The 57,671-nt window shown below is 53.1% G+C and carries 48 protein-coding genes and 1 tRNA gene (2 of these 49 running past the window's edge); 21 read left to right on the forward strand and 28 right to left on the reverse strand.

The features are described 5' to 3' along the window. From HNV11_RS23310 to HNV11_RS23390, 17 genes are all read right to left on the reverse strand, one after another. Positions 1–186, reverse strand: the 5' portion of a protein-coding gene (locus HNV11_RS23310; RefSeq protein WP_171741946.1) for a phage holin family protein. The gene continues 150 nt to the left of window position 1, outside the view; the window shows 186 of its 336 coding nt (coding positions 1–186); the start codon lies at positions 184–186; its stop codon lies beyond the left edge, outside the window. A gap of 80 nt (positions 187–266) precedes the next feature. After that, entirely contained in the window at positions 267–875 is a 609-nt protein-coding gene (hisIE, locus tag HNV11_RS23315; protein WP_171741947.1) for a bifunctional phosphoribosyl-AMP cyclohydrolase/phosphoribosyl-ATP diphosphatase HisIE, read from the reverse strand. 17 nt (positions 876–892) lie between these two features. Next, positions 893–1,684: a tryptophan synthase subunit alpha gene (gene trpA, locus HNV11_RS23320; protein WP_171741948.1), complete on the reverse strand. Its 792-nt coding sequence runs from the start codon at positions 1,682–1,684 to the stop codon at positions 893–895. 37 nt (positions 1,685–1,721) lie between these two features. Beyond that, the gene (gene trpB / locus HNV11_RS23325; RefSeq protein WP_171741949.1) at positions 1,722–2,921 is read right to left on the reverse strand and encodes a tryptophan synthase subunit beta; all 1,200 of its coding nucleotides are present in this window, start codon (positions 2,919–2,921) and stop codon (positions 1,722–1,724) included. 164 nt (positions 2,922–3,085) lie between these two features. Next, a complete protein-coding gene (locus HNV11_RS23330; RefSeq protein WP_171741950.1) occupies positions 3,086–3,730 on the reverse strand; it encodes a phosphoribosylanthranilate isomerase in 645 nt (214 codons plus the stop codon). A 12-nt stretch (positions 3,731–3,742) separates the two neighbouring features. Continuing rightward, entirely contained in the window at positions 3,743–4,549 is an 807-nt protein-coding gene (trpC, locus tag HNV11_RS23335) for an indole-3-glycerol phosphate synthase TrpC (RefSeq protein ID WP_171741951.1), read from the reverse strand. Between the two features lie 86 nt (positions 4,550–4,635). Next, entirely contained in the window at positions 4,636–5,622 is a 987-nt protein-coding gene (gene trpD / locus HNV11_RS23340) for an anthranilate phosphoribosyltransferase (RefSeq protein WP_171741952.1), read from the reverse strand. 75 nt (positions 5,623–5,697) lie between these two features. After that, positions 5,698–6,264 (reverse strand): anthranilate synthase component II, encoded by a 567-nt coding sequence (locus tag HNV11_RS23345; RefSeq protein ID WP_171741953.1) that lies wholly within the window; start codon positions 6,262–6,264, stop codon positions 5,698–5,700. A gap of 3 nt (positions 6,265–6,267) precedes the next feature. Next, positions 6,268–7,722, reverse strand: a complete 1,455-nt coding sequence (locus HNV11_RS23350; protein ID WP_171741954.1) for an anthranilate synthase component I family protein — start codon at positions 7,720–7,722, stop codon at positions 6,268–6,270. A gap of 161 nt (positions 7,723–7,883) precedes the next feature. Beyond that, positions 7,884–7,957, reverse strand: a tRNA-Pro gene (locus tag HNV11_RS23355). A 42-nt stretch (positions 7,958–7,999) separates the two neighbouring features. Next, positions 8,000–8,785, reverse strand: coding sequence for an alpha/beta fold hydrolase (locus tag HNV11_RS23360; protein ID WP_171741955.1), 786 nt, complete (start codon positions 8,783–8,785; stop codon positions 8,000–8,002). Next, on the reverse strand, positions 8,785–10,125 hold the full coding sequence (locus tag HNV11_RS23365) for a family 1 glycosylhydrolase (RefSeq protein WP_171741956.1): 1,341 nt from the start codon (positions 10,123–10,125) through the stop codon (positions 8,785–8,787). The genes HNV11_RS23360 and HNV11_RS23365 overlap by 1 nt, the downstream gene beginning before the upstream one ends. 62 nt (positions 10,126–10,187) lie before the next feature. Further along, positions 10,188–11,741 (reverse strand): GMC family oxidoreductase, encoded by a 1,554-nt coding sequence (locus tag HNV11_RS23370; RefSeq protein WP_171741957.1) that lies wholly within the window; start codon positions 11,739–11,741, stop codon positions 10,188–10,190. A gap of 57 nt (positions 11,742–11,798) precedes the next feature. Beyond that, entirely contained in the window at positions 11,799–12,416 is a 618-nt protein-coding gene (locus HNV11_RS23375; protein ID WP_171741958.1) for a gluconate 2-dehydrogenase subunit 3 family protein, read from the reverse strand. Beyond that, a complete protein-coding gene (locus tag HNV11_RS23380) occupies positions 12,413–13,279 on the reverse strand; it encodes a glucose 1-dehydrogenase (protein WP_171741959.1) in 867 nt (288 codons plus the stop codon). The genes HNV11_RS23375 and HNV11_RS23380 overlap by 4 nt, the downstream gene beginning before the upstream one ends. A gap of 124 nt (positions 13,280–13,403) precedes the next feature. Beyond that, the gene (locus HNV11_RS23385) at positions 13,404–14,228 is read right to left on the reverse strand and encodes a class I SAM-dependent methyltransferase (protein ID WP_171741960.1); all 825 of its coding nucleotides are present in this window, start codon (positions 14,226–14,228) and stop codon (positions 13,404–13,406) included. Between the two features lie 293 nt (positions 14,229–14,521). Then, the gene (locus HNV11_RS23390; protein WP_240163990.1) at positions 14,522–16,381 is read right to left on the reverse strand and encodes a RecQ family ATP-dependent DNA helicase; all 1,860 of its coding nucleotides are present in this window, start codon (positions 16,379–16,381) and stop codon (positions 14,522–14,524) included. A 202-nt stretch (positions 16,382–16,583) separates the two neighbouring features. Here HNV11_RS23390 and msrB point away from each other — a divergent pair, with 202 nt between their 5' ends. The 3 genes from msrB to HNV11_RS23405 all read left to right on the forward strand — a co-directional run bounded on the left by msrB (position 16,584) and on the right by HNV11_RS23405 (position 21,218). Next, positions 16,584–16,991 (forward strand): peptide-methionine (R)-S-oxide reductase MsrB, encoded by a 408-nt coding sequence (gene msrB, locus HNV11_RS23395; protein WP_171741962.1) that lies wholly within the window; start codon positions 16,584–16,586, stop codon positions 16,989–16,991. A 184-nt stretch (positions 16,992–17,175) separates the two neighbouring features. Beyond that, complete coding sequence (locus HNV11_RS23400; RefSeq protein WP_171741963.1) at positions 17,176–19,860, forward strand: T9SS type A sorting domain-containing protein; 2,685 nt, start codon at positions 17,176–17,178, stop codon at positions 19,858–19,860. Between the two features lie 98 nt (positions 19,861–19,958). Then, a complete protein-coding gene (locus tag HNV11_RS23405) occupies positions 19,959–21,218 on the forward strand; it encodes a D-alanyl-D-alanine carboxypeptidase (protein WP_171741964.1) in 1,260 nt (419 codons plus the stop codon). On the opposite strand, the gene HNV11_RS23410 is transcribed toward HNV11_RS23405, so the two are convergent. Then, positions 21,215–22,573 (reverse strand): APC family permease, encoded by a 1,359-nt coding sequence (locus tag HNV11_RS23410; protein WP_171741965.1) that lies wholly within the window; start codon positions 22,571–22,573, stop codon positions 21,215–21,217. The two genes, HNV11_RS23405 and HNV11_RS23410, sit on opposite strands and share 4 nt — an antisense overlap. A gap of 114 nt (positions 22,574–22,687) precedes the next feature. Here HNV11_RS23410 and crcB point away from each other — a divergent pair, with 114 nt between their 5' ends. The 5 genes from crcB to HNV11_RS23435 all read left to right on the forward strand — a co-directional run bounded on the left by crcB (position 22,688) and on the right by HNV11_RS23435 (position 30,463). Continuing rightward, entirely contained in the window at positions 22,688–23,077 is a 390-nt protein-coding gene (gene crcB, locus HNV11_RS23415) for a fluoride efflux transporter CrcB (protein ID WP_171741966.1), read from the forward strand. A gap of 96 nt (positions 23,078–23,173) precedes the next feature. Next, the gene (locus HNV11_RS23420; protein WP_171741967.1) at positions 23,174–24,598 is read left to right on the forward strand and encodes a M14 family zinc carboxypeptidase; all 1,425 of its coding nucleotides are present in this window, start codon (positions 23,174–23,176) and stop codon (positions 24,596–24,598) included. Positions 24,599–24,813: 215 nt separating this feature from the next. Beyond that, positions 24,814–27,702: a TonB-dependent receptor gene (locus HNV11_RS23425; RefSeq protein ID WP_171741968.1), complete on the forward strand. Its 2,889-nt coding sequence runs from the start codon at positions 24,814–24,816 to the stop codon at positions 27,700–27,702. 35 nt (positions 27,703–27,737) lie between these two features. Continuing rightward, positions 27,738–29,429 (forward strand): IPT/TIG domain-containing protein, encoded by a 1,692-nt coding sequence (locus HNV11_RS23430; RefSeq protein ID WP_171741969.1) that lies wholly within the window; start codon positions 27,738–27,740, stop codon positions 29,427–29,429. A gap of 539 nt (positions 29,430–29,968) precedes the next feature. After that, entirely contained in the window at positions 29,969–30,463 is a 495-nt protein-coding gene (locus tag HNV11_RS23435) for an RrF2 family transcriptional regulator (RefSeq protein ID WP_171741970.1), read from the forward strand. A gap of 94 nt (positions 30,464–30,557) precedes the next feature. Here HNV11_RS23435 and HNV11_RS23440 read toward each other — a convergent pair whose 3' ends face one another. Further along, entirely contained in the window at positions 30,558–32,069 is a 1,512-nt protein-coding gene (locus HNV11_RS23440; protein ID WP_171741971.1) for a DUF4301 family protein, read from the reverse strand. A gap of 150 nt (positions 32,070–32,219) precedes the next feature. On the opposite strand from HNV11_RS23440, the gene HNV11_RS23445 reads away from it, so the two are divergent. After that, on the forward strand, positions 32,220–32,939 hold the full coding sequence (locus HNV11_RS23445) for an HAD family hydrolase (RefSeq protein ID WP_171741972.1): 720 nt from the start codon (positions 32,220–32,222) through the stop codon (positions 32,937–32,939). Here HNV11_RS23445 and HNV11_RS23450 read toward each other — a convergent pair. The 7 genes from HNV11_RS23450 to HNV11_RS23480 form a co-directional block, all read right to left on the reverse strand. Further along, positions 32,926–33,756 carry an amidohydrolase gene (locus HNV11_RS23450; RefSeq protein ID WP_171741973.1) on the reverse strand — a complete coding sequence of 277 codons (831 nt, stop codon included), beginning with the start codon at positions 33,754–33,756 and terminating at the stop codon, positions 32,926–32,928. The genes HNV11_RS23445 and HNV11_RS23450 overlap by 14 nt on opposite strands. A gap of 82 nt (positions 33,757–33,838) precedes the next feature. Beyond that, a complete protein-coding gene (gene def / locus HNV11_RS23455) occupies positions 33,839–34,411 on the reverse strand; it encodes a peptide deformylase (RefSeq protein WP_171741974.1) in 573 nt (190 codons plus the stop codon). A gap of 69 nt (positions 34,412–34,480) precedes the next feature. Further along, a complete protein-coding gene (gene ruvX / locus HNV11_RS23460; RefSeq protein ID WP_171741975.1) occupies positions 34,481–34,894 on the reverse strand; it encodes a Holliday junction resolvase RuvX in 414 nt (137 codons plus the stop codon). 53 nt (positions 34,895–34,947) lie between these two features. Then, positions 34,948–35,553 carry a nucleotidyltransferase family protein gene (locus tag HNV11_RS23465; protein ID WP_171741976.1) on the reverse strand — a complete coding sequence of 202 codons (606 nt, stop codon included), beginning with the start codon at positions 35,551–35,553 and terminating at the stop codon, positions 34,948–34,950. Further along, positions 35,550–36,725: an XdhC family protein gene (locus HNV11_RS23470; RefSeq protein ID WP_171741977.1), complete on the reverse strand. Its 1,176-nt coding sequence runs from the start codon at positions 36,723–36,725 to the stop codon at positions 35,550–35,552. The genes HNV11_RS23465 and HNV11_RS23470 overlap by 4 nt, the downstream gene beginning before the upstream one ends. Position 36,726: 1 nt before the next feature. After that, on the reverse strand, positions 36,727–38,904 hold the full coding sequence (locus HNV11_RS23475; RefSeq protein WP_171741978.1) for a xanthine dehydrogenase family protein molybdopterin-binding subunit: 2,178 nt from the start codon (positions 38,902–38,904) through the stop codon (positions 36,727–36,729). Next, a complete protein-coding gene (locus HNV11_RS23480) occupies positions 38,901–39,407 on the reverse strand; it encodes a (2Fe-2S)-binding protein (RefSeq protein WP_171741979.1) in 507 nt (168 codons plus the stop codon). The genes HNV11_RS23475 and HNV11_RS23480 overlap by 4 nt, the downstream gene beginning before the upstream one ends. Positions 39,408–39,642: 235 nt before the next feature. Here HNV11_RS23480 and HNV11_RS23485 point away from each other — a divergent pair, with 235 nt between their 5' ends. The 6 genes from HNV11_RS23485 to HNV11_RS23510 all read left to right on the forward strand — a co-directional run bounded on the left by HNV11_RS23485 (position 39,643) and on the right by HNV11_RS23510 (position 45,496). Beyond that, positions 39,643–40,137: an NUDIX domain-containing protein gene (locus HNV11_RS23485; protein ID WP_171741980.1), complete on the forward strand. Its 495-nt coding sequence runs from the start codon at positions 39,643–39,645 to the stop codon at positions 40,135–40,137. 48 nt (positions 40,138–40,185) lie between these two features. Next, entirely contained in the window at positions 40,186–40,596 is a 411-nt protein-coding gene (locus HNV11_RS23490; RefSeq protein ID WP_171741981.1) for a ketosteroid isomerase-related protein, read from the forward strand. Next, positions 40,593–41,210 (forward strand): GNAT family N-acetyltransferase, encoded by a 618-nt coding sequence (locus HNV11_RS23495; RefSeq protein ID WP_171741982.1) that lies wholly within the window; start codon positions 40,593–40,595, stop codon positions 41,208–41,210. The genes HNV11_RS23490 and HNV11_RS23495 overlap by 4 nt, the downstream gene beginning before the upstream one ends. A gap of 89 nt (positions 41,211–41,299) precedes the next feature. Continuing rightward, positions 41,300–42,442: a Gfo/Idh/MocA family protein gene (locus HNV11_RS23500; RefSeq protein ID WP_171741983.1), complete on the forward strand. Its 1,143-nt coding sequence runs from the start codon at positions 41,300–41,302 to the stop codon at positions 42,440–42,442. Between the two features lie 143 nt (positions 42,443–42,585). Further along, a complete protein-coding gene (nagB, locus tag HNV11_RS23505; RefSeq protein ID WP_171741984.1) occupies positions 42,586–44,559 on the forward strand; it encodes a glucosamine-6-phosphate deaminase in 1,974 nt (657 codons plus the stop codon). Between the two features lie 160 nt (positions 44,560–44,719). After that, positions 44,720–45,496 (forward strand): hypothetical protein, encoded by a 777-nt coding sequence (locus HNV11_RS23510; protein ID WP_171741985.1) that lies wholly within the window; start codon positions 44,720–44,722, stop codon positions 45,494–45,496. Between the two features lie 11 nt (positions 45,497–45,507). On the opposite strand, the gene HNV11_RS23515 is transcribed toward HNV11_RS23510, so the two are convergent. Continuing rightward, complete coding sequence (locus tag HNV11_RS23515; RefSeq protein ID WP_171741986.1) at positions 45,508–46,983, reverse strand: M48 family metalloprotease; 1,476 nt, start codon at positions 46,981–46,983, stop codon at positions 45,508–45,510. 133 nt (positions 46,984–47,116) lie between these two features. On the opposite strand from HNV11_RS23515, the gene HNV11_RS23520 reads away from it, so the two are divergent. The 3 genes from HNV11_RS23520 to HNV11_RS23530 all read left to right on the forward strand — a co-directional run bounded on the left by HNV11_RS23520 (position 47,117) and on the right by HNV11_RS23530 (position 51,618). Next, positions 47,117–48,280, forward strand: a complete 1,164-nt coding sequence (locus HNV11_RS23520) for an acyltransferase family protein (protein WP_171741987.1) — start codon at positions 47,117–47,119, stop codon at positions 48,278–48,280. Next, entirely contained in the window at positions 48,277–48,672 is a 396-nt protein-coding gene (locus HNV11_RS23525; RefSeq protein ID WP_171741988.1) for a hypothetical protein, read from the forward strand. Before HNV11_RS23520 ends, HNV11_RS23525 begins: the two co-directional genes overlap by 4 nt. A gap of 72 nt (positions 48,673–48,744) precedes the next feature. Continuing rightward, positions 48,745–51,618: a M16 family metallopeptidase gene (locus HNV11_RS23530; protein ID WP_171741989.1), complete on the forward strand. Its 2,874-nt coding sequence runs from the start codon at positions 48,745–48,747 to the stop codon at positions 51,616–51,618. Positions 51,619–51,688: 70 nt separating this feature from the next. Here HNV11_RS23530 and nadC read toward each other — a convergent pair whose 3' ends face one another. Next, on the reverse strand, positions 51,689–52,522 hold the full coding sequence (gene nadC, locus HNV11_RS23535) for a carboxylating nicotinate-nucleotide diphosphorylase (RefSeq protein WP_171741990.1): 834 nt from the start codon (positions 52,520–52,522) through the stop codon (positions 51,689–51,691). A gap of 173 nt (positions 52,523–52,695) precedes the next feature. On the opposite strand from nadC, the gene HNV11_RS23540 reads away from it, so the two are divergent. From HNV11_RS23540 to HNV11_RS23550, 3 genes are all read left to right on the forward strand, one after another. After that, complete coding sequence (locus HNV11_RS23540) at positions 52,696–53,094, forward strand: hypothetical protein (RefSeq protein WP_171741991.1); 399 nt, start codon at positions 52,696–52,698, stop codon at positions 53,092–53,094. A 109-nt stretch (positions 53,095–53,203) separates the two neighbouring features. Next, positions 53,204–56,281: a protein translocase subunit SecDF gene (secDF, locus tag HNV11_RS23545; RefSeq protein WP_171741992.1), complete on the forward strand. Its 3,078-nt coding sequence runs from the start codon at positions 53,204–53,206 to the stop codon at positions 56,279–56,281. A 158-nt stretch (positions 56,282–56,439) separates the two neighbouring features. After that, positions 56,440–57,671 carry the 5' portion of an APC family permease gene (locus HNV11_RS23550; RefSeq protein ID WP_171741993.1) on the forward strand. Its footprint extends 271 nt past the window's final position, so the window shows 1,232 of its 1,503 coding nt (coding positions 1–1,232); the start codon lies at positions 56,440–56,442; its stop codon lies beyond the right edge, outside the window.

The following is a 57,671-nucleotide window of genomic DNA, read 5'->3' on the forward strand; positions in this document are numbered from 1 at the left end:
CGTCAGAATCGTGATCGGAATGGTTAGTATCGTCAGAATCGGCTTAATGAACGCATTTAAAAAACCCAGCACAATGGCTACGATTAAATAAGTGCCGACACCACCGGTTACGGAGATGCCGGGGATAAACACGCTAGCGACGTAAACGGCCACTGCGCTGATAAGAATTCGGATAATCAGGCCCATGAATTGATAGAGGTTTGGTGAGAAATGCGGCTCAGACCTTGCTGCAAGGCCAGCAACACTGAACAAACCTCAAACCCGAGCTATTGTTTTTGATGACGGCTCTGCAATACCGTCACAATATCGTCCAGGCTCATGTTTTTCTGTTCCAGCAGGACCAGGAAATGAAACAGCAAATCGGCCGCTTCCCCCTTGAACAGATCGTCGTTACTGTCTTTGGCCTCGATGACCAGCTCAACAGCTTCCTCCCCTACTTTCTGAGCAATCTTATTAACGCCCCGGTTAAACAGGGTCGTTGTGTAGGACTTTTCCGAGGGGTTGACCTTGCGGTCGTGAATAATGCTTTGCAGATAATTCAGGAACTGACCTTTTCCCTGATTGACTTCCTCAAAACACGTATCTGCGCCCGTATGACAAACGGGCCCGGCTGGGTTCGTTTTAATCAGCAGCGTATCGCCGTCGCAATCCACCAGAATTTCCCGAACGTGCAGAAAGTTATTAGAGGTTTCGCCTTTGGTCCATAACCGCTGCTTGCTCCGGCTGAAAAACGTTACGATCTGCTCATCGACAGTTTTGTCATAAGCTTCGCGGTTCATATAGCCCAGCATCAGAACTTTACCGGTTTCGGCGTCCTGAATTACAGCGGGAATGAGTCCGTCGGGGGATTTATCGAAATTAATCTCGGAATTCATGCTGCAAAGGTACGCCGTCAGGACCGAATCGTCTGCACAAACGACTGGATGCTCTCGGCCGAAGTGCCGTGGTCCTGTAAATGCCGGATAAACGCACTACCTACAATCGCGCCGTTGGCGTACTGACAGGCCGTATCGAAGGTTTCGTGGTTATTGATGCCAAAGCCAATCAGGCGCGGGTTACGTAGATTCATCGCCTGAATGCGCTCAAAATACGCTCGCATTGGATCGCTGATACCTTTTGTTGAGCCGGTAATACTCGCCGATGACACCATATAGATAAACCCATCCGACTCCTGATCAATCAGCCGGATGCGGCTCTCTGCCGTTTGGGGCGTAATGAGATTTACGTTCAGGATACCATACTGACGAAAAATCGGCGCGTACTCATCGAGAAATAAATCCAGCGGCAGGTCGGGCAGGATAACCCCATCCACACCAACCGACTGGCACATCCGGCAAAAATTCTCGACACCGTACTGCAGAACCGGGTTGATGTATCCCATCAGCAGTATCGGAACGGTGATTTCCTGACGACAGTTGGCTAACTGGGCAAAGAGCGTTTTCAGCGACATCCCGTTGTCCAGTGCCCGTCCGTTGCTTAGCTGGATCGTTTCGCCGTCGGCAACGGGATCTGAGTAAGGCATTCCAATTTCGACCAGATCAACGCCAGTCGCCTGCAAACCGCGCAGAACAGGCATTGTATCGTCGAGATTTGGAAAGCCAGCCGTGAAATAAACGCTGAGCAACCGGTCGCTTTTCTGCGAAAACAGGTCAGTGATGCGGTTTTGGGTGAGTTCCTGGGTCATGGTATGCAGCGAGAACCTACTGTTCGCGAAATGACGGCTACAAATGCTTTGAATACGTACTTAGGTCTTTATCGCCCCGGCCCGATAAGCAGACAACCACAACATCGTTGGCCTGCAGATTCATTTTGTGTAAAGCGGCCAGGGCATGGGCTGACTCAAGGGCAGGAATAATGCCTTCGAGCTTGCTAAGCCTGAAACCGGCCTCCAGCGCTTCGTCGTCGGTGATGGCGTAGAAGTCGCCCCGGCCGGAGTCGAACAGATGCGCGTGGAGCGGGCCAATGCCAGGGTAATCGAGACCAGCCGAGATGGAGTACGGTTCGGTTACCTGACCATCGTCGGTCTGCATCAGAATCGTGCGACTGCCGTGCAGAACGCCCGGCTTACCCAGCGCGGTTGTGGCGGCCGAGTGTCCCGTCGTTACGCCCTGTCCGGCGGCTTCGGCGGCAACCAGACGGACCAATGGCTCGTGCAGAAAATGGTAAAACGCACCAGCGGCATTACTGCCACCGCCGACACAGGCGACGACGTAATCCGGATTTTCGCGGCCAATTTTCGTTAACAGTTGTTTCCTGACCTCTTCCGAGATGACTGATTGAAAGCGGGCGACCATGTCGGGATACGGGTGCGGCCCGACTACCGATCCAATAATGTAGTGCGTATCGACCGGGTTATTTATCCAGTGACGCATGGCCTCGTTCGTCGCGTCTTTAAGCGTCTGACTGCCCGACGTTGCCGGAACGACCGTCGCGCCAAGCATCCGCATCCGGTCGACGTTGGGTTTCTGGCGTTCCATGTCGATACTGCCCATGTAAACGATGCACTCCAGGCCCATCAGAGCGCAGACCGTCGCGGTTGCTACCCCATGCTGACCGGCCCCGGTTTCGGCCACGATGCGCTTTTTACCAAGCCGTTGCGCCACCAGAATCTGACCGATGGTGTTGTTTACCTTATGCGCACCGGTGTGGCAAAGGTCTTCCCGTTTCAGATAAATCGTTGCACCGAGTTCAGCCGACAGGCGTTTAGCCAGAAACAGAGGGGTTGGGCGCCCAACGTAATCTTCGAGTAGCTGCCAGAACTCGGCCTGAAAGGCAGGATCGGCTATGATCTGCAGATAGTTCTGACGGAGCTCCTCTACGTTTGGGTAAAGCATCTCCGGAATGAAGGCTCCGCCAAAGCGGCCATAAAAACCTTTATCGTTTACCTCAAAGGAGGTCTGGGGTTCGAGCGTGGTTGCCATAAAATTCAAAGGCTTAACTTAACGCAGCTCCGGGCAGATAGCGGTTTCGGACAAAGCTTATCGCTGCTCCAGTCGCGCTGTTGCTGACGCTTATGTGTTGTTTACTGTGGTTTTGTTCGTACCTGCTCAACGCAGCGGATCAACGGGTAATTGTCGGCCGGCGTTTAGACGGTTTCTTCCGCTTCTACCGGTCGCAGCCGGTCAATTAACTCTTTCACCTTCGCAACGTCTTTTACACCCGGCGCCGTTTCGACCTGGCTGTTGACGTCAACACCGTATAACTTCATCCCTTTCAGCTTCGTCAGTTGATCGAGATTATTCAGACCGATGCCACCACTGATGAAAAACGGTTTTTCATTGTCGTAACGGCTCAGAATACTCCAGTCAAACGTTACGCCATTGCCGCCTGGCTGATCGCCTTTGGCGTCGAACAGAAAGAAGTCGCACTGCGCCTTGAAGTTGTTGAGCATCGAAAAGTTGAATGACTCATCGACCCGGAACGCCTTGATGATATTGATACCGCGGTTACGCAGGCTGCGGCAGTATTCCGGGGTTTCATTCCCGTGAAGCTGTACGTACTGAAAATCGTATTTCTTTACGCTGCGCAGAATAAACTCCGGGCTGGCGTTTACGAACACCCCTACTTTGCGAATCGAACGAGGCAATGACTTTACCACTTCTGCATCCAGGTCTTCGCCCACAAACCGGGGCGACTGATCATAGAAAATAAACCCGATAAAGTCGGGACCCAGGGCGGCAACCTCTTTGAGATTGTCGGCATCACGCATACCGCACACTTTAATTTTCATGGCTATACAAAGTTAGATGGGTAAAGGCGTTGTGTTGTACTGAGCAACCAGCTCAGCCAGGGCAGCCGCCGGATCAGACGTTTTCATAAATGCTTCGCCAATCAGAAAGCCATCGAAACCCGCCCGAAACAGGGTACGCATCGTAGCTGCATCGTGCAGACCGCTTTCCGTGATTTTAGCGAATGTGTCCGGAATCCGCTCAATTAGCCGCAGCGAAGTTTCGATTGACGTCTCAAAGGTTTTCAGGTTACGGTTATTAACCCCTACCAGGTCGACGGTATGCGTTAGCGTCTGGTCGAGTTCATGCTCGTCGTGTACTTCGAGCAGCACCTGCAATCCCAGATTTTGGGCCTCCTGACTCAGGTCGGCTACTTCAGCGGGTGTCAGGCAGGCTGCAATCAGCAGCACCAGGTCGGCTCCCCAGGCTTTCGCTTCGAGGAGTTGATAAGCATCAATGACAAAATCCTTGCGGAGAATAGGCGTTGATGGATTGGCCTGCCGGGCAGCCTGCAAATCGGCCGGTGTTCCGCCGAAGAAAGGCTCATCGGTGAGTACCGACAGCACAGCCGCGCCGGCCCGAACGTAACCCTGCGTAGTTTCAGCCACACCTGCGCGGTCATTAATAACGCCTTTGGAAGGCGACCGACGCTTGAATTCGGCAATAATACCGGTTGAATTCAGGTCCTGAATGGCGTCCCGCGCCGACAGGGGCACCCGCCTGAAGTCGGGCATTTGCTCCAGTACCGACACCGGGGTTTCGGTTTTACGCTGGGCTACTTCTATTCGCTTCTGAGCAACTATTTGATCAAGAATCGTCATTCGCTTTGTGTCATTGGCTGTCGTTTATCGTCACGGTTTGTCATTAAACAAATGACCTACTGACTATAACAATCCTAAATGACGTTTTAGGCAATCAACTTCTTAAAACATGCCAGAGCCCGCTTGCTTTCCAGCGACTCACGAGCCAGGGCTACTGCTTCCTCCCGCGTTTCGGCCTTCCCGGCAGCCAGCAAGGCCATCGCTGAGTTAGCCAGAACCGCCTGTTTTTGAGCTGGGGTTGCCGCGTCGTTCAGCACATTCATAAAAATCTGTGCGGACTCGTCCAGCGTTTGTCCACCCGCCAGCGATTCGGCTGTTAAGGTAGTCATTCCCAGTTGCTCGGGTTCCAGTATCTGTTCGGTCTGGTTGCTAATCACCTTGAACGCGCCCGTCAGAGAGATCTCATCATAGCCGTCCATCGCGTGCAGGATCATAAACCGCTTATCGGTTTGCTGATAAAGGTACGCATATAAACGGGCTAATTCAAGACTGAACACCCCAACGAGCTGCTTTTGGGGCTTTGCCGGGTTGATCATCGGTCCGAGTACGTTAAAAAACGTTTTGACGCCGAGGTCTTTCCGGATGGGCGCTACGTTCTTCATGGCCGGGTGGAACAGGGGCGCGTGCAGAAAACAGATGCTTGCCGTTTCCATCTTACGCTGCAACTCACCCACGTCGTTCGTGAACTTATAGCCCAGGTGTTCCATGATCGTCGAAGACCCAACCAGCGACGAAACGCCGTGGTTGCCGTGCTTGGCGACCCGCTGCCCGGCACCTGCTACCACAAACGACGACAGCGTTGAGATATTAAACGTGTCTTTGCCGTCGCCACCGGTGCCGCAAAGGTCCATCGGGTCGTAAGCCCCGAGATCAACCGGCAGGCAGAGTTCCAGCATGGCGTCGCGGAAGCCCTCGAGTTCTTCCAGACGCAGGCTGCGCATCATGTAGACCGTCAGAAAAGACGCGATCTGCGCGGAGTTATATTCACCGCGACCAATACCAATCAGCGTTTGCCGCGCTTCTTCCTTGGTCAGGTGCTTGTATTCAAACAGGTGGTTCAGTATTGCTTTCATGTTCAAAGAGCGAATGAGCGGAAGAGTGAACGGTCGGTACTTGGGCTGGCGCATGGTATGTCGCCCTTTCACTCTTTATTGTTTAAGCCAGTTTGCAAGCATTTTCACTCCGTTTTCCGTCAGCACCGATTCGGGGTGAAACTGCAGGCCCTTTACGTCGAAGCGGGTATGCGCGAGGGCCATTACGCGGCCGTGTTCATCCACAGCTGTAACACGAAGTTCGGCGGGAATCGAGTCGGGAACAACCGTCCAGGAATGGTACCGGCCGACGGTCAGTTCATCAGGAATATCGGCAAACAACGACTCGCTGCGGTCGGTAATGGTCGTGCGGTGCGCTACCCCATGCAGAACGTCGCCGAGGTTCTCGAGCGACGCGCCGTACACTTCGCCGATGCCCTGGTGACCCAGACAGATACCTAGGATGCTTTTAGACGAGCCGTGTTCGCGCACCATATCCTGCATGATGCCTGCTTCGGACGGGAGCCCCGGACCCGGCGAGAGCATGATTTTGTCGTACTGCCCCGCTTCTTCGACGGTCAGCTTATTGTTCCGAATTACGTCCGGGCGATGGCCCAGCTCGCGGAGGATATACACGAGGTTATACGTAAATGAATCGTAGTTATCTAAGACCAGCAGTTTCATAGCTTAAATCGTTTTTGCCTGTTCAATGGCCATGCGCAGCGCGGCCAGTTTGTTGTGTACTTCCTGTAATTCACTCTCAACGACCGACTTGGCAACAACCCCGGCTCCAGCCTGATAGTACAAGGTATTATCTTTACTCATAAACGTGCGAATCATGATGGCATGATTAAATTCGCCCTCAAAACCCATGTAGCCGATACTCCCTGAATAAAAACTGCGGCTGAGATTTTCGTAGCGGTCGATGAGCTGCATGGCCATGTGCTTGGGCGCTCCCGATAGCGTACCGGCGGGGAAGGTTTCGGCCACAATCTGTAAGGGATCGGCGGTTTCGGTCAGGTCGCCAACCACCTTAGAGACGAGGTGGATAACGTGCGAGTAGTATTGAATTTCTTTGAAGGTCTCAACCTTCACGACGTCGCAGTTGCGGCTCAGGTCGTTTCGGGCGAGGTCGACCAGCATAACGTGCTCTGCGGATTCCTTAGGGTCGTTATACAGTTTCTGGGCCAGTTCAGCGTCCCGGATGTCGTCGCCGGTGCGCCGGAAAGTTCCGGCAATGGGGTAGATGGTTGCCTTCCGATCTTTGACCACAATCTGCGATTCGGGCGAGGAGCCGAACAGTTTATAGTTACCGTAATCAAAGTAAAACAGATAAGGCGAAGGGTTCAGCGACCGTAATGCCCGGTACACGTTGAACTCATCCCCAATGAAGGGCGTCTGGAACCGGCGCGACAGCACAATCTGAAAGACGTCTCCCCGCTGGCAATGGTCTTTCCCTTTCTGAATAATAGCCAGGAACTCCTCGTCGGTGAAGTTCGACTGCTCGGGCCCGGCGGGCGAAAAGGAGTAAGTTGGGTAGTTGCGGCCCGTAATCAGATCGCTGATGTAATCGAGGGTGCTTTCGGCCTCAACGTCGCCATTGCGGAGATAGCTATGCTCGAACAGATGCAGCTCGTCTTTGAAATGATTGATGGCCAGGACGTAACGGTATACCGTAAAGACGGCGGCCGGAATCTGGTTCTCTGCCGGAACGGGGGCGTTCAGGTTAATATCCTCGAAGCTCTGCACGGCCGGATACCCAAAATAGCCGAACAGGCCGTTCGTAATAAAGGGGAACGCGGGTTTTTCGTGCTTAAAACTGTCTTTAAACTCCTGCAACGCAACCAGCATCTGCTGGGGCGGCACTTCAGTGGCTTGCTCGTGTTCGCCGGGAAGCTGAACCGTCAAAAGGCCCTTAGAGCCCCCGGGTCGGTCGTATGAAAACCGGGCAACCGGATCAAAGGCGATATACGAAAAACTGTTTTCGTTGCCGTGATAGTCGGAGCTTTCGAGCAGGATGCTGTTCAGAAAACGGTCGCGAATACGGAGGTAAATGCTGACGGGCGTAATGATATCGGCCAGCATCCGCTTGTGCCGACTGACGACGCGGTAGGGGGTAGAGGTTGTTGTGAGGGTTTCCATAGTTTCGTTTGGTTATACGGGAAAAAAATAAGGCTCACCGGGATGACGGTGAGCCTTTGATGGTGTTAGTATAAACACATAGCGGCAACCCTCATCCCCGTTGGGAAGAGTGCCACCACCAGCTGTTGTTGATTACCTGAGTCATTGTGTTTCTACTTGTGTCGGGGTGGCGGGATTCGAACCCACGACCTCTACGTCCCGAACGTAGCGCGCTACCAGGCTGCGCTACACCCCGAATTGGGTTACAAAGATAGGTGCTTAGAATTTTCAGGCAACGTTAGACTCCGATTTTTTTTGCAATGAACGCAGCCAGTTCAGCAGGCACTTCCCAAGGCAGCAGATGACCCGCGCCCTGCATTTGTTCCAGTGTAACGTCTGTTAAATAAGGCAGCACCATATGGGTTTGTACGTCAGGCGGCAGGGCGCCGTCTTTACTGCCAACCGTAATATGAACCGGAATTGCGATGGCAGCCATCCGGGAAGTGATGTCTTCTTTGCTGCCGGCTGTCAGCCAGGCGGTCCAGGCAGACTCAGACGTACGGAGGTCATCGGCGATAATCTGTTCGCTTATGGCCTGAGATACAGAAATGGCCGTAATATTCTTGAGCATTTTCTTCGCGGCTTTACGTTGGCCGTGGTTGGTCAGCAACATCTGCCTCTCATCGTCGGGAATAGGCTCGGGTACGGGCGGGGAGGGCGATACCAGCAAGAGTGACTGAAGACCGGCTGGGGAACCATGGTTTGGGGTTCCGGCCGCTACGGCCAATGCAACCTTGCCGCTCATGGAATGACCCACCAGAATAAAGTCCTGAATGGCTAATTCCTGAACTACGCAGATTACGTCATCAGCCATATCGTCAACCGAATAACCCGATGCGGGGGCTTCTGAATCGCCATGACCGCGCAGGTCTACTGCTATGCAGCGATACTGAGCTGAAAAGTGGCTCATGATCACTTGCCACTCCAGCGCCGAGCCACCAAAATAATGCAGAAAGATGAGCGTAAGGGGGCCATTGCCCTGTTCCAGAATGTTCAGGTGGATACCGTTTATCAGCCGTTTCATCAGACATTTACCTTTAGGCGAGCGGGCCGGTCGGTCATTTCGAGCATCTCGCCGTAGGGAACAATGGTGATTTGCCCGAACTCTTTCAGCAGCGTTTTATACGCTTCGGCCACGGGGCGGGGCTTACGGTTGAGATCATACAGGCCACATTCGTTAACCCGGTTGTTGAGTTCACCCAACTGCGTATCCCAGTCGATCTGATCAATCAGGCTGTACCACGTAAAGCCCAGGACAGGCACGCCGTCCCGGCGCATCCTCAGCACGCCGATCCATTGTTTGTTGAGCCACATAGAGGCTTTATCCGCTTCAAATACATTTGTTTCCGTATGCATGACCGGCATCCGGTAGCGCTCGTAATACGCTTTGGTAATTTCATACCAGCCCAGCACGTCCATCGAGATCTGAATCGAGCCGTCGGGCAGCTTAATCCGTTCGTTGCGACCGTAATAATCATTGCCCATAATCTGATAACCGGGGGGCTTGCCCGCCATGAACCAGTTATACTCTTCGCGGGTCAGGCCGTTGTCCATCATGTACATAGACACTGTTGTCGAAGGCGGGTTGGCGTAGAGTAGATCCAGCGATAAAAAGCGCAGTTCGTTCGAAAGGCTTATTTCCGGGGAGGGCGTAGCGCTGAACTCGTGCGTGTATTCCGCGCTTTCGCTCTGAACAATAACGCAGTCGTTCCGGCGCTTGGCAATCTGCTGATTGCCCATAATGCTGGCCGCTACGCAGTGCTTGAGAGCCGTTACGAAGCCCCGGTCGGTTTTGAGCTGCTCATTCCAGACACCGTCCCGGGCGCTAATTCGAGCCGTAACGTAAATCTCGTTAACGGGTGTATAGTAACGCACCCAGGGATAGCGTTCTGCCACGGCCCCGGCGTATTCAGCAAAATGAATTGGTAGTTCGGGGTTCTGGAAATTTCCAATCCAATCGGGAACGCCAAAGTGCATCAGGTCCAGAATTGGAATAATGTCCAGGCGTTTTATTTCGGCCATAACTTCGTCGGCGAAACTCCAGTCGAACTGGCCGGGACCTTTGTGGATACTATAGTAAGGCAGGCCGTAGCGCAGCACCCGCAGGCCCATTTCCTTAACTAAACCAAGGTCTTCGCGCCAGCGCTCGTAATGGCCGCACTCGCGCAGCTGGTCGCGCCGGACGGTACCGTTCTGAATGGTTGGATAGGAACATTCAATGCCCGTCGCAAACATAAAGTTGCCTGGATTCGCATCGGGCAGGCCGCTCCCGTCATGACCACCCGCCCCGCCGAACTGATCACCTTCGTAATTGCCTTCGCCGAAGCGTTTCTTGATAATGTCTAAGAATCCGTTTTTGGACATGGCAGGTAATGGTTTTCAGTGTATGGCAAGCGTTTGCGAGGTGCTTCCAGATGGTTATTCAATTAGTCCAGTCGTCGGTGACGTTCAAGAAACCGGTCGGCGATACGTAACGACAGCGCCATGATCGTGAGAGCTGGGTTGACACTTAAGGCACTCGGAAAAATCGAGTTGTCGCTAATATATAGATTCGGAATATCAAACGACTGTCCGTCGGCATTCACTACCGCCGTATCGGGGTCATTCCCCATGCGGCAAGTACCGATAATGTGCGCATTTCGCGGGTAAGCCCACACGTTGCGGGCACCGGCGGCCTCCCAGATGGCTCGCATCAATTTGTCGGCGTGAACCGTCATCTGCTTTTCGTTCTCGCCATTCGAAAAATAGATACGGGGTTTGGGTAACCCACGGATGTCTTTCTCATCCGATAGCTCCAGATAGTTGTGGTCGTGGGGCAGGCAGTCGCCCAGAATGTTAATCCCGGCGACGTGGTTATAGGCCAGAGCCGCGCGTTTCAAATCGGCACCCCATAAACCACGGCCACGCGCCATCTGACTCAGGTACGTAACGGGCATGACGCCGATGGACTGTAGCAGATAACCACCTGCGAAATTGGCATCCGCAGGCCGGTGCGTATCCTCTGAAATCAACGCCCCGGGAATTCCTTTATAGGGACGAATATCCTCATCAAATTCGCCCCAGATTTGCAGCGCCGTATGCGCCATAAAATTACGCCCCACCTGACCGCTGCTGTTAGCTAGCTCATTCACCAGAAGCAGGCGGGCCGTTTCGATTGTACCGGCGCAAAGGAATACATACTGGCACATTTGCCGCTCTTCCTGACCGTTACGGATATAGATGACCTCGCTGATCTGACCGGATGAATTTGTAATTAACTGCGTTACGTAGCTTTGAGCCCTGATTTCGGCTCCATGATGGATCGCGAGTGGAATATAGGTTACGTCCATACTCGCCTTGGCACCAATGTTACAGCCCGCCTGACAGAAACCCCGATTTGTGCAGGCCGGTCGGTGCCCGACACCTTCCTGATAATAGCCAGCCGATAAGGCTGCGTTAGCCGCCGGTGACGTCTGAACGCCGAGCTCCCGGCAACCGCGCTCCATTAACTGCCCTGCGCCATTGATTGGTAAAGGAGGTAAGGCATACGCGCGTTTCCGAGTCGGCCCCCAGGGATAGTTGGCTGGGCCGGACACACCCAGAAACTGCTCAATTTCGTCGTAATAGGGCTCAATTTGCTCAAAACTCAACGGCCAGTCGGCGCCCACGCCGAAATCCGTCCGGATGCACAGGTCGTCGGGTTGAGCGCGGGGCGTGTAGGCTGTGTAATGCAGGGTTGAGCCCCCAACGCCGGTGCCCGAATTATTGTTTCCGAAGGGTAGGGGATCATTACCGGCGCTGAGACGTTCATCATTCCAGAATAGTTTCTCTTGCGCCCGCTCGTCGGTCGGGAAGTCTTTGCCTGGATTCCAGTGATCACCCGATTCCAGCGCAACTACCCGTAAACCCGCAGCCGCCAGGCGGGCCAGCAACGGAGCACCACCCGCACCTGTGCCAATCACAACGGCATCGACAGGTTCACTGGTTGAGTAGTGCTTCATAGGTTGTATAGTGAGTAGCCTAATCTTTGGAAGTTATCGATGGTGCTTTCGGATAAATCAGTCCGGATTCGCTATTTCCCGAGGTTCGCGGTGTTCCAGTTGATTCAGGCCAATGCGCTGCCAGGCAGGTACGTCAGCCATGCCAACATAACCAATTTCTTCCTGGGCCAGTGGATGGCTGTAATAACTCTCCGTGGCTTCGGCCAGTAGCTCCTCAAAAAAACGGTTGGCAGGCATCGTCTGCCAGATTGGCCCCGGCGCTTCGGCAGACTGAACTCCTTTAAGCACCAGATCCCGCTGGGTTTCAGAAAGAGCTTCAAAATATTGCCCGAACATAGCCTGTGCACTTTCCTGAATGCCCTGCAAGCCCCGCTTATACGCTTCGCCATCGGCAGGCATACTGTCGTACCGCCAACCGTTGGTCTTGTTCCCGGCCAATCGCTGGTCAATGCTACTTACTGTATCGATACGTTCTGAACGCCCGTCTTGCGGAATCAACCGGTCGCAGATGGCGGTCAGCAGGGCAAACTCATCGGCCGAGAAAAACGTCGGCTGGTGGGGTGGGGTCTTTAAACGTTCAGTGAGCGCCTGACGGGTCGCTTCGGTAACCTGATCCGTTTTCAGCAGCGCGCGGACGGTGCCAGCAGGGTAGACACTTGGAGTTAAGGTCTTCATCCCAATTTGCCGCCCGTTACTTCGAGGATACTACCGGTTATGAAACTGCCATCGCTGGAAGCCATCAGAACATAAGCCGGGGCAATTTCTTCGGGCTGACCCGGTCGCGCCAGCGCGACTTCGTGACCGAAATTCTTAACTTCGTCCCGCGGCATTGTGGCCGGAATATTGGGTGTCCAGACCGGCCCTGGCGCCACGCAGTTAACCCGAATATTGCGCTCGCCTAACTGAATGGCAAGCGATTTGGTAAAGGCATGGATAGCGCCTTTGGTCGCCGTGTAGTCCAGCAGGATCGGGTTGCCCACAATTCCAACGATGCTGCCCGTATTGATAATAGCGTCGCCTTCGTGCAGATGGGGTAGGGCGGCCTGCGCCATAAAAAAGTACGCCAGAATATTCGTGTCGAAAGTACGCCGGAGCTGTTCTTCGCTAATGTCTTCCAGCTTTTGCTGAGCCATCTGGTAGGCCGCATTATTGACCAGAATATTCAACTTGCCAAATTTCTCGACAGTCTGCCGGACGGCATCGTTACAATTAGCTTTCTGTCGAACATCGGCCTGAATAACCAGACAGGTCCGGCCTTTTGATTCAACTAAACGTTTGGTGTATTTAGCATCGTCGGTGTTTTCATTATAGACGATCGCTACGTCGGCTCCTTCCATGGCAAAGGCGACGGCCACTGCACGACCGATACCCGAATCGGCACCCGTGATGATTGCGACTTTATCGGCGAGCTTGCCGGCTGGTTTATAATTTGACAAATCGCTGTCGGGGGCAGGGTCCATATCCGATTGTCGGGCTGGATAGGGTAATTGCTGCCCAGGAATGTCTTCCGACGTGGGCCGAAATTCAGAAGGGTTCATACGTCTGTTGAGTATAGTGAACTGCACGATTCCGGCCGTATTGCCGATAAGATCATTGCAATTTAGGTAAACAGGCGTTTAAGGGTTTTGTTGCCAGCAGGGGCTTGGCTGGGCTGCGAGCCGGTTATTTTTCCAGAATCAGGATATCCTGAAACGACGTAAAGTCTGTTCGACCGCACCAGGAACCGTAGTAGATTGGCTCCCGCAAGGTGAGCTGGTGACGAGCGAATAAATCTCGAACAAACGTTTCGTCGTAGGCTGAACCCGCTTCCGGGTTGGTGGGGTCAAACACCCAGCGTCCGTTAAGTGCATGCCGGAAATTGTACTGGCTCTGGCCAGCCGCCATCAGCGCACGCGACTCATCGTTCAGCAAAAACATCGTAATAAACGCCCGACCGCCGGGCCTGAGCACCCGCGCAATCTGAGTTGTATACCGCTCAATCTCCGGTCGGTCCATGTGCGTAAACACGGACGTCAGGAAAACAAAGTCAAATTCGTTGTCCGCGTAAGGAAAGCGGTATTGATGCGCCGGAAAACGTCCGTTTGGATTATAATGAGCGTTATGAACGTCGGCCAGCTGGAACCGAAAAGTTGGAAAGCGGGGGGTGATATTCCTCTGACACCACGTAATCCCCTGTGCTACAATGTCGAACCCTTCGTAGCGGCCATCGGGCGCAATCAGGTAATTGGTTAGCGGAACGGCCATTCGACCAATGCCGCAGCCCACATCCAGAACGGCATCGGTCGGTTTAAGCCCACCGAGTTCAGTAAAGAGCTGTTTGAAGCGCTGGCCTACGGTCCGGAAGTCACCCGCGCCAATAAAAATGCGCGATCGTGGCGGAGTTAACGGGTCACGGTGTCCACGTAGAGAATCGTACTGATCCCAGAGCCGGTAAAGAATGGATTTTACCAGCCGACGGATTGGTAAGGGCAGTAAGCGTTTAAACATAGCCGCAACTTAGGGTACATAGTCGTAAAGATTACGCTAAACAGGACATATGATTTCTGAAAAAACGATCTGCCTGCGCCTACTAAAAACGATACCTCAGCGTTTACAGGATAACGCAACGGTTTGTCACCGACGGATGTCAATACAGTAAAGCGAGGACATCCGTCATCAGGATTCCGGCAATCCCACCGTAGTGATCGGGGGCCAGATACTTACATGTCTGGTCTCCGATTTTTTATTGGGGATACAGCACAGAAAAATAAGTCGAAGCAACCAGGAGCAATCCGGGCGCGTCAACCCAGATTCAGCGTAAGATTCCCGGTTTTCGTGTACCGAATCTCTTCCTCGGCGAGCATCTGCTGCAGCGTCTGCGCCAGCGTTTCGGCATCAGTCTGGGCGAAATGATAGGAAAGCTGTTTGGGCGATACGCCTGGTCCGTTGGCCAGAGCCACATAGGCCCGAACCTCCTCGCGTACGGCCGAGGGATTGATCTCCGGTTCTTTTTTCTTCTTCAGGCAGTTGTCGCAGATGCCGCAGGGCTGGCCGGGTTTCTCGCCAAAATAGGCCTGCAACAACCGCGTCCGGCACTGTTTGGGGTGTTCCGTGTACAGAATGGCCGCCTGCACTTTCCGTAAGGCTAACTCCTTACGTCGGTTCAGCTCGGGTACATTGATCGGCAGCGAAGGGGCATCGAGCCGGGGAGTCAGAAAGGTTAGCTGGGGTTTATCTTTCTGCTTTTCATACACCACCACATTACGTTGATGAAGCTGTTCGAGCAGATTCTCGATCTCGCTCTGGTTGATCATGAACGCCCGCGCCAGTGCCGATTCGGCAATGGTAACGAAATCGGTGAATAACTCCCCGCCATACATCCTGAGAATGAGTTTGAGGAATGAATCGAAGCGCGGGTTCATCACCTGGAACTCATACAACTGCCGATTATCCAGCACCAGCGACAGGCGGGAAGGGTGGTAATAATTTTCGTTCAGTTGAATAAACCCCTCCAGTTGCAGTTGCTTAAGCGCGTAGTGGGTTTCCTGCGGAGGTAAATTGAACGTATTGGCGAATGTGCTCAGGTCAAAGTCATAGCTGCTGAACTGGCCCCCGCCCAGCGGAACGGCTGTGTAATTGGCCACGGCCTGATACACCCGGCGCAGCATCTCAACCGGCTGGTAAAGCTGTTCAGTTCGGAAGCGCAGACTCTCCAGATCGCCGTTCGTGTAGAGCATGACGGCGTAAGCCTTCTGGCCGTCGCGGCCCGCCCGGCCCGCTTCCTGATAGTAAGCCTCAAGCGAATCCGGTACGTCGAGATGCACAACCACCCGCACATCCGGCTTGTCGATACCCATCCCAAAGGCGTTGGTGGCAACCATCACGCGCGTTCGATCCTGAATCCAGGCGTCCTGCTTATCGGTTCGCTGCTGGGTTGTCAGGCCCGCATGGTAAAAATCGGCGGATATGCCCTGTCGCACGAGCCACTGCGCTACCTGCTGCGTTTGTTTGCGGCTCCGAACGTACACAATCGCGCAGCCCGGCACCCGCTGCAGAATCCGGAGCAGCCGCTCTTTCTTGCTTTCTTCCAGAATAGCCGAGTAGGAGAGGTTCGGCCGGGCGAAGGTCTGCCGGAAGACCTGGGGCTCCCGTAAGGCCAGCTTTTCCTGAATATCAGTTTGTACTTCAGGCGTAGCCGAAGCGGTCAGGGCAATAATCGGCGTTTCGGAGATCAGTTCCCGGAACTCAGCTATTTGCAGATACGGCGGCCGGAAGTCATACCCCCAGGCCGATATGCAGTGGGCTTCGTCAACGGCCAGCAGGCAAACCGTCATTTGCTTCACGCGCTCAATAACAATCTCTGTCCGCAGCCGCTCGGGCGATACATACAGAAACTTGGTGTTGCCGTAGATGCAGTTATCCAGGGTCGTGTCGATCTCGCGGTAATGCATGCCCGAATAGATGGCCGCGGCCGGGATACCCCGTTTACGCAGTTGCTCAACCTGGTCCTTCATGAGCGCAATGAGGGGCGTCACGACAATGCACACACCTTTCATGGCGAGCGTCGGCACCTGGAAGCAGATGGATTTACCGCCACCCGTGGGCATCAGCACCAGCGTGTCCTGACGGGCCAGCACGGCATTGACCACGTCCTCCTGCATGGGCCGGAAGGAAGTGTATCCCCAAAACTGCTGTAAAATCTGGCGGACGGTCAACGGTTACTTCGATTTATGTTCGTTGGGTCCGGTTTTGGTCGCGTCAGCTAACACCGGACCCAACTGCAAATTTACAGCGTGGGAAAGACAAATCCGGCAGGGAATCGTTCTCGTTAGTACGTAACAGGGACACTTAACAGGAATAACGATGATTCAGAAAGTAATCAAATCGGATGAGGAGTGGCGCAGCATCCTCACGCCTGAGCAATATCGGGTTGCCCGGGGTAAAGGCACTGAACGCGCTTTTGCGGGTGCATACTGCGAAACGCATGACCCGGGCGTTTATGCCTGCGTATGCTGCGGCACCGAGCTGTTCGAGTCAAAAACCAAGTTTGAGTCGGGTACGGGCTGGCCAAGTTTTACGGAACCGATTGAAGAAGATCGGATTCGTCTGGAAAAGGACTATAGCCACGGCATGTTTCGGATTGAGGTGTTGTGTAATGTATGCGACGCCCATCTTGGACACGTTTTCAACGATGGACCGGCACCAACCGGCCTTCGGTTTTGTCTCAATTCCGTCTCGCTGGTTTTAAAGCGAAGCGCTCATACTGAATAATAAAAATATGCGTTAGAAAGCAAGCTAACCTTTTTTTCTGGGGTTTCTGTGGCTACTTTGGCTTTCGTTTCACATCCGGATTCGCAACCGGCGTGAAACGAAAGCCCGTGTAATCCCGTATTGGCAAATACCCAATGTTCAATCGTTCGACAACCGATTATTGACCCATAACTCTACAGCGTACATGTATTTCCGGAAATCCTCGGCGCGACCGTTCGTTGCCGGGCTGGTGTTAGTTGGATCTCTGCTGGCCGGTTCGGTATTCGCCCAAAATAAAACCGCTTCGGCTAAGCCAAATACGGCCTACGCCCAGTTTGTGCGGTCTATGCGGACAGCGTTACCCGTTCCTAAAACGATTTGTTATAAAGTTGAACGTGACGCGTTTACGCGGATTCTGCCACCCGATGAGTTTCTGAAGAGCCGTCAGAATCCGAATGCCCGTCGAGCGGCCACGGCTAAATTTAACGTTACCTATACTAATTTTTCACCCGAAGCCCAGCGCGCATTTCAGTACGCCGTCGACATCTGGTCAAACATTCTGGTTTCGCCGGTAACCATCAATATTTCTGCGAACTGGACAAACCAGAACCGGGGTGTCCTGGGATCGGCTGGTCCGGCCGAGATTCGGATTGGCTCCGATGGGACCCAGAAAGCCCTGGGCGTGTATCCTATCGCGCTGGCCGAAAAAATTGCCCGGCGTGACCTGAATGATCCTACTGATCCCGACATCAATGCCGATTTTAACCGCAACAACAACTGGTATTACGGCCTCGACGGGAAAACGCCCGCTGGCCAGACCGATCTGGTCACGGTAGTGCTGCACGAAATTGGTCACGGATTGGGTTTCATTGGGTATTTTGGTACGACCGGCACTTCGGGCCAATACACGCTGAATGGGTATCCGGCAGTGTTCGATCACTTCATTGAGAATGGACAGGGTCAGCGGCTGGTGTCGGCAACGAGTTCAGCAGGACTGGCATTCCCCGATAACTCTAATGCCTTGTACCGACAGCTAACGGGCGGGAACCTGTATCTGAACGGTCCGATACTGCAGCAAAAAACCGGCCAACGCGCTAAACTGTATGCACCTTCTTCGTTCGACCGGGGGTCGAGCGTTTACCACCTCGACGAAGAAACGTATAGAAGCACAACTACCCGGGTGGACAGTAACTCGCTGATGACGCCCCAACTGGCCAACGCCGAAGCGATTCATACACCCGGCCCGCTGGTGATCAACTTTTTCTCCGATATTGAATGGAAGACTACCTCGGTGCTGCACGAGCCCCTGGTCAGTAGCGAAGACGTTAAGGATGTGGTGTTCCGGGCACGCGTCATAAGCGATACCACGCTTCGGGCCAATTCGGTTCGGTTCTTTTACCGGAAGAGCGCGCCAACGGGCACCGATAGTACGTTCCTCTCCATTACCCCAACGCTGGTAGCGGGCACTACGGCTGATTATACCTACACCATGCCTGCTAACCTCGCGCAGGGCGATGTCTGGTACTATTTTCAGGCCCAGGATGTATCGGGACGGACCTACACAAATCCCGGTAAATCGCCTACGGGCGTGCAGCTTTTACACCGCGTCCAGTTCGGGCCCGATACGTCGCCCCCGTCCATTTTGTTCAGTCCAAGCAAAAATTTCATTTTCAATCCGGCAGCAACCGACAGCATACCCGTCTATGCGGGCATATCAGACGACCGTGAAACGGGCATCGATACGGCTTATGTCGAATACCAGATAAACGGTCAGGGTCAGCAGGCGATTCCGCTTCGCTATACCCGCCAGACGGTTAACGGTAACCGGTACGACAGCGTCTATACCAACCGGATTACGTTTCCGGCCAATACGCTGAAAGCCGGCGATAAGATTTCGTACCGGATTGTCGCCCGCGATTCGTCGCGCGCCCGAAATCAGCGGGTTAGTCCCCAGACGGGTTTCTACGAAGTAACGGTTGTGCAGCTTCAGGCCACCCGTGATCAGTATACCAATACATTCGCTAATGCAACAGCCGCTAGCGATTTTGCTACGTATGGATTCAGCATCACGACGCCAACGGGCTTTGCTAACCCGGCTATTCATTCAGAACACCCGTACCGAAACGGCAGCGATTTTAAATACCAAAGCAATTATGAAACGGTTCTGCTGGCACCAATTCGTATAAAAACAAACCCCGACAGCGCCACCATTCGGTATGATGAAATTGTGCTGGTTGAGCCGGGCGAAGCGGGCAGTCGATACGGCGACGATGATTTTTACGATTACGTCATTGTGGAAGGATCGCGCAATAACGGCCAAACCTGGCAACCCATTGTGGATGGCTATGACTCAAACGACCAGACCGACTGGCTGAACGCTTATAACCGGAATCTGGTCCCGGGAACGTCGGCCAATGACCGTAACTCCGCAACGGTGGGGACGCCTGCGTTGTATAAGCGCCGGGAGTTATCAATAACCAACAATGGATTCTTCCGGGCTGGTGAGCAGATTCTGATTCGATTCCGGCTGTTTGCCGATCAGTTAGCGCATGGCTGGGGCTGGGCCATCGATAACCTGCAAATTCAGGTGCCGCCCCCACCGCCCGTGCTGGCCGTCGAGCCGATCAGTGCCGGTCGCTTCTCGGTTTACCCGAACCCCGTCAGCACCGGACGAGTACGGATCGAAGCCGAACTGCCCCGACCTGTTGCCGAAGCCGCTCTGACGGTTTCCAGCGGTACCGGACAGACCCTGCGGCAACTGACGCTGAAGGTTGGCGGCTCGAAACTCAGCGAGCAAATTGACCTGAGCCAGTTACCAACAGGCCTTTATTTTCTTCGTCTGAATGCGGGCGATCTGGTATTGACGCAAAAAGTGATTATTACCCATTAAGAGGGTGCAGATAAGTTAATTAGTGAGGAGTTGTCATTAGGTTTGCGCTACGTCTGCTCCGGCGACGGCGCAAGCTGATGACAACTCCTTTTGTGTTAATGAAAGCCATTTTCGCTACTATCGCCGTTACGTTATTCGTGATGGGTTGTTCGCCCGCCCGGCGTATCGCCCGCGATCTGCGCACCCAGCCTATTTATACCGATCACTTTACGGGCGTGGCGCTGTATGACCCGGTCCGGCAACGGAAGCTGATTCAACACAACGCCGACAAGACGTTTACGCCCGCATCCAACACCAAGCTATTTAGCTTTTATACGGGGGTGCTGAGCCTGCGCGATTCGTTGCCGGTATTGCATTACATTGTTCGGAATGACTCCTTAATTTTCTGGGGAACCGGCAACCCGTTATTACTGCATCCCGACCTACCTGATTCAACGGCGCTGAGTTTTCTGCGCTCGCGGCCCGAACGGCTGTTTTTCTCAGCGGCTAACTATACTGGGCCGCGTTTCGGGCCGGGCTGGTCGTGGGACGACTACAATGATTACTATTCAGCCGAATTAGTCCCGTTACCTATTTACGGCAATGTGGTCCGATTTATAAACAAATCCGTTAGTCCCGCCCGGTTTCGTGATAGTGTTCAGACGACAGACGGTACAGGCAGCGTACGGCGCGACGAGTTCAGGAATCAGTTTCGGCAGTTGGCAGATCGTAGAACTACCGGGCAGGACATACCGTTTCGCTGGTCGGCAGCACTGGCTGCTCAACTGCTGGCCGATACGCTTCATCGGCCGGTAGGCGTTGTGAATCGGCCCATGCCCGCAGACGCCCGATTAATCCGGGGCTCATCAACGGATTCCCTGTATAAGCGAATGTTACAGATCAGTGATAACCAGTTCGCTGAGCAGATTCTGTTCATGGTATCGGCCGAGCGGGGCACTGAGAAGCTCCAGCCGGTTACCGAACTACGCCGGGTGGCCGATAGTATCCTGCACTATCCGACCGGAGCCGCTAAATGGGTGGATGGCTCCGGCCTGTCGCGCTACAATCTGTTTACGCCGAATGTGCTAATTGACCTGCTCGGAAAAATTGCGGCCAAAGTTCCGCAACAGCGGCTGTTTGCCCTACTGCCCGCTGTCGGGCAATCTGGTACGTTACAGGGAATGACGGTGGCGGGTGAACCCTATATCTTCGCAAAATCCGGCTCAATGAGTGGCGTCTATAACCTGAGCGGTTACATGGTGACGAAACAGGGTAAAACGCTTCAATTCAGCATCATGCATAACAATTTTACCCAACCTATCAGCGAAATGCGTCGCCGGACTACGGAGCTGTTGAAGCAGATTCACAAACGTTTTTAAACCTCTCTGTTAATTTCTGAAGCAGAATCAGGCGATTTCTGGATAGTTCCTCTCCGGTTTATAAGTAGGTAAATCGGGTAGCTGACGACCACAAACCCAATCGCGTACAGACTGCTCGAAAAGTCTCCAATAACAACACCGACGAGGAACGCCAGCGACACCAGTAGTAACGTCCAGGTAGAAAAAGGGTAACCCCAGGCCCGAACCGGTCGGTCGAGTTCGGGTTCTGTCTGGCGCAGACGGATTAGCGAAGCAAAGCCGGAAGCATAACAAAGCACGAAAAAGAAGGTAGCAATATCGGAGAGCTTGCTGTACGTATTGGTCAGAATCAGCAGGATTGAAGTACAGGCCGTGAGTAATACCGCTGCAGCCGGCGTTCCGCCCGCGTTAACAGACGTAACAAAGCGAAAAAACAGTCCGTCGCGCCCCATGGCGAAAATTACCCGCGGGTTGAACATCAACTGCGCGTTGATGATGCCCATGATGGAGATCATCAGCAGGAACGTAACAACCTGCGCGCTGCCCGGTCCAAACAGCAACTGAACTGCATCGGCAGCCGGTAGCTTCGACTGTGCCAGCGTCGAAAGAGGAAGGACGTACAGCAAAGCCAGATTAACCAGAATATAAATACCGATAATGAGAAGTACACCGCCCATCATCGATCGGGGCAGATTGCGGCTGGGGTCTGTATCTTCTTCAGTGAAATAAGCCGCCGTGTGCCAGCCATCGTAGGTATAAAAGACAGACTGCAAAGCGGCCAGAATACCCAGCCAGACACCCCCCTCGGCCAATGGCTGGACTGTTTCTGCCTTGACCGGGGGCGCTGTTTCAGGCGTTAGAACAAAGCAGACAACGACGAAGGCCAGCAGTCCAACGGCTTTCAGTACGCTCATAACTTCCTGTGCGCGGCTGGCCAGCCGAACGCCAATCCAGTGGAAGGCCACAAATGCCAGCAAAATCCCAATGGCGACAAGTTTTTGATAATCGGCGAGGGAAGGTATCAGCAGCGCCATGTATTCGCTCATAACGGCGGCTCCGAAGGCCATCGCGGCTACACTGCCTAGCCAGCTACTAATGCCAATCACAAAGCCGATGTAATTGCCGAACGCGCGTCGGGCGTAGACGTACCAGGCACCCGCTTTGGGCAGCATCGTGCCCAGTTCCATAACCGATAGCGACCCGGCCAGGGCGTATAAACCAACGGCTAACCAGACAAGGATGATAAGTGTTGGATCGCCAATATCCCGTGCGATGGGTCCAGGTTTACGTAGGATGCCGGTTCCAATGGTACCACCAATGGTTACGGCAATGCCAAAGCCGACGCCGAGTAATTTCTTGAGTTGGTTCTTAGCCATACGGGCACGGACGGTCGGGCCGTCCGGAGGTTGCAGTCATACAATGATAGCGAAAAACGGGGCGTTCCGTTCTTCGTTTCCGGGGGCATTGGGGTTTTTCGTAAGTTTGTTCACATGAGAGCCTTGCTGATGCATCCATACGTGCTGGTTTTTGCGGGCGGTGGCGCGGGTAGTTTGCTCCGTTACCTGGCCGGACGGCTGGTACCGGCAACGCTCGCGGGTTCGCCCTTCCCGACCGCTATTCTGCTCGTCAACGTGCTGGCGAGCGCCGTATTGGGAGCGGTTCTAGGCTGGTTTATAAGCCGGTCGGCAGGGGAGGAGACCCGGCTGCTAATCGGTGTGGGTTTCTGTGGGGGCCTCAGCACCTTTTCGAGTTTTAGTTACGATACTATCGTTTTATTACAGAACGGACGTACCGGAGCCGCCCTGCTCAACATCGGCCTGAACGTTATGTTGTGTTTACTGGCCTCGGCAGGCGGACTATTTTTAGGATATAAACTATGAACTTTGGACCACGGCGGTTAGGGTCAATCAAATGCACAAGGTGTATGCTGGTGCGCTATTGGTTGACCTCCCTTTAGCTGTGTTCTTTTTTGTTTGATGACAGCAGTATCCACTCAGGGGCAGGACGTTGCACGTCGGTTGCACGACGCGCACGAAACGTATAAAGAACAGACATTTATTCATCGTCGATTCAAGCACGTAGACATTGTTTCGTTGCTGAATGCGCTCAACGGCCAGGCACCGTTCGTCGTCAGTCAGGTGGGTGAATCGCTGGAAAAGCGGGCTATTTATCAGGTGAAAGCAGGCACCGGATCCAGTAGGGTGCTGCTGTGGAGTCAGATGCATGGCGACGAAGCCACGGCAACGATGGCTCTATTCGACATCTTTAATTTTTTGAAGGCTAAGAATGACGGGTTTGATGATTTTCGGCAAGCTATTCTGAGCAAAACAACCCTGTATTTCGTGCCGATGCTTAATCCCGACGGAGCCGAACGGTTCCAGCGTCGGACGGCTACCGACATCGACATGAATCGGGATGCTCTGCGGCTGCAAACCCCCGAAGGTGCGTTGTTAAAAAATCTCCAGCAGACCCTGCAACCGCTCGTGGGATTCAATCTGCACGACCAGAACCCCCGCTATAGCGTGGGCACCACGGATAAGCAGGCCGTGGTGTCCTTCCTGGCTACGGCCTACGATGCCGATCGTAACATCAACGAGGTGCGGCAACGGTCAATGCAACTGATTGTAGGCATGAATCGCGTATTGCAGCAGTTTGTGCCGGGGCAGGTAGCCCGCTTCGACGATGAGTTCGAACCACGAGCGTTTGGCGATAACATTCAGAAATGGGGAACGACCCTGGTCCTGATTGAGTCGGGGGGCTATAAAGGCGATGTTGAAAAAATGACGATCCGGCGGCTGAACTTCGTCGCAATCCTGACGGCGCTGAAAGCCATTGCCGACGAATCGTATCAGCAGGAAGCAACGGCCGACTACCAGGCGATTCCGGAGAACGGTCGTCCCATGTTCGATTTGCTCATTCGAAATGCAACCGTTGTGCGTGAAGGCCGGCCGGTAGTACTGGATATTGGTATTAATCGGCATGAAGTTAATGATGAGCCCGCCCGAAACTTTCATTACAGGAGCGTTATTGAAGACCTTGGCGATTTATCGACATTCTATGGCCTTGACGAGCTTGATGCCACCGGCTTAACCCTGATGCCTGCTCAGGTATACCCCGACATACTCGGCTCACCAGCTGATCTGCGGAATCTCGATATGGCGGCTCTCCGACATGAGGGTATTGTGGTGTTTAACGTCCGTCAGGTTGAAAAAGATTTCTTTCCCGAAGCGTTAGTGCATCTGCTTTATGAAGGTACGTTACCGGCTCAGCCCCTCGGCCTGGAGCAGATTCCTACCTTCCTGCTTCGCCGGGGCAACCATATTGAGCATATACTCGTGAATGGATTTTTAAGTGAGGAGGTGTCAGGTGCCAATCGAAACATAAACGGCGTAACCGAATAATTTTTAGGCTATTTGGTGTATAAGGTTAATAAAATTCGGCATTAGTCCCCGTCGGGGAAACATAGTCTCTATAGTTGTCGATTCAGGCTAATCTTCTAATAATCAGTATTTTAGAATATTGATTAAATATAATTCAAGGGTAATATTGGCTTAACGTTGGCGTAATATTGGGCTGGTAGCTTTGCGGTGCGAAAGCGACATCCAATATACCAATCATGAACCGCAACGTTTTAAGTATTCTTCTCACTCTAATTTCATGCGCCGTACTGGCGCAGACCGGCACTGTCCGGGGAACCGTCAAAGACGGTAAAACCAAAGAAGCCCTTATTGGCTGTACTGTCCGGATTGACGGTACGCAACTCGGTGGCACAACCGACATTGAAGGAGGCTTCGCAATCACCAACGTACCAGCCGGTACTCAGAAGGTAATCATCTCGTATATTTCATACCAGACGAAAGAAATTCCCAACGTTCGGGTTGAGTCGGGCAATACGACCGCCATCGAAACCGAACTGGACGAAGAAGGTAAATCACTACAGGAAGTTGTCGTTCGGGCCAGCCGCGCAACCAACACCGAAGTTGCCGTAATCACTGAGATCAAGCAGATGAAGCCGCTGGCAGTGGGTATTTCGGCGCAGCAGATTCAGAAATCACAGGATCGCGATGCGGCAGCCGCTATCCGCCGGGTTCCCGGCATCAGCATTGTTGATAACCGCTTCGTGCTGATACGTGGTTTAGGCACACGTTATAATAACGTACTGATCAACGACGTGATTACGCCTTCGACCGAAGTTGAATCGCGCTCGTTCTCGTTTGACATTGTACCCAGTAACATTCTCGACCGGATGATTGTCTACAAATCTGGTTCGGCCGAGAACCCCGGCGATTTTGCCGGTGGTATCATCAAGATATACACGAAGCGTCGGCCCGACCAGAATTTTACGGATGTCGGCTTTACGATCGGTTACCGGCCAAACACGACCTTCCGCAGCGTTCTGTCACACGACCGGGGCGGAATGAGTTTCCTGGGCTTGTGGAATAAAGAGCAGCAGATTCCGACGAGCTTTCCGGCGCGGGCCAACGACTTCAACGCATTAAATGCTGCACAACGGGCCGCCTATGCCCGGTTGCTGCCAAACGCCTGGGGGCTGCGTCAGGTAACCGTAAACCCTGACGTTCGTTTAGCGCTTAACCTGGGTCGTCGGTTCGAGATCGGTAACACCCGGATTAGTAACCTGACGAGCATTAACTACAGCCTAACCAATCAGGCCACCGACATCGATCTGAGCATTTATCAGAACGGCGCTACGGCTAATGATGTGTTTGAACGGTACGACGATGCGAACTACCAGCGGCAGACCCGGCTGGGCGTTCTGCACAACTGGACGCTGCGGTTTACGCCCCGCTTCACGCTGGAATGGAAAACGCTGTTTAACCTGATGAGTACAACCGAAACGCTGAACCGTATGGGCCAGCGCGTGGTGGACGGACTGGACGTACAGGCCTTCTCGGAGCGCTTCGAGAACCGCAGCATCGTCAGCACGCAGGTGTCGGGTGAGCATTCGTTCAGCGAACTGTCGAAGTTCAACTGGATCGGGGCTTATAGTTACTCGGGACGCTGGGAGCCGGACTGGAGACGGGCCCGTTTCCAGCGGACAACCGGAGCCGTTGGCACAGACGGTCAGCTAGCTCCTTTCTCCGCTATCATTCCCAATCAGCCTAACCCCATCGACAACGGCCGTTTCTTCTCGAACTTGGGTGAGCATGCAGTCTCTGCAATTGGTAACTACGAGCACACATTTGGCAACCCCACCGACCGGGAGCCCAACCGTTTCAAGGCCGGATTTTATACCGAACAGCGTAACCGAACCTACTCGGCCCGGTTCTATGGATACGAGCGGGTAGGTAATGTGTCTACCTCAATTCTGGGTCAGCCGCTGAATACCATTTTTGGTGCCAATAACATTACAGGTCAGCCCGGTGGATTCTCGCTGCTCGACGGTACGAAAGACCTGGATTCTTACCGGGGGATCAATACGTACGGCGCTGCCTATGTTCAGGGAGACGTAAATCTGGGTTCACGGATTAATGTGACACTGGGTTTCCGGGGCGAGTTTAATAACCAGACCCTGCACTCAGACATTAACCGCGTTACGACAACCTTAGTCGACCGAACAATTTTTAGTCCGCTGCCCTCGCTGAACGCGATTTATAAGCTGAGCGACCGGCAGAACTTTCGTCTGGCTTATTCGGCAACCGTAAACCGTCCTGAATTGCGGGAATTGGCGCCGTTTACCTACTATGATTTTAACCTGCTGGCCGATGTCCGGGGTAATCCAACGCTGACAACGGCAAGTATTCAGAATCTGGATGCCAAATACGAGTTTTACCCCACACCGAACGAGGTAGTCTCAATTACGGGTTTCTATAAGCAGTTTACCAACCCCATCGAAACGTTCTTGCTGCCTGCTGCCAATGGCTTAGCATACACGTTCATTAACGCCCGGTCGGCGCGTAACTACGGGGTTGAAATCGAGGTGCGGAAAGGATTTGCCGGTTCGGCCAGCGCTTTCCTGCAAAACATTCAGTTCGTTGGAAACGCATCGTTCATCAACAGCCGGATTAACCTGGGCCAGTCGGTTACAGGGCCGGACCTGAGCGGTCGAATTGGTCAGTATGACCTTACCAACATTCAGGCTGCCGAGCGGCCCCTGCAAAACCAGTCGCCCTACCTGATCAACGCGGGCGTCTATTACGCACAACCGAACGGCTGGCAGGCTAACCTGCTCTACAACGTAGCGGGCCCGCGCATTTTCGCCGTTGGTAACCAGAACCAGCCTACGGTTTATGAAATGGCTCGTAATGTAGTAGATTTCAATATTTCCCGCCAGTTTGGCAAGCAGCTGGAGCTTCGGTTCGGGATTCAGGACATTCTCAACGCTCCGTTCCGCTTTGCGCAGGACTATAATGACGACGGCAAAATCAGTAAAGACGTAACCTCGCAGAATACCTCGGCAGATCAGAACTACCGGGTCTACCGCCGGGGGCAGTACTTCACCCTGACCGGTGTGTACACCTTCGGACGTCGGACGATAATCCCTTAACAGTTCCCACAATCAACGTCAAACCAAATCTGTTTATGAAGTTCATGAATCGCTGGCAGTATCTCCTGCTTCTGGTAACGGGCCTGTTTGCAGCCGTTTCGGCCTGTAAGAACACCGAGGAACCGGCCCCAGTGACGAGCATTACCAGCATCAACCCTACGTCAGCTCCGGTTGGCTCGACACTAGTCATAACGGGTACTAATTTCAATACAAATCCAGCCAGTAATACAGTAGCCTTCGGCAATGTGCAGGCGCAGGTTGTATCCGCAACTTCAACGCAGTTAGTGGTAACGGTGCCCCAGAACGCCGGAACCGCAGTTTCCATAACGGCAAATGGTCAGACCGCCCAGTTCAGCGGTCAGTTCAATACGGCTAATAAGCCGATTATCGAAGTCGTCACGAGTATTTCGGCCAACACAACCTGGACGGCCAACAACGTATACCTGATCCGTGGCTTCGTCTACGTTCGGGCGGGCGCGGTGCTGACCATTGAGCCGGGAACGATCATTAAAGGTGGCGGTGGAGCACTCGATCCGTCGGGTCAGAACCGGGGCGGTACGCTGATTATTCAGCCGGGCGCCCGGATTGAAGCGAAAGGAACCGCTCAGCGGCCTATTGTTTTCACGTCGAACGCAGCCGCCGGTCAGCGGAAATACGGTGACTGGGGGGGGGTGGTTCTGATCGGCCGGGCACCAACCAACCGGCCCTCGGCTACACCGTTTGAGGGCGGTATTGAAGGAACCTATGGTGCCTACACTGAACTCACTGATAATTCAGGTACGCTCCAGTACGTTCGGATTGAGTTTCCCGGTATTGCGCTGACAACAAGCGCCAACAGCGAAGTAAACGGTCTGACGCTGTATGGTGTGGGCTCAGGCACGACTATCGACCACGTTCAGGTGTCGTACAGTGGTGACGATTCGTATGAGTGGTTTGGCGGTACGGTAAATCAGAAATATCTGGTTGCCTTCCGGGGCTTCGACGACGACTTCGATACCGACCATGGTTACAGTGGTAAAGTACAGTTTGCCCTATCGCTGCGTGATCCGAACGCAGCTGACCAGTCGGGCTCTAACTCGTTCGAGTCGGATAATTTCAATCCCGGCGAAAACACCGCAGCACAGGGCCCTGCCGCTCCGAACAATGGTTTGCCCCTAACGCAGCCCATTTTCGCTAACGTCAGCAGCTTCGCGTTCCAAAGCACGCCTAACACGAACCCAACCTCAGGTGGCAGCGGTCCTTACCAATCGGCCATGCATCTACGCCGGAACACGGCTATCAGCATTTACAACTCGGTCTTCAGCGGCTGGCCGGAGGGGCTGCGGCTCGATGGTACGGCTACGGGTACGCTGGCTAACGTAAACTCGGGTGCGCTGGACCTGCAGGGAATCACCATTGCCAACGCCGTGACACCGGTGCGGGGTGCTGGTTCCATCACCAATGATCAGGCGACGGCGTTCTTCTCCAATGCAGCCAAGAAGAATACAGTAGTAGCGTCAACGGACGTAGCAGCGCTGTTAAACGCTCAGACGTTTAACCTGACGGCACCTAGTTTCCTGCCACCTACGGGTTCGGCTCTGCTAGTAGCGGGCAATGCCGTAACGGGCGGTAAGCTGGCCGACTCATTCTTTACGAGCGCTCCGTACCGGGGAGCATTCAATGGAACGGATAACTGGCTAGCTGGCTGGACCAACTTCGATCCGCAGAATACTAACTACGACCGTTAATTGGTCGCTTCAAGAGAGTACAATCAATTTTCATATTGGTGTCGCACGAAAGGGCCGGGGCTTTGCACCGGCTTTTTTCTTGTATTGTCAATTAAGCGCACACGGCGGATAGGATGGTTTAAGCTTTTCTAGGCTGTCAATCATGAACGCTATACTAAAGAGAGTACACGAATAGGATTATTCGTTATAACGTGTAAACTATATACAGAAGAAAGTGGCTGACTATAAAGATAATATGAACAAATAAGACTAAGAATATAGGCATGAATATTGCTTCATTAATGAAGCGACTGTTACCTTAAGACCTTTATTGCGTCAAATAATCACGTAAGCCCATTGAACTTTGGGAGAATGTCTGAACGTTAACCCAAGCGCGGTTATTTCTTGATAAACCTGGCGCATTTAGGACAATATCGGTAAAAGACACCTAAAAAGTTGTCTGACACTTAGATGCTTACTAATTTGGCCGCTTGTAATTATTAAAGAGCTACGCAGGTAGCATACCCACTAACACTAAAACCCTCTTAGACACCGTAACGATGATCTCTAAGAAAGCTAAGTATGCCATCAAAGCCCTAAAGGTTTTGACTGAAGAGTACGGGAAAGGTCCCGTCCTGATTTCTTACATTTCGGCGAAGGAAAACATTCCGAAAAAATTCTTAGAGGCCATTTTGCTGGAGTTGCGGAATCACGGTATTCTGCAGAGCCAGAAAGGGAAAGGGGGCGGTTATCTGTTACGCGTTGATCCGGGCCGGGTTAATCTGGCGCAGGTACTGCGGGTTATCGATGGCCCTATTGCGCCAACGCCCTGCGTATCGTTTAACTTCTACGTCAAATGCGACGACTGCACCGACGAGGTGGCCTGCGCGCTGAAACCAATTATGGAACGGGTTCGGGATGCAAACCTCGGTGTTTACGAGAACACGACGTTGTTAACGTTCCAGAATCCCACTTCACTCGAAACAAGAGAAATTCCCATCGGCGCGAAAGCCGCCGAACTAACGGAGTCCCCGGCTAATTTGATGTCGGCTTAAACGACTATTAATAATAAACTTAACGGTCTGCCGGTCTGTAAAGTGGTTCTAATCTAGCCCACTTTACAGACCGGCAGACCGCTGGTTTTATGGCCTAACTGGGCTGGTGTTCTTTACGCAGCAGGTCGTTTACAGTCTTCACGGGGTTAAACGTAATCAGCGGAACTTCGACAAAGATCGTATTCCAGTCAGCCATTGCGCCATTCCACAAGCCGGGTAGTTCCTGCGCTTTGAGGTCTTTCCCGTCTTTTGACTTGGCGGTGATAAACCCCGTCTGTGGGTCGCGGAAGTCGGGCAGATTATATTTATTCCCCTCCCGATCTTTCAGGCCGCACACCAGATCAACCGGGTTAAAGTGCGTAGCTTCGTCAAAAATAGCTTTTTGCTGCGGGTCCGTCAGGTCAATCTGGGCCGATTCAACCACCTGCAGGGATACGGAACCATCGTCATTTTTAGCCCAGAAAGGACCGCCACCCGGCTCGCCAACGTTTTTGACCATACCGCAGACCCGCACGGGCCGGTCTAGCTTGCGCCGGAAATACGCCAGTTTTTCTTCGTTCGATAAGCTGTCGAAATCTTCGGGAGGCAGCGTGAACAGCGTTCGGCGGAACAGTTCGTCGGCTTCGGCCAAGTAGCCTTCGCTTACGCCATCAGCTTCTAACAGGCCCTGCAAACGCGTTATCTGCTGCTGAGCGTCCAGCAGGACGGCCGCCAGAACTTTCTTGTACGTAACGGTCGGCTCCTTGATCTCATCAGGCACGACATTGTCGATGTTCTTGATAAACACAATGTCGGCGTCAATGTCGTTGAGATTTTCGATTAGGGCACCATGACCAGCCGGACGAAACAGCAACGAACCATCGGCATTCCGGAAAGGCGAATTGTCCGTATTGACCGAGATCGTATCGGTCGATTTCTTCTGCTCCGAAAAACTGATAGCAAACGTTACGCCCAGCCAGGCTTCATAGTCTGCCTTTTCATGCTGAATAAGCTGTTCGAACCGTTCGCGGTGTTCGGGTGAGACCGTAAAATGAATCCGAACCAGACCATCCGAGTTAGCATAGGCCGCGCCTTCAACTAGATGCTCTTCCACTGGCGTTCGGGGGCCATCGAGATAGCGGTGAAACTTCAGCAGACCTTTCGGTAGACTGCCGTAATCCAGCCCTTCGTCCGTTAGAAGAAAGCGGAGAACTGTCTGACGGTCGTTTTCGGCAAGGGCTTTGTCCAGATCGGCTCCTTTGGCTGTCATTGCTGCTTTCAGATCATCGTAAAAGGCGAAGTCAGTCAGCCGGGCGAACACTTCATCAACCGATTTGTCGAACTTACCGTCCAGGGCCGCAAACAGGGATTTAAACATCCGGGTAGCCGCGCCGGAAGCCGGCACAAACTTCACCAGGTCGCGCTCATGGGCAGCTTCGTCGAAGCGCCGGAGATAGGCCGGCAACTGCTCATCGGAAACCCGTACGATCCCGTCGCCGATCGTAGCGGCCTTAATGACATTTAAGTATGGAAAACCCTGCACGAAGTGCTGGATTTGCTGGTCAATCTGGTTGCTTGTGATTCCCTGCGCCTGAATCTGGGCCTGATCTTGTTCGGTGAACTGCATGGTAATAGAGAAAAGTGAAAGTCTTAGGAACGGTTGGCAAATTGGGTATTTCAGAAACGTGACGCAAATGAATTTATCACGGGTTACAACCCGGAGCAAGGGCTGTATGAAACGATGCGTGTAACTTTGCCGAAAGAACCACCGGTAGTGATGTCCACCTTAGAAACGTCATCTCTGAAATTGATTGCCTTCGACGCGGATGATACGCTTTGGGTCAACGAGCCAAACTATGTCAATGTTCAGCAGCGGCTTGGCGACCTGTTGTCGCATCACATAGATCAGCCGACGTTATCCCGGCATTTTTATGCCACGCAGATTCGCAACCTGCAGCTGTTTGGTTATGGCGCTAAAGGGTTTACGCTCTCCATGATTGAGACGGCCATTGAACTCACGCAGGGCCGGGTGACGGGGCTGGAGATTCAGCAAATTATTGACATCGGCAAAGAACTGCTGGCATTTCCCATTGAAGTGCTCGATGGCGTTCGGGATGCGCTGGAAACGCTGGCTAAACGATTTGATCTGATGGTGCTGACAAAAGGCGATCTGTTTGATCAGGAAAGCAAGATTGCCCGTTCGGGCCTGGGCCATTTCTTCAAATACGTTGAAATCATCAGTGAAAAAGATGAACGGTCCTACCAGCGGATTCTTCAGCGATACGGCTTGCAGCCTGAGGAATTTCTGATGATTGGCAACTCGCTGAAATCGGACGTGCTGCCGGTTCTGCACATTGGTGCGCAGGCGGTTCATATTCCCTACGTCATTACGTGGGCGCACGAGCGGGTAGGTGAGGAGCAACTACAGGGAAAATCGTTTGCTACGCTGGCGAGTATGCACGATCTGCTGAACTGGCTGGAAGTTACAGCAGATTGAATCGGTCGGCGTCCAGATTCGCCGGGAATTTTTCGCGAAACGCCCTTAGCTCATCGAGCGAAAGCGAATGCTGATGAATAGCCTCAATGTCGCTCTGCCGGAACAGGACCTCACCTTTTGGATCAATAATCGCCGAATCGCCCGTGTATGGGTGACCGTTCCCGTCTTCACCAACCCGGTTGACGCCGATCACGTAACTTAGATTCTCGACCGCCCGTGCCTGCAGGAGAATGTTCCAGGCATTCCGCCGGGCGGCTGGCCAGTTGGCGACGTAAAGCAGCAGATCGTAGTCAAAGGCGGAGCCTATGGCTGCCTGGTTGTCGGGAGATACGGATCCAGAGCTTACGTTGCGGCTCCAGACCGGAAAGCGAAGGTCATAACAGATAAGCGGGCAGATGCGCCACCCTTTCCACTCTTTCACAATCCGGCGGGTACCGGCCGTATAAACGCCATCTTCGCCCGCCATGCGAAACAGGTGACGCTTATCGTACGTATCATATTGCCCGTCGGGCTGCATCCAGACGAGTCGGTTAAAAAACTTACGGGCGCTCCCGTTACTGCTTTCCTGCACCACATAGCTGCCTGTTACAACGGCTCCGGTCTGGGCGGCCATCTGCTTCATCCACCGAAACGTTGTAAGGTTCATCGGCTCCGCTACGGCCTGCGCCCCCATCGTGAAACCCGTGGTAAACATTTCGGGCAGCACAATCAGATCCGTAGGTTCGGGGAGCGAAAAAATCTGTTCCTCCAGCATAGCCCGGTTGGCTACGGGGTCGTGCCAGTAAAGATTCGGCTGAAGGAGAGTAACTCGAAGCATGGAGGGTAGAACACAGAGATAAAAACGTCAGAGCCTGGATTTTAGGTTGTTGATCCTAAGCTAAGCTAGGCTCTGATTGATGCTACTTTGGAAACTTCATCCGATACTCGGCGTCGGTTCGTCCTTTTGTGATTTCAGACAGCTTTTTCTTAATCAGCTGACGGCGAAGAGGAGGCAGGTAATCCGTGAACAACTTGCCTTCCAGGTGGTCGTACTCGTGCTGGATGATCCGGGCAGCCATCCCGTCGTATTCTTCTTCGTGTTCGTTCCAGTCGACATCGAAGTATCGAATCACGATAATTTCGGGCCGAAACACCTCGCCCCGAATGCCGGGAATACTCAGGCAGCCTTCTTCAAAGCCCCAGTCGTCGCCGGCTTCCTCAATAATTTCGGGGTTGATAAACACCTTTTTGAATCCGACTACACTTTTGTCGATGTCTTCTTCGGGTTCGCCCTCATTCAACGGCTCGCCGTCAACGACAAATAGCCGGATACTCTGGCCAATCTGAGGAGCGGCCAGCCCCACGCCCGATGCAGCATACATTGTCTCGAACATATTCTCGCTCAACGCCTTTACGTCCATTGAGCCGGGTTCTATATTTTTGGCTCGCTTTCGCAGAACCGGGTCGCCATAGGCAATAATTGGGAGAATCATACTTGTAAGAATGAATGCTGCGTAACGAGCGGGATTGATAACAGCAATCAGCCCGCGCATTAGTCAGCATTACGTTTTGCTTTCCATATACGACTGGAGAATAATGGCTGCGCTGACTTTGTCAATGTTGCCCTTATCGCGTCGATCTTTCTTTGTACTGCCACTCGCAATCATGGCCTGCAGAGCCATTGCAGAGGTAAAACGTTCGTCATGCCAATAAACCGGAATGTCGGGCAACGCGTTCTGCAGGTGCGTGACGAACTTCCGGACGCGGGGCGTATTATCCGTATCGGTGCCGTCGAGCCGTTTGGGCAGGCCAACTATGAACGCTTCAACCGGCTCCCGCGCTACGTAAGCCTTCAGGTACTTCAGCAATTCGTGCGAGGGAACCGTCTCCAGCGCTGAGGCAATGAGCTGTAACGGGTCCGTTATGGCAATGCCGGTGCGCTTTGCGCCATAATCAATTGCTAAGAGTCGAGCCATTCCGGGTGCAAAGATACAAAAGACTAAGCATCAGGCCGTCTTTAACCGGTGGCTTACTGCTGACTTTGTGATGAAGCCTGCCAGTTCCTTACGTCCTGCCAGGTATCCAGATCAATCGCGCCCAACGGAAAAGGAACGCCTTCGCAGTCATCGGCATGCTGCTGAATGAGTTTACGGGCACCCACATCGCCGGATAACCGCATAAACGCGTCCTGATAGCGACTATCGAATAAAGCCGGTACGCCCAGATTTCCCGGTTCTCCGTAGCGGCTGGCCACAATACCCCGACCCGTCTGCTGGCGGGTATGAATGAGCTGGCGCAGCAGGTCGGCGGTTACGTGGGGTTGATCGGTCAATAAAACCAGGAATGCGTCAAAGGACTGATCCGCTAAGGCGTTCAGACCAACGCGCAGCGAAGAAGCCATGCCTTCTGGCCAGTCTGCATTAAAGGGAGTCAAAAGGTTTAGATCAGCCAATTCGGCTGTCATCCGCTCGTGCTGGGCGCCCAGCACGACTACGACAGGGCCAGTCTGCAACGACAGGGCCATTTCGGCCATATACCGGATCAGCGACTTGTCCTTATACGGTAATAACTGTTTGGGTTTTCCTTCCAGCCGGGTTGATGCACCAGCCGCCAGCAGAAGAATAGGAATAGTCATGAATTTACGTTCAGAGTATCCGTATCAATCGCGCTAGCCTGACGACGGGAAGCAGAATGCGCATCGGTTAGCCGCTCATGAATCGGCCCGGTTTTTTCTTTCAAAAAGCCCGCTGATCGATTGGTGAAAAACGCTTTGATCTCGGCAACAATAGCCAGCGCAATTTCATCTGGCGCTTCGGCACCGATATCAAGGCCTATCGGCGCGTGAACCCGGCTCAGCTGGTCGTCCGTGAAGAAGCAATCGTCTTTCTCAAACTCGATCTGCATTTTGTCGAACCGTTTGCGCGGTCCCAGCATGCCAATGTAAGGAACATCAGTTGCCAGCAAGGTCTGGAGTACTGCCCGGTCGTAATTAAAATTATGCGACATCAGCACGGCGGCCGTGCGGTCCGTAATGGTTAGCTGGTCCAGAACCGCTGTTCGGTCGGCATACAGCACGCAGGTTGCTACGGGAAACCGCTTCGGGGCCAGGTGCGCTACGCAGTCGTCGGTTACGGTAACCTGCCAGCCCAGTTCGCGGGCCAGTTTAGCCACCGGAATGACGTCGTATCCAGCCCCGAAAATAATCAGTTCAATACCAGGATCAACTCGTTCAATAAATACGTCCAGCGTACCCGACTCAACCGAATAAGATTGGGTTAGTGGTTTGCCAGTGCTGAACACCGCCAGCATATCATCCTGCAGCCAGTCAGGCACCATCTGCCGGCCTGTTTCGCTCTGAACGAATCGGTCGCCGGGTTTGAAGCTGGTTTGGCCGTCGCTTTTCAGAATAGTGGCCAGTACCCGAACGTCACGTTTATCAACAAACTCGCGTAGCAGAGCAACCGGGTTCTCAGGGTTGCCCGGATTTATTGGCTCGATCAGAACGTCGATGATGCCATTACAGCCCAGACCCACGCCGAAAGTATTTGCATCGTCGTCCATGGTATCATACGTAACAACGATGGGTTGCCCATCGAGCATAACCTGCCGGGCTTTACGTAAGGCATCCCCCTCCAGACAACCACCACTGATGGCCCCTTCCCAGCGGCCGTCGTCGGTAATAAGCATCCGGGCTCCTGGTCGGCGGTAAGACGAACCTTCGACCCACACAACGGTTGCCAGGGCGGCTTTCCGTTGCGTGAAATCAACCTGTTCGTATACTTCCAGGATGCGGCTAATTTCTTTCATACTATACGTTTGCTAAGTCGAACGGTAACCGTCGAATGCGTTTGCCGGTGGCAGCAAAGACGGCATTCGCTAAAGCGGGTGCCAGGGGCGGCAGACCGGGTTCGCCAACACCTTTGATGGTTGGACCGCCCTCCGCCAGTATATGAACCTCAACCACGGGCATTTCGTTGATCCGCAGCATCCGGTTGGAATCAAAATTCGATTGTTTGGCCCGGCCATTTTCAAACGTAATGCCGTCTTTAGTGGCGGCCGTGATGGCCATTGCTACCGAGCCTTCAATCTGCGCCTTTACGTTATCCGGGTTAACGACTGTACCCAGGTCGATCACGCAGTACACTTTTTCAACCTTCACTGAGCCGTCGGTTTGTTTCGACACTTCGACAACCTGTCCGGCCAGGCCCGCAAAAAATTCCCATTGCGCTACGCCCCGGCCCCAGCCTTTCGGTAGGGGTTTGTCCCAGTTCGAAACAGCTCTGAGTTTGGTCAGCAGCCGTTTTGTGTCGGACTCTTTGGTGAGCATGGCTAACCGGAAGTCCATGGGGTCTTTACCGGCTTTATGCGCCATTTCGTCCAGAAAACATTCATGCGAAAACGCCAGCGTTGAGCTCGTCACCGACCGCCAGTAGGTTAACGGAATCTGACTTTCTGCGTACACGTAACGGGTCGTCAGGTTCGGAATCTCGTATTTCTGTTCGCTGGTTCCTTCAAGCATCGTGCCATCGGCCTTCGTTTTGTCATACTTGGCGTCCATCGTGGCGTCAATAGACGGCGAAATGACTTTGTGCTGGAGGGCAACCGGCTCGCCACTGGCTGACAGGGCTCCGCGCATAGCCGAGAATGTCATGGGCCGGAACGGGCCAAGGACGGTATCGTCTTCACGCGTCCAGACGACCTTAACCGGCTTACCGATAGTTTTTGACAACAGGGCCGCTTCGGTCGCAAAATCCTGGGTGATCCGCCGGCCAAAACCGCCACCGTTGAACAGAATATGAACGGTAACATTGTCTTTCGAAATGCCCAGCACTTTCGACAACTCATCGCGGGCTAGATCACCGCCCTGCGACGACAACCAGACTTCGACCGTACCATCAGGCTTGTAATGGGCCAACGCGTTCATCGGCTCCATGGTCGAGTGGCTCACGATAGGCGTTTCGTAGAGAGCTTCGAGCTGAACGGGTGAATCGGCAAAGGCTTTGTCGAAATCGCCTTTGCTATGTCCGACCAGTCCATCAGTTTTGGCCAGCGTACGAAGGTTATTCTCGTAATCGGTCGTATTAAGCTTATCCAAGCCCTGATAATCCCACTGCACCTTAAGCGCTTTCCGGCCCTGCAGGGCAGCCCAATAGTTATCGGCCACAACGGCTACGCCGTCGAAGCGATTCTTACCCATTATACGCTCAACCTTAACGACCTGCCGAACGCCTTTGATTTTCAGGGCCGGACTGGCATCGAAGCTGATCAGTTTCGCGCCAATTACCGGGCACCGCTCAATAGAGGCATACACCATACCGGCTACCTTCGCATCAATGCCAAACTGGGCCTGCCCCGATACTTTCATAGGAACATCGGGCCGGGGGGCTGATTTGCCCAGCAGGATGAAGTTTTTCGGGTCTTTGAGCGTCGGTTCTTTTGGAACAGGGAGTTTGGCCGCTACTTCGGCCAGCTGACCATACGTAAGCTTCCGGCCCGTAGGTTTATGAATAATCGTGGCATTTTCAGCAAGGCATTCGTCTATGGCTACGTTCCACTGCTGGCTGGCGGCCTGCCCGAGCATCTCGCGGGCCGAAGCGCCAACTTTACGAAGCTGCATATAGCCGCCCCGAATGGACCCGCTGCCACCAACGGCCTGCGACCACGTATCGCCAAACTTATTTTCTCCGCCGGTCTGACGGATCGTCACGTTATCGAGGGAGACCTCCAGTTCTTCGGCAATCAGGGCCGGAACCGACTGAAAGGTACCCTGGCCGATTTCGGGCCGGGGGTTCATGATCGTAATCCGCCCCGACTTCTCGATAAGGATATAAGGCGTTAGTTCAACCGTTTCGGGCAGGGCGCTCAGATTCAGAACCGGGCCGGCCAGGGCATCAGTCGTGGGGAAACCGAGAGCGAATGCCGCTCCGGTTAGGCCAGCGGCTTTGAGGAAATTCCGACGGCTGGTTTGATCAGGTCGTGTGCTCATCGTTTGCCGAGTTTAGGAGTGGATTTAGGCATCTTGGGCGCAGCGGCCATATCGGCAGAGGCCGTATGGATGGCCTGACGGATGCGCTGGTAGGTGCCACAGCGGCAGATATTCCCCTGCATGGCAGCATCAATATCAGCATCGGTGGGTTTGGGGTTGCTCTTCAGCAGGGCGACCGCCGACATAATCTGCCCTGACTGGCAGTAGCCGCACTGAGGCACCTGATGTTCGATCCACGCTTTCTGAACGGGATGATCGGCGTTTTTGGCAATGCCTTCAATCGTCGTGATTTTATGACCGGCAGCCGCTGATACAGGATAACTGCACGAGCGGATGGGAGCGCCATCGAGGTGAACCGTGCAGGCTCCGCACTGAGCGATACCGCAGCCGAACTTGGTACCCGTCAGGCCGACTACATCGCGGATAGCCCACAGGAGCGGCATATCAGGGTCTACGTCAATGGTATGCGCCTGATTGTTGATTGTTAGCTTTACCGAAGCCATAAAATATACGTAAGAAGGAGGTCTATAAGACGAAGGCTTAACCAGATTTACTCTTGTTGTTCACTATACCCGTTTGAACAGAAACGAAGATACAGGTTTTAGTCGAAACTATGTTGCTACACGTAGTGGGTCACGCAAACTTTATCTCAAGTAACAGGGAAGCCGGATGGCCGCAAGTCGACAAGAACCTTACGGCATTAAAACGCATTCTCAGAAGGAATTTAACCAAATCGCCATGCCTCAAATGAATTTCTGCCCGCAGTGCGCCAGTCCGCTAATTAAGGGCGAAGCCAGTGGTCGCGAGCGGCTCATCTGCTCAAAGCCCTGCGGTTATATATACTACGATAATCCGCTACCGGTCGTCGGGGCCATTGTTGAGTATGACAACGATACGGTCGTGCTGACGCAGAATATCGGCTGGCCCGCCGACTGGTTCGGTATCGTCACGGGTTTTCTGGAAAAAGGCGAAGAACCCGCCGATGCTATCCTGCGCGAAATCCGAGAAGAGATTGGTCTGACCGACGTCCGCATCGTTGAATTTCTGGGCATTTACACCTTTTACCAGCGTAACGAAGTCATCTTTACGTATCACGTTCGGGCGTCAGGTACGATCGTGATGGACGAAACCGAGCTTCAGGCCATTAAGGTCGTTCCGGTAAATCAACTAAAACCCTGGCCATTCGGAACGGGCCCAGCCGTGGCCCAATGGCTGAAAAAGCGAGGCTTATAGAAAGTCGGCACATATCTTTGTGACTAATTGATTCTAACCTGATTGAAAATGACCGCGCACGACACTGTTGCCAGCTATTACGACGCCTTTAACCGTAAAGACTGGGCAGCCATGCTCAATTTACTGCATCCGGATGTCCGCCACGACAGTAACCAGGGCGCATCCCGCGTTGGCAAAGACCTGTTCCGCCAGTTTCTACAGCACATGGACGACTGCTATGACGAGACGCTGACCGATATGGTGATTATGACCGAGCCGACGGGTCGACGGGTGGCCTGCGAATTTGTAGTTAACGGCGTTTATAAACAAACCGATGGTGATCTGCCACCGGCTACTGGCCAGACCTATGTTTTACCGGCGGGTTCTTTTCTCGACGTAGCCGACGGCCAGATTACCCGCGTTACAACCTACTATAACCTGCCGCTCTGGGAGTCTCTGGTGTTGGGTAAACAACAATGAACCTGGCAGGAGAAGCATTGCCCTCATTAAGATTCGTTCGGTTGACGGGCTCAGACTTCCGGACTGTGTTCGATGATCTGGCTGCCTTGCGAATCGCCGTGTTTTGCGATTTTCCGTATCTCTACGAGGGAACAGTCGCCTACGAAAAAGAATACCTGGAAACCTATGCCCGGTCTGAGCGGTCGTTTCTATTTGCGGCTTACGACGGTGATCAGATGATCGGCGCAACGACCGCTCTGCCCCTAAGCGACGAAACGGCGGAAGTCCAGCAGCCGTTCCTCGACGCAAATTATGAGCTGAGTGCAATTTTTTACTTTGGTGAAAGTATTCTACTACCCGCCTATCGCGGCTTAGGGCTGGGGCATCGATTCTTTGATGAACGTGAAGCGCATGCGCGCCAGTTTAGCCAGTATACAATCGCCTGCTTCTGCGCGGTGCAACGCCCGGCCGATCACCCGCAGCGGCCCGTCGATTACCAGCCGCTCGACGCTTTCTGGACAAAACGAGGCTATCATTGTGAGCCAGCTTTACAGAGCATCTTTAGCTGGCCCGACCGGGGTGAAACGGTATCAACGCCCAAATCAATGGTTTACTGGATGCGTCGGCTGGTTTAGTTTGCGGGCGGATAATTGGTTTACCACGAGTACATGCCAACATAATCGCTCGATACGCAGTTGTTTTTTCGGATACAACACGTAAACGTATGGAAACAAACGCGTCAGGAGATCGCGAACTGGGTATTGGCGTTATCGGAATGGGGGGCTTTGGGTTGTTCGCCGTTCAGCAATTTGTGCAGACCCCAAACGTCAGGTTGGTGGCCATTGCCGGTTCCAGCCGGGACGAAGCCCATCGAACGGCCAGACGATTTGGAGCGGATATGCTCGGTAGCCTCGAGGAATTGGTCAATCATCCCGAGGTAGACATTGTCTATATTGCCACCCCTCCATTCATGCACTATGAGCAGGCCATGCTGGCTCTGAATGCCGGGAAGCACGTCATCTGCGAGAAACCACTGGCAATGAATCCGGAGCAGGGGCGGGAAATGCTTGAAACAGCCCGGCAGAAGGGCCTGCTGATGGTAACTAACCTGATGCAGCGCTACAACCCGATGTTTGCCCGAATCAAACACCTGATCGATAAAAAGCTACTGGGCGAGTTTCTGCACGGCTATTTTGAGAATTACGCGGGCGACGAAGGGCTTTCGACCGAACACTGGTTCTGGGATCGCAGCAAAAGTGGAGGCATCTTCATTGAACATGGCGTTCACTTCTTCGATATGTTCGCGGGCTGGCTCGGCAATGGTACCGTAAAAGCAGCCCAGGTGGTTAAACGGCCAAACAGCAACGACATCGAAGACCAGGTTCAGGCTACGGTCGAATATGGTGATGATGAAACGGGCCGTAAACTCGTTAATTTCTACCACGGCTTTACGCAGACCGGGCGAATGGACCGTCAGGAAATGCGGCTCCTCTTCGAACGGGGTGACGTTACGCTGTATGAGTGGGTACCAACGCGGCTGGTGTTACGCTGCGTAGCTGACGAAGAAACAACCCGAGAACTGATGACGCTCTTTCCTGGTGCGCAACTGAATGTAACGAGCAATATTAGTGGCAAGGATAGGCCCCTGCGCGGACGGCATAAAGAGTTTGATGCGTATCAGCAGATTGAAATCCGGTTCGGCTTTGAGCAGGAAAAACAACATCTTTATAGTGAGCTGCTCCGGCTCATGTTCCGCGACCAGGTGAGCGGTATACGCTACCCCGAAACCCACCGGATTATTAACGAGCAGAACGGGCTGACTTCCCTGGAAACGGCCGCTGCCGCCGACCGAATGGCCAGACAGTAGGGCGAGTGGCAGAGGTACAGACCGATATTTATAAAATTTTTTAATAAATATCTTTTTCGGACGCTAAACTCGCTGTCTGACTGGTGCAAACTGCCTAGTTTTTTCTGACCTTTGCGCTGTCTTACCATATCTCCGCGCAGCGCATGATTACGGAGCCTCAACTACTCGATAACCCGGACGGGCAAATGCCGGGAGTACCAACCGGTGGTGGTCCGATTCAATCGGCCATTACGTACGAAAAAATTCCAACGCACATCTACGCCGACGCTAAAGATGCGTCGCGGGCTGTGGCACAAGAGATTGCCGATCTGATTCGGCAGAAGCAAAGTGAAGGCAAACCCTGCGTACTGGGTCTGGCCACGGGTTCATCGCCTAAAACCGTTTACGCCGAATTGATCCGGATGCACCGCGAGGAAGGGCTCAGCTTTCAGAACGTTGTCTCGTTCAATCTGGATGAATACTATCCGATGGAGCCTGATTCGTTGCAGAGCTACTGGCGGTTCATGCGGGAGCAGTTATTCGACCACGTAGATATTCCCGAAGGCAATTATCATGTGCCCGACGGTACTATTCGGCCCGAAAAGGTGGCCGAATTTGCCAAACAGTACGAAGCCGAGATTGAAGCCGCTGGTGGGCTGGATTTTCAACTACTGGGTATCGGAGGAAATGGCCATATTGGTTTCAATGAGCCAGGGTCGCTGATTAACTCGCACACCCGGCTGATGATGCTCGACAACTCAACCCGGGCGGCTGCGTCGGCAGATTTTGGTGGTTTGCCCAAAACGCCCCGGAAAGCAATCACCATGGGCGTTGCGAGTATCCTGGGCGCCCGGCGCGTCGTGCTGCTGGCCTGGGGTGAACGGAAAGCACTAGTTATCCGGGGTGCCGTAGAAGGCGTCGTAACGGAACTAAATCCAGCTTCGTACCTGCAAACGCACCCGAACGCTCTGTTCGTGATTGACGAAGCGGCTGCCTCGGAGCTGACCCGCATGAAGACGCCCTGGCTGGTGGATTCGGTGGTGTGGGACAACCGCATGAAGAAAAAGGCCGTTACGCACCTGTCACTAACGCTCAGTAAGCCGATTCTGAAGCTGACCGACCGCGACTACAATGACAACGGGATGAGCGACCTGCTGGCGCAATACGGGCAGGCTTACGATATCAACATTGACATTTTCAACCAACTGCAACATACCATTACAGGCTGGCCGGGTGGTAAACCCAATGCCGATGATACTAATCGGCCCGAGCGGGCGCTCCCTGCTCAGAAACGTTGCCTGATCTTCAGCCCGCACCCCGACGACGATATTATCTCAATGGGCGGAACCTTCCAGCGACTGCGCGATCAGGGCCACGAAGTACACGTTGGGTATCAAACTTCTGGTAATATCGCTGTGGCTGATGATGAAGCTCTGCGGTTTGCTGATTACGTCGTAGACTTCAATACCAAATTTGGCATCAATAGCCCCGAAGCTACCCGCATTTTCCAGGACGCGGCTGCGTCACTGCGCGATAAGCGGGATAGCGAGAAAGACACGGCTGAAGTACGGTACGTAAAAGGCCTGATCCGGATGGGCGAAGCCAAGTCTACGTGCCGGTTCGTAGGAATTCCGGTCGAAAACGCGCACTTCCTGAATATGCCGTTCTATGAAACGGGAGCCGTGGCCAAAAAGCCGCTTAGCGAAGAAGATATCAGGATTACGATGGAGCTGATTGAAGAAGTCAAGCCCCACCAAATCTATGCCGCCGGCGACCTGGCCGACCCACACGGTACGCACAAAGTATGTCTGGACGCTGTGCTGGAAGCAGTTCGTCGCCTGAAGCATAAAAACTTCATGAAAGACTGCTGGGTATGGCTCTACCGGGGCGCCTGGGCTGAATGGGATATTCACGAGATTGAAATGGCCGTGCCGATGTCGCCGGACCAGGTCATGCGGAAACGGCTCGGGATTTTCAAACACCAGTCGCAGAAAGACGGCGTCGTGTATCAGGGCACCGACTCGCGGGAGTTCTGGCAGCGGGCCGAAGAACGTAACCGGGGCACCGCCGAACTTTACAACCGGCTCGGTCTGGCCGAGTACGAAGCGATGGAGGCCTTTGTTCGCTGGCGCTTCTAAATAGCCCTTATTAAAACAAAAAGCCGTTTCTGACCAGAAACGGCTTTTTGTTTTAATAAAATTTCATCTAATCATTTACTATAATACAAAAAATGGATAACATTGCGTCGTTATATGATAGTTGTATTATAGCGTAAGAAGACTTTATCAACTTAACACCATGACAAGGCAAAATAAACAGCGAACGGCTCGGCTCTTTGCCTTGCATGAGTTCGTCCGGGAGCATTTTACAAAATCGGACTGGTTCAAAATCGCCTACCTGACCGACTGCGTTGAACTGGTCGAAGATCACCCAAGGCTGCTGCGCAGTCTGGATTTTCGCGACGACGATTACGATGGCAATAGCCTACAGGTGCTGTCGAAAATGATCAATGAGAGCAACAGCAATCTGTATGAGCTGGAACGATACGTCGAATTACGAAAAGCAGCCATCAAGCGGCCGGTGTCGTTAGTGCCTGAGTTTATCTCGACTGTACAGCCGCGGCAGCCCGAGCGCGTGCTTACGTTCGCGCCTGAGGTGTTCCGAATTCCCGATAAACCCGTTGAAGCCAACGTCCTCTCAGTCATGATGCCATTTGAGAGCAAATTCTCGGGTACATATGCCGCCATTCGGAACGTCTGCAGCCGCTTAGGAATTGACTGCAAACGCGCCGACGACATTTGGGACAATAGCATTCTGATTCAGGATGTCTTTGAGCTAATCTTCACCTCAAAAGCCGTCATTACCGATTTTACCGACCGGAATCCGAATGTGTTTTATGAAACGGGCGTCGCTCATACGCTGGGCAAGCTCGTCATTCCCATTACGCAGTCGGTAAGCGATATCCCGTTCGATCTACGTCACCATCGGGCGTTAACGTACCTGCCTAATAGCGAGGGACTCGCCAAGCTGGAAACAGGCCTGGAGAAAAAACTGACCAAGGTATTTGAGGCTTAGTGAAAATTACTCTACCGGCCGACTACCTTGATCAAGCTGCCCCGCGTAACGCGGTCGTCTTTTTTCATACTGTTCAGCACGCCCAGTTCTTCCACGCGGCTGGCGGGCATGCCCATTGCAACCATGACCTCACTGAACGTACCGTCGCGGGGAGCGGTCTTTACCTGCACGCGTTCGGGTTTGCGATTCAGTTTTTCCGAGTCGGTCAGCGCGCGGAAACCCGACGCTACCCGCTGAAATACGGGGAACTGACTATTGAAATTAGAGGCTGCTGATAAGCCGTGCAGCGCGTAGATGGCGTTGTTGTATTGAATTAGATGCGTGCCAATTTGCACCGTATTCTGAGCCGTTTGCTGCTGTTGAGGCTGCCCCTGTTCCTGCTGCTGTTGCTGCTGCGAAATAATGACGAGAGCCGGATTACCGTTGATGGTTGTTTTGGCGCTTTCCAGCACATTCAGGCTCAGCTCTTTAACCATCGTCTGAGCTGCTTCGTCTAAGGAATTACCTTTGGCCAGCATCAACACCATACCCGACTTACCATCTTTAGGAGCCATCTGAAACTGGGTCGGCGAATTCTGATGCTGCCAGCCATTAGGAACCGGAAACTGGAACCGGAGTTCAGGGTGGTAAAACATATTGTTTTCCACAAAGCCCTGCCGGGGATCTTCACCGTAAAGAATCCCATCGATCATGCGCAGGAACGACTCCCGATCGACCTCATACTTACCGGGATTTTTAGCCTGATAGTCTTTTGCCAGCTCATGCACCCGATTGTACCGTCCGCCCGGGTCGGGGTGAGTTGATAAAAAGGTTGGAATGGCCTGTCCGGCATTATCGGAAATCCGTTTGATGGTTGCAAAGAAATTTGCCATCTGGTGCGCGTCGTAACCAATCTTGCTCGAATACTCAACACCGATTTTATCGGACTCCGATTCGTGATCGCGGCTGTAGCTTAACAGGGCCAGTTGCAGGGCCTGCTGAGCCTGGTCGAGGTTCTGACCAATGACCCGGGGAGCCAGAATAGCCCCGCCAATCAGGGCTACGGTGCCGAATAACTGACTAGTTTGCTGCCGGGCCGAATGGCGGGCGGTAATATGGCCAATTTCGTGGCCCAGCACGCCGGCAAACTCGGCTTCGTTATTGAAGTGAGCCATTATGCCCCGCGTAAAATAAACGTAACCACCCGGCACGGCGAAGGCGTTGACAACGGGCGAATCCACGATGTAAAACTGGTAAGGCAGATCGGGCCGGTGCGAGATGCGGGCCATAGCCTTTCCCTTTTCGTTAATAAAATTTTCTAAATTTTTATCCTGATACAGGCCCATCGTCGCCACGACGGCAGGATGCGACTGCTGCCCCAGAGCAACTTCCTGTTCTTTCGACATCAGGATTACCTCGCGCTTACCCGTGACTGGATTGCGCGAACAGGCCGATACGGTCACGACCGCCAGCAGAAATAAGCGGTAGAATGGAGTAGGGATATTCATAGTTATTGTAGTGAGATGAGTTGAGCAACTATATAAACAACAACCTGGCGATGTTTTGTTTGAACGGCTCCGATAGCTTCTTGGTTTTGCCCGTTTTTGGGGTAAACTTTCGGCTACTCTCAACACATGTATCATGCAAACCAGCTTCGTTTCTACCAGAACTTCCGCCCTTGAATCGCCTGGTTCTGGACGGCTGCTGTCGCTCGACGCTTTTCGCGGAATAACCGTAGCCGCCATGATTCTGGTCAACAACCCCGGCGACTGGAGCCATATTTACGCGCCACTGGAGCACGCAGCCTGGAGCGGCTGGACACCCACCGATCTGATTTTTCCGTTTTTTCTGTTCATTGTCGGCGTATCCATTACGTTTGCAATGAGGTTGCGTCGACTGGGAGAGCCCGGCGGATGGACACTGGTTAAGAAAATCGCAAAGCGCAGTCTGACGCTGTTTCTGCTGGGCCTGTTTCTGAATTTTTTCCCCCGATTTGACCTTTCGACGGTACGGATTCCGGGCGTATTACAGCGGATTGCTTTAGTCTATCTGGCCTGTTCGCTGATCTTCCTGAAAACTACTCCGCGCCAACAACTGTATCTTTTAGGCGGGCTGTTGCTGACTTATTGGCTGCTAATGACGCAGGTTCCGGTACCGGGGATTGGGTATGCGAACCTGGAGCCCGAAACAAACCTGGCCGCCTGGCTGGATCGTACTCTGCTGACACCGGCTCATGTTTACAAACCGGCCAGGGTCTGGGACCCGGAAGGCATTCTTAGTACGTTGCCTGCTATTGGAACGGGTTTGCTGGGCCTGCTGGTAGGCACATGGCTGCGCTCTGAGCGCCCGGCTGCAGAGAAGGTTGCGGGGCTCTTTGCGGCCGGATGTTTGCTAACGCTGGCTGGTCTGATCTGGGATGGATTCTTCCCAATCAACAAAGCGCTCTGGACAAGTTCGTATGTTCTTCTGGCGGGTGGACTCGCCATACTTAGCCTGGCGCTCTGTTATTGGTTTATTGACGTAAAGCGATTTCGGACAGGTGTGTTGCCGTTTGTAGCGTTTGGAGTCAATGCCATTACGGTATTCTTTCTATCCGGCCTGATCCCGCGGATGATGAGCCTGATTAAAGTCGATAGCGCGTATGGCACCACTCTTAATTTGAAGGATTATCTGTATCAAACCTTCATTGCGCCCCCGTTTACCGATCCGCGTAACGCATCGCTGGCCGGTGCGCTGACCTTTGTGCTGATCTGGTTTGGTATCCTGTGGATTATGTATCGTCGGCAAATCATCATTAAGGTGTGAGTAAACACACGGACGATCTGAAAGCCCAGATTGAGCATGTGCTGCGCTGGGAGTCGTCTTTTCACTGGCGAAAGCGGGACTTTACCCTGCTAAGCGAGCAGATCTGGCGGCATACGCAGGAGCGGGTTCCGACCGACGAATTGCAGGCGTTTTGGCAGTCGTCAACGATTCCACCGTCAGCCTCGCTGGATAGTCTGGCTCGCTTTGTTGATTACCTGGACTGGGCGGACTTCTGCCAACGTAATCGTTACGGAGCAGTTGAGGCCGATGATGAAACCCGACTGATGCACGGGCGGGTCTGGGAAATTCCTATGCGGTGGGTAATTGTTATCTGCTGGCTATCCGTTGTGGCGTCAATTCTTGTCGGGGTGTTGCTGCTTTGGAAGCGGTAAACGTTTCGCCCTGGCGCCGTGTTATGGTGCTGTAATCTATTGACAGAACCCTAATTCAATCCGAACGACCGAATGGTACGTTTTCCGCTCTTGCTCAGTGTGCTGCTCAGTACGTCTATGGTGCTGGCGCAACCGACTGTTAAAAATCAATCGAAAAAAGCTTCACCCCGGCCCTCGGCTTCACCGGCTGGAGCCGTAAATCTGAACAGTCCCATTCCGCTCGATCCGGCCGTGAAGGTTGGTAAGCTGCCTAACGGGCTGACGTACTACATCCGGAAAAACAGCGAACCGAAAAATCGGGCCGAACTGCGGCTGGTTATCCGGGCCGGGTCGGTACTGGAAACCGACGATCAGCAGGGGCTGGCGCACTTCATGGAACACATGGAATTCAATGGCACAAAAAATTACCCTAAAAACGAACTGGTCAACTTCCTGCAATCGTCCGGTGTGCGGTTCGGCGCCGATCTGAACGCCTATACGGGTTTTGAAGAAACGGTATACCAGCTGCCCGTTCCGACCGATTCGGCCAACGTGTTCCGGCAGGCTTTCCAGATTCTGGAAGACTGGGCGCATAACGCAACCCTTGACCCGGCCGAAATCGAAAAGGAGCGGGGTGTGGTGCTGGAAGAACGTCGGCTGGGGCGCGGGGCTGGCCAGCGGATGCGCGACCAATATTTCCCTGTCCTGCTGAACAACTCGCGTTACGCCAGCCGGCTGCCTATCGGTACGGAGCAGGTGCTGACAACCTTCAAACCCGAAACCCTGCGGCAATTTTATAACGACTGGTACCGCCCGGACCTGATGGCCGTAATTGCTGTGGGGGACTTCAATCCAGGCGAAGTTGAAACGATTATCCGGGAGAAATTTGGTCGCCTTACGATGCCGAAAAACCCGAAGCCACGCACCGAATACTCTATTCCGGCGCATAAAGACACCAAAGTGGTTATCGTAACCGACCCGGAGCAGCCTAACACGGTCGTGCAGGTGATTTATAAACGCCCCGAAATCAAAGAAAAAACGCTGAACGATTTGCGGGAGAGCATCAAGCGCGGCTTGTTTAACACGATGCTGGGCAACCGGATTCAGGAGTTGACCCAGCAGGCCAATCCACCGTTTCTGGGCGGCTACAGCAGTTATAGCGATTTTATCGGTAACCTCGACGCTTTTACGTCTATCGCTGTAGCGAAGGAAGGTAACGTAGAGCGGGCCATTCGGGCGGTACTGGATGAGAATGCGCGGGTGAAACAGTTTGGCTTCACCGAGACCGAGCTGGCTCGTGCCAAACAGGAGTTCTTTACGGGCGTCGAACAAGCGTATAACGAACGAGACAAAACCCGCTCGGCCAACTTTGTGAACGAGTACGTTCAGAACTTTACGGATAAAGAGCCCTACACCAGCATTGAGTTTTATTATAACTTTCTAAAAAAGGAGCAGGCCGGGATCAAACTGGCGGAGGTAAATGCCCTGGTTGATCAGTTTATTCACAACGACAATCGGGCTGTAATTATCATGGCGCCTGAGAAGGACAAAGCTAAACTACCGACGGTTGAGCAGGTCATTAGTTTTGTGGATAACGCTGGTAAGGACCTTACGGCCTACGAGGATAAAACGCTGGACGCACCTTTAGTACCGACTCCGCCTACGCCCTCGCCCGTGGCCAACGAACGCGAAATCAAGGAAATCGGCGTAACCGAGTGGACGCTCCGCAACGGCGTTCGGGTGATTCTGAAGCCAACCAATTTTAAAAATGATCAGATTCTGTTCGGGGCTACCAGCCAGGGCGGTACCTCGCTCTATGATCTGAAGGACTTTCAATCGGCGCGGTTTTCATCGACGCTGATGTCATTGGGCGGTACGGGAGCTTACAACCAGATTCAGTTGGGGAAATTCCTGTCGGGCAAACAAGTGAACGTTTATCCGTACGTCGGTGAACTGAGTGAGGGAGTTAACGGCAGCACAACACCCAGAGATCTGGAAACGGCCATGCAACTCCTGTATAGCTACTTTACCCAGCCGCGTAAAGATGCCGACGTGGTGGCCGGGTTTCTGTCGAACCAGCGTAGCGCGTTGCAGAACCAGATCAACACTCCCACGCCCCAGCGGGTCTTTCAGGATACGGTGGCGGTAACACTCGGCAACAATAACCCGCGTCGGCAGCCCCTGAAACCGGCTGATTTGGACAAGATCGATCTCGACCGGGCACTGGCTATCTATAAAGAGCGCTTTGCCAATGCCAGTGACTTTACATTCTTCTTCGTTGGTAACTTCAAAGAAGAGCAGTTGAAGTCTTTAGTGGAAAAGTATCTGGGCGGTTTGCCGACAACCGGCAAGACCGAAAAATTCAACGATCTTGGTATTCGAACGCCCACCGGGCAGATTAGCAAGACCGTTTATCGGGGGCTTGACCCTAAGGCGACGGTGCAGTTGGTATTTAGTGGCGATATGACGTGGTCGCCCGAAGCCACAACGCAGATTGACGCGCTGGCCGAGGTGCTGGAGATAAAGCTGATCGAGAAACTGCGCGAAGAAGAAAGTGGAGTTTACGGCGTCAGTGTTAATGGTTCGTATAGCAAGTATCCGGTGCCGCGCTATACGTTTCGGATTGGCTTTGGCTGCGCACCCGAGAACGTGGAGAAACTCATCGCCAAAACGCAGGAGCTGATCAACGATCTGAAACAAAAAGGAGCTGCGCCAGCCGACATTGCCAAGTTTAAAGCCGAAACCCGCCGTGAAACCGAGCTACAGCTTAAGGATAACCAGTTCTGGCTGGGTTATCTGCAAAGTCAGTATTATAACGGCGACAACCCAACCGAAATTTTGCGCGAGGATGAACTGTTAAAACAGGTGACTGTAGAGAGTACCCAGTCAGCCGCCAACAAGTACTTCGGAAATAACTTCATCCGGCTCGTGCTAATGCCGGAAAAGAAAGCCGAATCAGGCAAGTAGTATAACGTAAAAGTAACGGAAGCCAGGCCATTAGGTCTGGCTTCCGTTGTTCAACAGGAGCAATAATCTATCAGTACGCTTTAAGGCTCAGGTCCAGGCTTTTGATCTGATGCGTCAGCGCGCCTGATGAAATGTAATCCACACCTGTTTCGGCATAAGCCCTCAAGTTTGTTTCATCAATTCCGCCCGAGGCCTCGGTGATGAACCGCCCGTTAATCAGCCGCACCATTTCGCGGATGCCATCGGGCGAAAAGTTATCTAACAGAATAACGTCAACCTGACCTACGCGCAGTACTTCTTCGACTTCGGCCCGGTTACGGGTTTCAACCTCGATACGTAGCGATCGACCCGTTTCGCGCAGGTACGTAACAGCTTTCGTAATGGCGGCTTCAATACCCCCGGCATAATCGACGTGGTTATCCTTGATCAGAATCATATCGTACAGGCCGAATCGGTGATTGATGGCACCCCCAATTCTGGTTGCCATTTTCTCGCATATCCGGAAGTTGGGCGTGGTTTTGCGGGTATCCAATAGCTTAGCCCGCGTGCCCTCAAGCAGATGAACCAGTTCGCGGGTATGAGTAGCGATACCGCTCATACGCTGCATACAGTTCAAAACCAATCGCTCAGCCGTCAGGATGTTACGGGCATTACCGCTAACGGTCAGTACGACATCACCAGGTTTGATACGGGCTCCATCCTGGAGCTGCACGTTTACGTTGAGCGCTGGGTCAACTTCGGCGAAAACAGCCTGCGCTACTTCCACACCCGCCAGAATACCGGCTTCTTTCACCAGTAGCCGGGCCTGTTTTCGGGCATCAGCCGGAATAGTAGACAGAGAAGTATGGTCGCCATCACCGACGTCTTCGGCCAGGGCTAACCGGATAAATTCGTGTAAGTTCATAAGTGCAAGGTAACGGATTATTTTCTGGCGAGATTAGTGGGTAAACCTGATTTACAGGCACGAGTTATCAGGAATGCTGACCATTAAAAATTTGGTTAATCCGGTAATCATTGCCGAAACAACTTGCAAAACTCCTGAAATGGGGCGAAATTTGTTTCCCGCTTAGGAAAAATATGAAGCAACCGCGTGTCATACAACGTCTTTCGAGTCTGCTGCTGGCATCCCTACTGCTGTTTACAGCCGTCTGGGGACAGGGTGGGCTGGCTCAACAGGCGTCATTGACTAAAAAAGCGGTTCGGGCCGATGTTACGGCCGAGCATAGCAAATCGGGTAAATCAACCGACTCCCATTCGGACGATGCCCAACTGAGCGCGGCCCAGTTTGAAGCGGTCGTTACGCCTGTCGTTACACTCGACGGAGGAACCCAGACGGCCTTTCTGCTCCCCGCCCCGACGCTCGTAATCCTGTTGCTGATCAGCACTCCGCTCCATCGGCATTTTACCCTTCCGCATTATTTCTTTTCGTACTTCCGGCATGTTTTCGGGCATGTCATCGCACCTAATGCGCCCTGATCACGCGCAGCCGGGCTGGTAATCCTGCCAGCTGGCGACACTGTCATTTCTTTCATCTCATTTTCTCAATTTATAATCCGGCCGGACAGCGCGTCCTGGCTATATCCTAATGCAAAACCGAACAGGGATTCTCATTCTGACGGGGGTACTTACAGTTATCTGTATTTATTTCCTGTCGTTCACGTTCGTCTCGCGCAGCATCAAGGCTGATGCAGAGGCTTACGCTACAAACAAGCAGGGGCAGGTTGACCCTGCTAAAAAGCAACATTACCTCGACTCGCTCTGGAAGGAACCGGTCTTTTTGGGGAGCACTCTCCAGGAAGTAAGCGAGCGCGAGTTAGGCTTAGGTCTTGATCTGCAGGGTGGTATGCACGTTGTATTGGAGGTCTCTCCCGCCGATATTCTGCGGGGTCTGTCGGGCAATAACCGCGACCCCAAGTTTAATCAGGCGCTGAAACAGGCGGCCGAAGATAAGAAAACAAGCAACACCAACTTCGTTGACCTGTTTGCCGACAATTTCAAAAAGCTGGCACCCGATACTAAACTGGCGAGCATATTCGCGACCAGCGCTAACCGCAGCAAAATCAATTTCCAGTCAACGGATACCGAAGTCCGGAAGATGCTGAACTCGGAAGTTGAAGGCGCTATTACGCGCGCTTACCAGATCATTCAGGCTCGCGTCGACAAATTCGGGGTAGCTAACCCAAACATTCAGCGTCTGCCGGGTTCGGGCCGTATTCAGATCGAACTGCCGGGCGTTGAAAACCCCGAGCGGGTACGTCGTCTGCTGACGGGTGCTGCTAAACTTGAGTTCACCGAAGTATATCGCCTGAACGAACTGGCCCCGGCCATCGAGGGCATGGGGGCTTACCTGCTTAGTCAGGAAGCTGCCCGCAAAGCCGCGCTGAAAACCACTACGACCGCTCCTGCTACGGGTTCGGCTACGAAAGGCAACAGCCTGGAATCGCAACTGGCGCAGGGCGCTAAGAAAGATTCAACTTCAGGTAATGACACAACCGCTGCCAGCGCCCAGGGTACAGCGCTGACTCAACTGTTTTTGCCACTGGGTCAGGATCAACTGGGTGTGTATTTGAAAGACACGGCTCGTGCAAACGACGTATTGAGCGCACCGGAAGTACGGAGCCTGTTCCCGGCTGATGCGGTATTCGCCTGGGATCGCAAGACGTTTAAAGCAACGGATGGCAAAGAAATTCTGCCACTTTATTTCCTGAAGAAACCCGGTGGTCGTGCCCCCCTCGAAGGCGAAGTAATCACGGATGCATCTAACGATTACGATGATCGCGGACGGCCGGAGGTAACGATGAACATGAACGCCGAAGGGGCCCGTAAGTGGAAGAACCTGACGGCTGCCAACGTTGGTCGCCCGGTGGCCATCCTGCTCGACAACCTGGTGTATACCGCGCCGAACGTACAGAATGAAATTCCGAACGGTCGTTCGAGCATCTCGGGCAACTTCACCGTCGAAGAGACGAAAGACATGGCCAACGTGCTGAAAGCCGGTAAGCTGCCTGCGCCGACCAATATCGTGGAGGAGAGCGTTGTTGGTGCAACCCTGGGTTCGGAAGCCGTCAGTGCGGGCGTTCTGTCGTCGGTGATTGGTATTCTGCTGGTTCTGGCGTTTGTGGTATTCTACTACAATCGCGCGGGTCTGATTGCTGACCTGGCCCTGTTCGTCAACCTGTTCTTTCTGCTGGGCGTAATGGCCTCGCTGGGCGCGGTGCTGACCATGCCGGGTATTGCCGGTATCGTTCTGTCGATCGGTATGGCCGTTGACGCGAACGTACTGATCTTCGAACGGATCAAAGAGGAACTGGCTTTAGGTAAAGGCTTTAAACAGGCCGTAACAGATGGCTTCAAGAACGCGCTTTCGTCGATCATCGACTCGAACGTAACGACCTTCCTGACTGGTATCGTTCTGTTTATGTTCGGTACGGGTCTGATTCTGGGCTTTGCTACGACGCTGATCATCGGTATTCTGACGTCGTTGTTCGCGGCCATCTTCATTACCCGTCTGCTGCTGGAATATTATATCCGGAATGGAAAGACGCTAACCTTCTCGTCGTCGTGGGCGAAAAACCTGTTCGCTGATTCGAATTTCGATTTTGTCTCCCGCCGGAAGCTGTACTATACGGTGTCGTCGGTTATTATCGCGGCCGGTATCATCTCGGTTATTTTCAAGGGATTTGGACTGGGCGTTGACTTCAAAGGAGGTCGCTCGTACGTCGTGCGTTTCGAGAAGTCGGTTAGCACGGAGGAGGTTCGGAACTCACTGGAGAACGTATTGGGCTCTTCACCGGAAGTAAAAACCTACGGTGGAACAGGTATTGGCGCTAACCAGGTGAAAATTACGACGCCCTTTCTAATTGACGATAACTCGCAGGGGGCTGATAAACGTGCTGAAGCGGCTATCTACAAAGGACTGTCGAATCTGCAGGGCAATCCGGCCCGAATCGAAAGTTCGCAGAAGGTGGGGCCAACCATCGCTTACGATATTCTGACGTCGGCGTTGTGGTCAATCCTGCTGGCGGTAGCCGTCGTGTTTGTGTATATTCTGATTCGGTTTAAGCGGCTGGCATTCGGCTACGGTGCAGTTGTGGCTATGTTCCACGACGTTCTGATCATCCTGGCTATTTTCTCTATCTTCAACGGTTTGCTGCCCTTCTCGCTGGACGTTGACCAGGCGTTTGTGGGAGCTCTGCTCACGATTATGGGTTACTCCATGAACGATACGGTCGTGGTCTTTGACCGGGTACGTGAGTACCTGAACGAGAACCGCGGCAAGAAAGAGACCATTCCAACGATCATTAACAACGCGCTGAACAGTACGCTGAGCCGCACGGCCGTGACCGGTTTCTCGACGATTCTGGTTCTGTTAGTGCTGTTTATCTTCGGGGGCGAAACTATCCGGGGCTTTTCGTTCGCTATGCTGATCGGGGTTATCGTCGGTACGTACTCGTCTTTATTCGTGGCTACGCCAATTGTGGTTGACTCGTTGAGCCGCGATCAGGAGAAAGACGATACGCCCGCCGGACCGGTTGAAAAGAAAACCGGGTTCGACGCTGTACCGACTGATTTTACCAGCGCAGCGCCAGCCACACCAGAAGAGTTTACGGCCAAGAAAGAAAAGAAGCCAAAGACTCCATTAATCCGGCCATCGCAGTCATAAACGAAAGACGCTAAAAGAGTGAAAGAGTGAAAGAGGCCTGTAAGGCATTCACTCTTTCACTCTTTTCATCATCCGGTCGTTATAATTCGTATCTTTCAAGGTAATTTGCCTAAGATTATTTTTCCGAAGGACTCTATCACCAAACTGTATTTTCCTGCATGGAAACAACACGAAAACCTGTCGATACCAGTGTAATGCGTAAAAAGCCATTATCGGCTTATGCGGCAGACGTACAAAAAAGTGAACTGAAACGTGTTCTGACGCGCTGGGGCCTAACCTCACTGGGTATTGGAGCCGTTATCGGCGGGGGTATTTTTGTACTTACGGGTATTGCCGCCAACGAATGGGCGGGGCCAGCCTTAGCCCTGGCCTTTGTAATTGCCGGTATTGCCTGCACATTCGCGGCCTTGTGTTATGCCGAATTCGCTTCAATTCTTCCGGTTGAAGGCTCTGCGTACGCTTATTCCTATGGTACAGTGGGTGAGTTATTTGCCTGGCTGATTGGCTGGAACCTCATTCTGGAATACATGATGGGGGCCACGACAGTAGCCGTAAGCTGGTCGGGCTACTTCGAAAAGTTTCTGCACCTGTTCCATATTGAACCACCGCTCTGGTTGATGAACGATCCGGTAACTGCACAGGAAAAAGCAGAAGCATTACGAGCCGCCGGACAAACGATACCTGATTTTACGTTTGCCATCAACCTGCCCGCTCTACTCATCGTATGGGTCGTAACGTATATCCTGGTGAAAGGCATTAAGGAAGCAGCCAGCACCAATAATCTGATTGTAATCGTTAAAGTAGCAACGGTTATTTTCGTGGTTATCGCCGGCTCTTTTTATATTGATGTGGCTAACTGGACACCGTTCATTCCTGCTCCGGTCGTTGACAACACGGGTCAAACCCACTTCGGGTTCGACGGTATCGTGACAGCCGCTGGTATCGTTTTCTTTGCTTATATTGGCTTTGATGCCGTATCGACTCAGGCCGGCGAAGCGATCAACCCAAAGAAAGACGTTCCCTTCGCCATCATTGCGTCGCTGGTGATCTGCACCGTGCTTTACATTCTGGTTTCGCTTGTACTGACGGGTATGGTGCCTTACAACAAACTGGATCTGAAAGCGCCCGTAGCCCAGGCTTTCTCGGATGTTGGACTCACCTGGTCGGTCTATCTAATTACCATTGCTGCCATTGCCGGATTAACGTCGGTTATGCTGGTGATGATGCTTGGTCAGACCCGGATATTCCTGGGAATGGCTAAAGACGGACTGCTACCGCGAAATTTATTCGCGTCGATTCATCCAAAGTTCAAAACGCCCTGGAAGAGTACCATTTTTGTCGGCGCAACTGTTTCTATTGTAGCCGCCGTTACGCCTATCGATAAGGTTTC

It is taken from the genome of Spirosoma taeanense, from assembly GCF_013127955.1.
Lineage (GTDB): Bacteria > Bacteroidota > Bacteroidia > Cytophagales > Spirosomataceae > Spirosoma > Spirosoma taeanense.

Coding starts and splice junctions, on each gene's coding strand:
- hisIE (WP_171741947.1), bottom strand. CDS start 875: ATGAATTCCGAGATTAATTTCGATAAATCCCCCGACGGACTCATTCCC.
- trpA (WP_171741948.1), bottom strand. CDS start 1,684: ATGACCCAGGAACTCACCCAAAACCGCATCACTGACCTGTTTTCGCAG.
- trpB (WP_171741949.1), bottom strand. CDS start 2,921: ATGGCAACCACGCTCGAACCCCAGACCTCCTTTGAGGTAAACGATAAA.
- HNV11_RS23330 (WP_171741950.1), bottom strand. CDS start 3,730: ATGAAAATTAAAGTGTGCGGTATGCGTGATGCCGACAATCTCAAAGAG.
- trpC (WP_171741951.1), bottom strand. CDS start 4,549: ATGACGATTCTTGATCAAATAGTTGCTCAGAAGCGAATAGAAGTAGCC.
- trpD (WP_171741952.1), bottom strand. CDS start 5,622: ATGAAAGCAATACTGAACCACCTGTTTGAATACAAGCACCTGACCAAG.
- HNV11_RS23345 (WP_171741953.1), bottom strand. CDS start 6,264: ATGAAACTGCTGGTCTTAGATAACTACGATTCATTTACGTATAACCTC.
- HNV11_RS23350 (WP_171741954.1), bottom strand. CDS start 7,722: ATGGAAACCCTCACAACAACCTCTACCCCCTACCGCGTCGTCAGTCGG.
- HNV11_RS23360 (WP_171741955.1), bottom strand. CDS start 8,785: ATGAAACGGCTGATAAACGGTATCCACCTGAACATTCTGGAACAGGGC.
- HNV11_RS23365 (WP_171741956.1), bottom strand. CDS start 10,125: ATGTCCAAAAACGGATTCTTAGACATTATCAAGAAACGCTTCGGCGAA.
- HNV11_RS23370 (WP_171741957.1), bottom strand. CDS start 11,741: ATGAAGCACTACTCAACCAGTGAACCTGTCGATGCCGTTGTGATTGGC.
- HNV11_RS23375 (WP_171741958.1), bottom strand. CDS start 12,416: ATGAAGACCTTAACTCCAAGTGTCTACCCTGCTGGCACCGTCCGCGCG.
- HNV11_RS23380 (WP_171741959.1), bottom strand. CDS start 13,279: ATGAACCCTTCTGAATTTCGGCCCACGTCGGAAGACATTCCTGGGCAG.
- HNV11_RS23385 (WP_171741960.1), bottom strand. CDS start 14,228: ATGTTTAAACGCTTACTGCCCTTACCAATCCGTCGGCTGGTAAAATCC.
- HNV11_RS23390 (WP_240163990.1), bottom strand. CDS start 16,381: ATGCAGGAGGACGTGGTCAATGCCGTGCTGGCCCGTCAGGACACGCTG.
- msrB (WP_171741962.1), top strand. CDS start 16,584: ATGATTCAGAAAGTAATCAAATCGGATGAGGAGTGGCGCAGCATCCTC.
- HNV11_RS23400 (WP_171741963.1), top strand. CDS start 17,176: ATGTATTTCCGGAAATCCTCGGCGCGACCGTTCGTTGCCGGGCTGGTG.
- HNV11_RS23405 (WP_171741964.1), top strand. CDS start 19,959: ATGAAAGCCATTTTCGCTACTATCGCCGTTACGTTATTCGTGATGGGT.
- HNV11_RS23410 (WP_171741965.1), bottom strand. CDS start 22,573: ATGGCTAAGAACCAACTCAAGAAATTACTCGGCGTCGGCTTTGGCATT.
- crcB (WP_171741966.1), top strand. CDS start 22,688: ATGAGAGCCTTGCTGATGCATCCATACGTGCTGGTTTTTGCGGGCGGT.
- HNV11_RS23420 (WP_171741967.1), top strand. CDS start 23,174: ATGACAGCAGTATCCACTCAGGGGCAGGACGTTGCACGTCGGTTGCAC.
- HNV11_RS23425 (WP_171741968.1), top strand. CDS start 24,814: ATGAACCGCAACGTTTTAAGTATTCTTCTCACTCTAATTTCATGCGCC.
- HNV11_RS23430 (WP_171741969.1), top strand. CDS start 27,738: ATGAAGTTCATGAATCGCTGGCAGTATCTCCTGCTTCTGGTAACGGGC.
- HNV11_RS23435 (WP_171741970.1), top strand. CDS start 29,969: ATGATCTCTAAGAAAGCTAAGTATGCCATCAAAGCCCTAAAGGTTTTG.
- HNV11_RS23440 (WP_171741971.1), bottom strand. CDS start 32,069: ATGCAGTTCACCGAACAAGATCAGGCCCAGATTCAGGCGCAGGGAATC.
- HNV11_RS23445 (WP_171741972.1), top strand. CDS start 32,220: ATGTCCACCTTAGAAACGTCATCTCTGAAATTGATTGCCTTCGACGCG.
- HNV11_RS23450 (WP_171741973.1), bottom strand. CDS start 33,756: ATGCTTCGAGTTACTCTCCTTCAGCCGAATCTTTACTGGCACGACCCC.
- def (WP_171741974.1), bottom strand. CDS start 34,411: ATGATTCTCCCAATTATTGCCTATGGCGACCCGGTTCTGCGAAAGCGA.
- ruvX (WP_171741975.1), bottom strand. CDS start 34,894: ATGGCTCGACTCTTAGCAATTGATTATGGCGCAAAGCGCACCGGCATT.
- HNV11_RS23465 (WP_171741976.1), bottom strand. CDS start 35,553: ATGACTATTCCTATTCTTCTGCTGGCGGCTGGTGCATCAACCCGGCTG.
- HNV11_RS23470 (WP_171741977.1), bottom strand. CDS start 36,725: ATGAAAGAAATTAGCCGCATCCTGGAAGTATACGAACAGGTTGATTTC.
- HNV11_RS23475 (WP_171741978.1), bottom strand. CDS start 38,904: ATGAGCACACGACCTGATCAAACCAGCCGTCGGAATTTCCTCAAAGCC.
- HNV11_RS23480 (WP_171741979.1), bottom strand. CDS start 39,407: ATGGCTTCGGTAAAGCTAACAATCAACAATCAGGCGCATACCATTGAC.
- HNV11_RS23485 (WP_171741980.1), top strand. CDS start 39,643: ATGCCTCAAATGAATTTCTGCCCGCAGTGCGCCAGTCCGCTAATTAAG.
- HNV11_RS23490 (WP_171741981.1), top strand. CDS start 40,186: ATGACCGCGCACGACACTGTTGCCAGCTATTACGACGCCTTTAACCGT.
- HNV11_RS23495 (WP_171741982.1), top strand. CDS start 40,593: ATGAACCTGGCAGGAGAAGCATTGCCCTCATTAAGATTCGTTCGGTTG.
- HNV11_RS23500 (WP_171741983.1), top strand. CDS start 41,300: ATGGAAACAAACGCGTCAGGAGATCGCGAACTGGGTATTGGCGTTATC.
- nagB (WP_171741984.1), top strand. CDS start 42,586: ATGATTACGGAGCCTCAACTACTCGATAACCCGGACGGGCAAATGCCG.
- HNV11_RS23510 (WP_171741985.1), top strand. CDS start 44,720: ATGACAAGGCAAAATAAACAGCGAACGGCTCGGCTCTTTGCCTTGCAT.
- HNV11_RS23515 (WP_171741986.1), bottom strand. CDS start 46,983: ATGAATATCCCTACTCCATTCTACCGCTTATTTCTGCTGGCGGTCGTG.
- HNV11_RS23520 (WP_171741987.1), top strand. CDS start 47,117: ATGCAAACCAGCTTCGTTTCTACCAGAACTTCCGCCCTTGAATCGCCT.
- HNV11_RS23530 (WP_171741989.1), top strand. CDS start 48,745: ATGGTACGTTTTCCGCTCTTGCTCAGTGTGCTGCTCAGTACGTCTATG.
- nadC (WP_171741990.1), bottom strand. CDS start 52,522: ATGAACTTACACGAATTTATCCGGTTAGCCCTGGCCGAAGACGTCGGT.
- HNV11_RS23540 (WP_171741991.1), top strand. CDS start 52,696: ATGAAGCAACCGCGTGTCATACAACGTCTTTCGAGTCTGCTGCTGGCA.
- secDF (WP_171741992.1), top strand. CDS start 53,204: ATGCAAAACCGAACAGGGATTCTCATTCTGACGGGGGTACTTACAGTT.